The organism is Streptomyces sp. URMC 129 (assembly GCF_051386415.1).
Classification (GTDB): Bacteria; Actinomycetota; Actinomycetes; order Streptomycetales; family Streptomycetaceae; genus Streptomyces.
In genome coordinates this window covers 1-53,444 of record NZ_JBPQTQ010000023.1, presented here as the reverse complement: position 1 = coordinate 53,444, position 53,444 = coordinate 1, and the positions used below count along the sequence as shown (strand labels likewise).

The following is a 53,444-nucleotide window of genomic DNA, read 5'->3' as shown; positions in this document are numbered from 1 at the left end:
ACCCGGAAGCTAAGCCCTCCAGCGCCGATGGTACTGCATGGGGGACCGTGTGGGAGAGTAGGACACCGCCGGACAATCTTTGATGGGACCTCTGGTTCCCCAGCGTTCATGCTGGGGAACCAGAGGTCCCTTTTTTGTTTTGTGCAGTGTGCATTTCTGGAAGGCAGGAAACACGTCGATGTCGAATTCGGACGAGGAACGCCCCACAGGATCGGCGCGTGGTCCGCGTCGCGATGACCGGCGTGCGGGGCCTCGTGTCGCCGGACGGGGCGAGCGAGAGGGACAGCGCGCCGGCTTCCGGCGTGGAGAGCGCGATGACCGGCCCCGTGAGTACCGGCGGGATGAGTACCGGCAGCGCGATGACAGGGATCGGCGCGACGTGCGCCGTGACGACCGGCCGCAGGGTGACCGCCCCCGTGAGTTCTACCGCCGTGACGACCGGCCGCGCGGCGGCGGTTACCGGCGTGACGACCGCCCGCAGGGCGACCGCGTTCGAAACGATCGCCGTGATGTCCGGCGCGATGACCGGCCGCGCGATGACCGGCCGGGTGGCGACCGTCCCCGTGAGTACCGCCGCTACGACCGCCCGCAGGGCGAGCGGGATCGCTGGCGCGGCGACGACCGCCCGCGTGACTCCTTCCGGCGGGACGACCGCCCCCAGGGGGACCGTGACCGTCGTGGCTTCCGCGACGACCGGCCGCGCGACGAGCGCCGCGATGTCCGGCCGACGGACGACCGGCCGCGCGACGAGCGGTCCCGTCCGCCGTTCCGGCGTGACGACCGGCCGCAGGGGGACCGTGACCGTCGTGGCTTCCGTGACGACCGGCGCGACTTCCGGCCGCAGGGTGACCGGCCCCGCGACTCCTACCGGCGTGACGACCGGCCGCGTGAGTCCTACCGCCGTGATGACCGGCCGCGTGAGTCCTACCGCCGTGATGACCGGCCGCGTGACGACCGGCGCGACTTCCGGCCGCAGGGTGACCGGCCCCGCGACTCCTATCAGCGTGACGACCGGCCGCGTGACTCCTATCGGCGTGATGACCGGCCGCGTGAGTCGTACCGCCGTGACGACCGGCCGCAGGGCGACCGCCCGCGTGAGTCGTTCCGGCGTGACGACCGGCCGCAGGGCGACCGTCCCCGTGAGTCGTTCCGGCGTGATGACCGGCCGCGTGAGTCGTACCGGCGCGAGGAGCGGCCGGGTGGGCGTGATGTCCGTGGGCGGCGTGACGACCGGGGTGGGCCGCCGCGTGGCGGGTTCCGCCGGGACGGGCTGCAGCGGCGTCCGGACCAGGACCGTTTCCGTGACCGGGACCGGGAGCGGGAGCCGGTCAGGCGACTGCCCATCCCCGACGACGTGACGGGTGACGAAGTCGACCGTTCCGTGCGGCAGGAGCTGATGAGCCTGCCGAAGACCCTCGCCACCGACGTGGCCAGGAACCTCGTCATGGTGGCCAAGCTGCTGGACGAGGACCCGGAGCGGGCGTACGGCTACGCGCGCATCGCGCTGCGGCTCGCGTCGCGGGTGGGCGCGGTGCGCGAGGCGGCCGGGTTCGCCGCGTACGGGGTGGAGAAGTACTCCGAGGCGCTCACCGAGTTCCGCGCGGCCCGGCGGATGACCGGCTCGGTGCACCTGTGGCCGCTCATGGCCGACTGCGAGCGCGGCATCGGGCGGCCCGAGCGGGCCCTGGCCATGGCCGGGGAGCCCGAGGTGCAGCAGCTCGACAAGGCGGGTCAGGTCGAGATGCGCCTGGTCGCCGCCGGCGCCCGGCGGGACCTCGGACAGACGGAGGCGGCTCTCGTCACGCTCCAGAGTCCCGAGCTGGCCTCGACGGTCGTCCACCCGTGGACGGCGCGGCTGCGCTACGCCTATGCCGACGCGCTGCTGGCCCTGGGCCGCGAGGACGAGGCGCGCGAGTGGTTCGCCAAGGCGCTGGACGCCGACAGCGGCGGGACGACGGACGCGTCGGACCGGCTGGCGCGGCTGGACGGCATCGAGTTCGTCGACGCGCTGGACCCGGAGGCCGATGACCTCGACGGCCTCGATGACGAGAGAGCCGAGGAGGCCGAGGACGCCGAGGGTCGCGACTAGCGCCGGGCGTCTCCGTGCGGCTCGGCGGTGTCGAGCCCGCGCAGCAGCAGCCCCGTCGCCGGTTTCGGGCCGAACGAGGTCGACTTGTGCGGCATCGTGACGCCCTCCTCCGCCAGGGCGCGCACGGTGCTCTCCGGCACGGGGCGCATCAGCACGGCCGTTCCGCCCAGGCGGCGGGCCTGGGCGACGGCGGCCGTCGCGTCGTGGAGGTAGCGGACGGCGGCGGGGCCGTCGTCCACGCCCCACACCGGGCCGAGCACAGCGGCGTGCAGCACAGTCGCGTCCAGCTCCCGCCACCGGCGGGGGCGGCCGGGCGGGACCGTGGCGGCCAGGAGCGCCGGGGCGGGGCGATCGAGCAGGTGGAACGTGTCGCCGTCGGTCAGGACGAACGCGTTGCCCTCCGTTCCGGCCAGGACGCGGAGGGCGTCCGCCGGGGAGGCGGCGTCGGCCAGCCGGCGGGTGCGGAAGGCGCCGTCCAGCCGCGCCAGCGCCTGGGCGGGCGGCAGGGCGGGCAGCAGCCGGTGGATGGGCTGGACGCGCAGCGGGTAGCGGGCCGTGTCCACCAGCAGGACCAGCCCGCGGTCCCACGGCGGACGGTGGCCGTGCTCGGCCGCCAGGCGCAGGTAGGTCGCCCAGCGGTGGTGGCCGTCCGCGATCAGGGCCCGGTGGTGGGCGAGGTCCTCGATGGCCGCGTCCAGCTCGGCGGGGTCGGTGACCGGCCAGAGGCGGTGCTCGGTGCCGTCGGAGGTGGTCGTCGCGAGCAGCGGGGTGCCTCCGGCCGCGCGTTCCACGACGCCTGCGGCGGCGGCGCCGTGGCGGTACGAGAGCAGCAGCGGTTCGAGGTTGGCGGCGGTGGCGCGCATCAGGGCGGCCCGGTCGGCCACGACCTCCGGTATCACGTCCTCGTGGGGGAGGACCACGCCGTCCTCGGGCGGGGTCAGGCGCAGCGCCCCGATCAGGCCGCGCTGGAGCGTTCCGGAGCCGCGCTGCTCGTACACGTAGAGCGCGGGCGGCGGCGGGTCCAGCGCCAGCACGCCCTCGGCCCGCCAGCGCCGGAGGGTGTCGGCCGCCCGGTGGTGGCGGGTGCCGGGGGCGCCGTTGTGCGGCAGGATCAGCCGGACGATGTTGTGCGGGTCGGCCGTCTCCAGCCTGTCGACGCCGTCGGGGCGGACGACGACGTCGTACGGGGGCGACGTCACGGCGGCGAGGCTTCCGACCTTTTCGGGCACGTAGCGCAGGGCGCGGAACGGGGCGAGATCGAGGCCGTCGAGACGCATCCCCGCATGGTACGGGCTCTCGGGCATGAGGGATCATCGTCTGCGACATGGACGATGACATGGCTGAATCGACAGGGCCGGCGCGATCGGCCGACGCCCCCAGGACCGCTCCTTCCGCCTCGCCGCGTGCGCTGAGCGAGGTCTACGACACGGCGCTGCTGGACCTGGACGGGGTGGTGTACGCGGGCGGCGAGGCCATCGCGCACGCCGTCGCGTCGCTGCGCGTCGCGCGGGAGGGCGGCATGCGGCTGGCGTACGTGACCAACAACGCGGCCCGTACGCCGGAGACCGTCGCGGAGCATCTGACGCGGCTCGGCGTCCCGGCCGAGCCGTCGGAGGTCGTCACCTCGGCGCAGGCCGTGGCGCGGCTGATCGCGGAGCACGTGCCGGCGGGTGCGCGGGTGCTGTGCGCCGGGGGCGAGGGGCTGCGGGTGGCGCTGCGCGAGCGCGGGCTGAGCCCGGTGGACTCGGCGGACGACGACCCGGCGGCGGTGGTGCAGGGGTACGGCGGGCCGGAGCTGCCGTGGGGCGTGCTGGCGGAGGCGGCGATCGCCGTGAACCGGGGGGTGCCGTGGTTCGCCTCGAACACGGACCTGACCATCCCCACCGGGCGCGGGACGGCGCCGGGGAACGGCGCGGCGGTGGAGGTCGTGCGGATAGCCACCGGCCACACCAGGGAACCGCGGGTGGCGGGGAAGCCGCTGCCGCCGATGCACCGGGAGACGATCCTGCGGACGGGCGCGTCCCGGCCGCTGGTGGTCGGGGACCGGCTGGACACCGACATCGAGGGCGCGTACGCGGGGGGTGTGGACTCTCTGCTGGTGCTGACCGGGGTGACCGACGCGGCGCGGCTGCTCACCGCCCGGCCCGATCACCGGCCGACGTATGTGGCGGCGGACCTGCGGGGGCTGCTGGCGCCGCAGCCCGAGGTGGTGGCGGACGGCGAGGGGTTCCGCTGCGGCGGGTGGCGCGCGGTGGCCGGGCACGGCGGTGAGCTGGCGCTGGACGGCGGCGGTGACGACGCGGTGGACGGGCTGCGCGCGCTGTGCGCCGCCGCCTGGACGGCGGCGGGCGCGGACGGCCGCGCGCGGGTGTCGGCGGACCGGGCGCTGGGCGCGCTCGGCCTGTGAGACGGCCCGGGGGGCCGCGGCCGGGGTCCGTGGGACGGTCCGGTCAGGTGGCGGGCCGGGTGGCGATCGCTTCCGCCAGGAGGTCTTCTTCCGACGCGCCCCGGCGCCAGTAGCCGGTGTGGGTGATCCGGGGGCGGGGCAGGGCGCGGTCGTCGAGGAGGTGGCGGCGGAGGGTGCGGACCGTGGCGGCCTCGCCCGCGAGCCACGCGTAGGGGGTGCCGGGCGGGAAGGGGCTGTCGCGGACGGCCGTGAGGAGGGCGTCGCGGCGGGCGGCCGGCGGGAGCTGGTCGCGGAACAGCCAGGTGATCTCGGCGTCGGCCTCGGTCGGCAGCTCCTGGAGGTCGGTGGCGTGGTCGACCTCCAGCCAGACCGCGGCCCGGGTGCCGGGCGGCAGCCAGGCGAGGATGCCCGCCACGGCCGGGAGGGCGGTGGCGTCGCCGGTGATCAGGACCCAGTCGGTGCCGGCGGGCGGAGCGAAGTCGACGCCGCCGTTGTCCTCGCGGGTGGGGCCGAGGACGGTCAGCGGGTCGCCGGGGCGGGCGTCCCGTGCCCACCCGGAGGCCGGGCCCGCGATGTCGTGGAGGACGAAGTCGATGTCCAGCTCGCCCTCGTCGGGGCGGTGGTCGCGGACGGTGTAGGTGCGCATGACGGCCCGCTCCTCCGGGGGGAGCCGCTGCCACGCCGGCCACCAGGCGGTGCCCGCCCCGCGCGGGACGACCGGTGCGTCCTGGCCGGGGTGCGGGAGAAAGAGCTTGAAGCGCTGGTCGCGTCCGCCGCTGACGAACCGGGTGAGGTCGCCGCCGAGGGTGACGCGGGCGAACCCGGGGCCGACGCGGGCGGTGCGGACGACGCGGAGGTCGAAGAACGTGAAGGGCGGCGGTCCGGCGGTCATGGCGGCGGGTCCTTTCAGCGGAGGCGCGCGGCGGCGGTGATCGCCGCGGTGAGCTGTTCGATGACGGGGGTGTAGCTCGCGTAGCTGTAGGGCTCCTCCATCGACCAGGGGGTGATCCGGCCCGCGGCGACGGCGGGGAGGGCGGCCCAGGTGGGTCTGGCGGCGAGGTCGGCGGGGCGCGGTCCCTGCGCGCGGTTGTCGACGAGGATCAGGTCGGCGTGGTACCGGTCGGCCTGCTCCCAGCTGAGGAACTCCCAGAAGCCCCAGGCGTCGCCCGGGCGTCCTTCGACGAAGTCGACGCCGAGGTCCTTGAAGTAGTGCAGGTCGGTGTAGGCGTCGGGGACGGCGACGTAGAGCTGCTGGTCGTCCGCGCTGACGGCCATGACCTTCAGGCCGGGGTTGTCGCGGGCGGCGCGGCGCAGGGCTTCGGACGCCTCCTCGAAGCGGGCTCTGGCCTCGGTGACGGCGGGGGCGCCGAGGTCGGCGCCCAGGGCCGCGGCCAGGTCGGCGCAGCGGCGGAGGGGTTCGAGGAGGGAGACGCGGGCGCCGGTGATGCCGATCGCGGGTGCGAGGCCGAGGATCTCGTCCCTGGCCTCCTCGGGGACGAACCACAGGTCGGGAGGCGGGAACATGGTGCTGATCAGCAGGTCGGGCCGGAGCCGGGCGTAGATCTCGACGTTGAACTCGCCCCAGGCCTCGCCGAGGCTGGTGAGGCGGGAGACGTCGAGGTTCCCGGCCTGGGGGTTGGGTTCGCCGTCGACGGGGCTGCTCGGGCCGAAGATCCCGGCGCACGCGATGCCGTAGTCGTGCAGGGCGGCGGCCGTGCTGACGTAGGCGACGACGCGTTCCGGCGGGGCGTCGAGGCGGACGGTCTCGCCACGGTCGTCGGTGAACGACCAGGCGCCGGCGGCCCGTTCGCCCGCGGGGGCGGTGTCGTCGGCGCCCGAGCAGCCGGGGAGCAGGGCGCCGGTGCCGAGGGCTCCGGCGGCGGCCAGCAGGGTGCGGCGGCGGGTGGTCATGACGTGACCACCCGGGCCGACCGGACGGCGTCCGCGAGGGCTTCCAGCAGCGGTGCGCACCCGGCGTGGCTGTGGGTCGGCTCGGGGGCCCAGCTCGCGACCTGGCCGGCCCGGACGGCGGGCAGGGCCCGCCAGGTCGGCTTGGTGCCGGTGAGGCGGTCCGGCTGGAGGTTGCCGGTGCGGTGGTCCACGAGGAGGAGGTCGGCGGGGTGGGCGTCGGCGTTCTCCCAGCTCGCGGACCGGAAGACGCCGCCCGTCTCGTCCGGTGCGCCGGGGGAGACGAACTCCACGCCCAGCTCGCGGTAGTAGGTCAGGTCGGGCAGGGCGTCGGGGACGGCGAACCACAGCATGTCGTCGGTGGCGGAGACGGCGAGGACCTTGATGCCCGGGTTGTCGCGGGCGGCGCGGCGCAGGGCTTCGGACGCCTCCTCGAAGCGGGCTTCGGCGGCGGTGACGGCGGGGGCGCCGAGGTCGGCGCCCAGGGCCGCGGCCAGGTCGGCGTAGCGCCCGATCGTGGTGCGCAGCGGGGTGTCCAGGGTTCGGATGCCGACGCCGGGAGCGAGGCCGGAGACCTCGTCGGCGGTGTCCGGCGGCACGTACCAGAGCCCGGGCGGGTCGTGGACGGCGCTGACGAGGAGGTCCGGTTCGAGCCGGGCGTAGGTCTCGATGTCGAACTCGCCCCAGGCGTTGCCGATGACGGTCAGGGCGTCGATGTCGAGACGCCCGGCCTGGACGTCGGGTTCGCCGTCGGGCAGGACGGTGGGGCCGAAGACGCCGACGCAGGTCACGCCGTAGTCGTGGAGGGCGGCGGCGGAGCCGACGTAGGCGACGACGCGTTCGGGGACGGCGTCCAGTTCCACGGTCTCGCCGCGGTCGTCGGTGAAGCGGAAGGCGCCGGAGCCGGAGTCCGGGGCGGTCGGCGCGTTCCCGCCGCCGCACGCGGTGAGGAGGGCGCCGGTGCCGAGGGCACCGCCGGTGCGGAGCAGGGCTCTTCGGGACGGGCGGGCGGGAAAGGGGCTGTTCATGGCGGTGCCGTGCTCTCTCGATGACCTCGCGGTGACCTGTAAGGAAGGTTAGGCTAACCTAACTTCCATGTTGCTGGAGAGGTCTACCACGGTGACGGCCAGGCCGTCACCCCCGCGTCGGCGGGCGGCCGGACTGGTCGCCGCGGGCGGTGTGTTGCTGCTCGTCACCGCCGCGAGCGTCGCGCTCGGCGCCAAGCCGATTCCGCCGAGCGGGGTGTGGCACGGGCTCTTCGCCTACGCCGGGACCGACACCGACGTGGTGGTCCGCGATCTGCGGCTGCCGCGCACGCTCCTCGGGCTGCTGTGCGGAGCCGCGCTGGGGCTCGCCGGAGCCGTGATGCAGGCCCTCACCCGCAACCCCCTCGCCGACCCCGGGCTGCTCGGCGTCAACGCGGGCGCCTCCGCCGCCGTCGTCTCGGCGATCAGCTTCCTCGGCGTCACCTCGCTGACGGGCTACGTGTGGTTCGCGTTCCTCGGCGCCGCCGTCGTCTCGGTGGGCGTGTACGCGCTGGGCGGCAGCCGCACCGCCACGCCGGTGCGGCTGGCGCTGGCCGGGACCGCGGTCACCGCCGCGCTCTACGGCTACGTCAACGCCGTGCAGCTGCTCGACACGGCCGCGCTGGACCGGATGCGGTTCTGGTCGGTCGGCTCGATCGCCGCCGCGAACCCGGACGCCGTCCGGCAGGTGCTGCCGTTCCTCGTCGTCGGCACCCTGCTGGCCCTGGCGCTGGCCCGGCCGCTGAACGCGATCGCGCTCGGCGACGACACCGCCCGCGCGCTGGGCGCCCACCTCACCCGCACGCGGATCCTCGCGATGGCCGCCGTCACCCTGCTGTGCGGCGCCGCCACCGCGGCCTGCGGGCCCATCGTCTTCGTCGGGCTGATCGTGCCGCACCTCGTCCGCGCCCTCACCGGGCCCGACATGCGGTGGATCCTGCCCTACGCGATGGTCCTCGCGCCGGTGCTGCTGCTCGGCTCCGACGTGATCGGGCGGCTGGTCACCCGGCCGTCCGAACTCCAGGCCGGCATCGTCACCAGCCTCATCGGCGGCCCGGTCTTCATCCACCTCGTGCGCCGGCGACGGACGGCCGCGCTGTGACGCGCCCGGCGCACCGGCAGCTCGTGCTGCGCACGCGCTCCGGCCGGTCCGTGCGCGTGCACGCCAGGGGAGCGGCCGTGGGGCTGCTGCTCGTGCTGCTCGCCCTGGCGATGGCCGTGGTGCTGATCGGCACGGGGGACTATCCGCTGTCACCGGCCGAGGTGCTGCGGACGCTCGCCGGACAGGGCACCGCCGCCCAGGAGTTCGTCGTCCGGGACCTGCGGCTGCCCAGGGCGCTGGTCGCGCTGTCGGCCGGGGCCGCGCTCGGGCTGTCGGGCGCCGTCTTCCAGGCCGTCGCGCGCAATCCGCTGGGCAGCCCCGACGTCATCGGCTTCGGGCAGGGCTCGGCGGCGGGCGCGCTCACGGTCATCGTGCTGACCGGGGGCGGCGGCTTCGCGGTCGCGGCCGGGGCCGTCGCGGGCGGCCTGCTCACCGGGCTCGGAGTCTACCTGCTGGCCTGGCGCGGCGGCATCCACGGCTACCGGCTGGTGCTGGTCGGGATCGGCGCCGCCGCCACGCTCAGCGCCGTCAACGGCTACCTGCTGACACGGGCGGACCTCGTGGACGCCGCGCGGGCGGTGCTCTGGCTGACCGGGTCGCTCAACGGGCGGGACTGGGACGATGTCCGGCCGCTGCTGGTGGCGTGCGCGGTGCTGCTGCCGGTGGCGCTGTCGCAGGCCAGGCCGCTGCGGATGCTGGAGATGGGCGACGACGCGGCGACGGCGCTCGGCGTGCGGGTGGAACGGACCCGGCTGGTCCTCCTCGGCGCCGCCGTCCTGCTGACGGCATCCGCCACGGCGGCGGCCGGACCCGTCGCGTTCGTCGCCCTGACCGCGCCCCAGCTCGCCCGCCGCCTCACCCGGACCACCGGGCCCAACCTGCCGCCCTCGGCCGCGATGGGGGCGCTGCTGCTGGCCGGCGCCGACTTCGTGGCCCAGTCCGCCTTCGGGGACCGCCAGTTGCCGGTCGGCGCGGTGACCGGCGTGCTGGGCGGCGGCTATCTGCTGTGGCTGCTGTTCACCGAGCGCAGGGCGGGACGGATATGAGCACGCACCGGGACGCGGGCAACGGAGGAGAACGGGTGAGCGACATGCGGAAGACCACCGGGGACGTGCGGCTGCGGGCCGACGACGTCACGCTCGGGTACGACCAGCGGATGATCGCCGAAGGGCTCAGCGTCGCGGTGCCGGACCGGTCGTTCACCGTCATCGTCGGGCCCAACGCCTGCGGGAAGTCGACGCTGCTGCGCGCCCTCTCCCGCATGCTCAGGCCCGCCGCCGGGGCGGTGCTGCTCGACGGGCAGGCCATCGGCACCCTGCCCGCCAAGAAGCTGGCCCGCGTGCTCGGGCTGCTGCCGCAGTCGCCCGTCGCGCCCGACGGCATCACCGTCGCGGACCTCGTCGCCCGCGGCCGGTACCCCCACCAGGGGCTGCTGCGGCAGTGGTCCCGCGACGACGAGCGGGCCGTCGCGGAGGCGATGGCCGACACCGGGGTCGCGGAGCTGGCGGACCGCCATGTCGACGAACTCTCCGGCGGCCAGCGCCAGCGCGTCTGGATCGCCATGGCCCTCGCCCAGCGGACGCCGCTGCTGCTCCTCGACGAGCCCACCACGTTCCTCGACATCGCCCACCAGATCGAGGTCCTCGACCTGTGCGCCCGGCTGCACGAGGAACAGGGCCGCACCCTCGTCGCCGTCCTGCACGACCTCAACCACGCCGCCCGCTACGCCACCCACCTCATCGCCATGCGCGACGGCCGCGTCGTCGCCGAGGGCCCGCCCGGCGACATCGTCACCGCCGCGCTCGTCGAGGACGTGTTCCGCCTGCCCTGCCGGGTCGTCGACGACCCCGAGACCGGCACCCCCCTGGTCGTTCCGGCGGCGCGGCGACGGGCCCGGGCGGGCACCCGGTAGCGTCGGGGGCATGCACGAGCCCCACGACGCACCAGCGCAACAGCCCGCGAACGCACCGGAGGACGCCGCCCCCGACGAGGGCCCGCGCCCCCTCGGCGTCGGCGTCGAGCCCACCGGACACCCGCCGGTCGACGCGACGCTGGAGCGGCTCGCCGACGCCGACCACCTCGACGTCGCCGCGCACCTGGAGGTGTACGAGGACGTCCACCGCGGCCTGCGCGACACCCTGACCGAGCTGGACAGGAGCTGACGCGCGTGGCAGCCGCGACCCAGCGCCGCCTGGCCCGCCTCGACGCCGAACTGGTGCGCCGCAAGCTCGCCCGGTCCCGCGAGCACGCCAGGGCGCTCATCGACGCCGGCCGGGTGACCGTCGACGGCGCGACCGCCGCCAAGCCCGCCACCCAGGTGGCCACCAGCGCCGCCCTCGTCGTCCGCGAGGACGACGGCGACCCGGAGTACGTCTCGCGCGGCGGCCACAAACTGGCCGGCGCCCTGGCCGCGTTCACCCCGCGCGGCCTGCGCGTCGCCGGGCGCCGCGCGCTGGACGCCGGGGCCTCCACCGGCGGGTTCACCGACGTGCTGCTGCGGGCGGGCGCCGCCTCGGTCGTCGCCGTGGACGTCGGCTACGGGCAACTCGCCTGGTCCCTCCGGGCGGACTCCCGGGTCACCGTCAAGGACCGCACCAACGTACGCGAGTTGACGCTCGACGCGATCGGCGGCGAGCCGGTGGACCTGGTCGTCGGCGACCTGTCGTTCATCCCGCTCGGCCTGGTCATCCCCGCCCTCGTCCGGTGCGCCGCGCCCGGCGCCGACCTCGTGCTGATGGTGAAGCCGCAGTTCGAGGTCGGCCGCGAACGGCTCGGCAGCGGCGGCGTCGTCCGCAGCCCCGCGCTGCGGGCCGAGGCCGTGCGCACGGTGGCCGCCCGGGCCGCCGAGCACGGACTCGGCGTGGCCGGGGTCACCGCCAGCCCGTTGCCAGGTCCCTCCGGCAATGTTGAATACTTTCTGTGGCTGTGCGCCGGGGCACCCGCACTCGACCCGGCCGACGTCGACCGCGCAGTGACGGAGGGGCCGCAGTGACCACGAGCACGCCGCAGCAGCCGGCCGGGGAACCCAGGACCGTCTTCCTGCTCACCCACACCGGCCGCCCGGCGGCCGTGCGCAGCGCCGAGCGCGTGGTGCAGGGCCTCCTCAGCCGGGGCATCGGGGTCCGCGTCCTGGGCGTGGAGGCCGACGACCTGTCGCTGCCGCCCGAGGTCGAGCGCATCGACAAGCTCGACCCCGACTGCGGCGTCGTGGAGGGCTGCGAACTGCTCGTCGTGCTCGGCGGCGACGGGACGCTGCTGCGCGGCGCCGAGTTCTCCCGCGCCTCGGGCGTGCCGCTGCTCGGCGTCAACCTCGGCACCGTCGGCTTCCTCGCCGAGGCCGAGCGCGACGACCTCGACAAGGTCGTGCACCGCGTCGTCGCCCGCGCCTACGAGGTCGAGGAGCGCATGACCCTGGACGTCCTGGTCCAGGACAACGGCCGTGTCCTGCACACCGACTGGGCGCTGAACGAAGCGTCCGTCGAGAAGGCCGCCCGGGAACGGATGCTCGAAGTGGTCATCGAGGTCGACGGCCGCCCCGTCTCCGGGTTCGGCGGCGACGGCGTGGTCTGCGCCACCCCCACCGGCTCCACGGCGTACGCCTTCTCCGCCGGCGGCCCGGTCGTCTGGCCCGAGGTGGAGGCGCTGCTGATGGTGCCGATCAGCGCGCACGCCCTGTTCGCCAAGCCGCTCGTCACCGCGCCGGACTCGGTGCTCGCGGTCGAGCTCAGGCAGCACACCCTGCCCGGCGTGCTGTGGTGCGACGGGCGGCGCACCGTCGACCTGCCGCCCGGGGCACGGGTCGAGGTGCGGCGCGGGGCCGTGCCCGTCCGGCTGGCGCGGCTGCACCACGCGCCGTTCACGGACCGGCTGGTCGCCAAGTTCGCCCTGCCGGTGGCCGGTTGGCGCGGCGCCCCGCGCTGACGCACCTCCGGACGCACATCCGTACGGAGACCTTCGTCGCCAGCCACCCCGTGAACCTCGTATGGTCGTATCCGTGTTGGAGGAAATGCGGATCAAGGACCTGGGCGTGATCGACGACGCTGTCGTCGAGCTGTCCTCCGGTTTCACCGCGGTGACCGGTGAGACCGGCGCGGGCAAGACCATGGTCGTCACCAGCCTGGGCCTGCTGCTCGGCGGTCGCGCCGACGCCGCGTTCGTGCGCGGGGGAGCGCAGTCCGCCGTCGTGGAGGGGCGGATCACCGTCCCGCCCGACTCCCCGGCGGCACGCCGCGCGGAGGAGGCGGGCGCGGAGCTGGACGACGGGGCCCTGCTCATCAGCCGCACGATCTCCGCGGAGGGCCGCTCCCGCGCCCACGTGGGCGGGCGGTCCGTGCCCGCGGGCCTGCTCGGCGAGCTGGGCGAGGACCTCATCGCCGTCCACGGGCAGACCGACCAGCAGGGGCTGCTGCGCCCGGCCCGGCAGCGGCAGGCCCTGGACCGGTACGCGGGCGAGGCCGTCGCCCGGCCGCTCGCGGAGTACCAGGAGACGTACCAGCGGCTGCGCGCCGTCGCCGGGCGGCTGGCGGAACTGACCACCCGCGCCAGGGAACGCGCCCAGGAGGCCGACCTGCTGCGGTTCGGCCTCGATGAGATCGCCGCCGCCCAGCCCCGCCCCGGCGAGGACGCCGAACTGGCCGCCGAGGCCCAGCGGCTCGGCCACGCCGAGGCCCTCGCCTCCGCCGCCGCCCTCGCGCACGGCGCCCTGGCGGGCGACCCGGCCGACCCGGAGGCCGTGGACGCCGCCACCCTCGTCGCCGGCGCCCACCGCGCCCTGCAGGCCGTGCGGGACCACGACGCGGCCCTCGCCGGGCTCGCGGACCGGCTCGGGGAGGTCGGCATCCTGCTCTCCGACGTGGCCGGCGAACTGGCCGGATACGCCGACGGCCTGGACTCCGACCCGCTGCGCCTGGCGGCCGTCGAGGAGCGCCGCGCGGTGCTGGCCCACCTGATCCGCAAGTACGCCGACCCGGACAGCGGCACCGACGGCTGCTCCTCCGTGCTGGACTGGGCCGATCGCGGCGCCGCCCGCCTCGCCGAGCTGGACGGCGACGACGACCGCGTCGGTGAGCTGACCGCCGAACGCGACGCCCTGCACGCCCGGCTCACCGAGCTGGCCCGCGCCCTGACCGACGCGCGCAACGAGGCCGCCAAGCGGTTCGCGGACGCCGTCACCGAGGAGCTGGCCCAGCTCGCCATGCCGCACGCCCGTGTCCAGGTCGACGTCCGGCAGACCGACGCCGCCGGGGACGAGGACGCGCTCGACCTGGACGGCCGCGCCGTCGCCTACGGCCCGCACGGCGCGGACGAGGTGGAGCTGCTGCTCGCCCCGCACCCCGGCTCCCCGGCCCGGCCCATCGCCAAGGGTGCCTCGGGCGGCGAGCTGTCACGGGTGATGCTCGCCGTCGAGGTCGTCTTCGCGGACGCCGCGCCGGTGCCGACGTACCTGTTCGACGAGGTGGACGCGGGCGTCGGCGGCAAGGCGGCGGTCGAGGTGGGCCGGCGGCTGGCCAGGCTGGCGGACGCCGCCCAGGTCGTCGTGGTCACGCACCTGCCGCAGGTCGCCGCGTTCGCCGACCGGCATCTGGTGGTGGAGAAGACCAGCGACGGATCCGTCACGCGCAGCGGCGTACGGTCCGTGCACGGCGAGGGCCGGGTGCGGGAGCTGTCCCGCATGCTGGCCGGCCAGGAGGACTCCCGGCTGGCCCGCGCCCACGCCGAGGAACTGCTGGCGACCGCCGCCAAGCTCGGCGCCGGGCGCCGCTCCGGGCCGGACCGGCCCGGACGGTGAGGAGCCTCCTCACCCGTGCGGGTGGCACGCGCTATCGCGGGACGGGCCCGGACTGGCATCCTTGACGGCGTTCCACTCCCAGCGAACGAGGCGTCGCCCAGGGCGACGTAGGCTGGGGTCTCCTTCAGCCGGAGAGGATGGCGTGAGCAGCTCGACCGCACCGTCGCACGGCCGCGCGCCACTGCACGTCGTGCAGCTTCTGGGCGGCGGCAGCGTGGGCACCGGCACGCACGTCCGCTCCCTCTCGGCCGGACTCGTGGCGCGCGGCCTGCGCGTCACCGTCGGCGCCCCGGCCTCCGCCGAGCGGCGGTACCGCTTCACCGCGGCCGGCGCCCGGTTCGTGCCGGTCCCGGTGCCGGTGCGGACGACACCGACCGCCGTCGGCCTGCTGCGCGCCGTGTGCCACGACGCCGACCTGGTGCACGCGCACGGCATGCGCGCCGGGATGCTGGCCGCGCTGGCGCTGCGCCGCCGGACCGTTCCCCTCGTCGTCACCTGGCACTCCCGGTCCGCGCTGCCCGGCGTGCGGGCGCAGCTCCGGCTGCTGACCGAGCACTGGGTGGCCCGTGCCGCCTCCGTGGTGCTCGGTGCCACCTCCGACCTGGTGGACCGGGCGCGCAGCAGGGGCGCGCGCGACGCCCGGCTCGCGCCGGTGGCGCTGCCCCCGCCGCGCGCCGCCGTCAGCGTGGCGGCGGCCGTCGACCGGGACAAGATCCGGGCCGATCTGGGCGCCGTGGACCGGCCGCTGCTCGTCACCGAGGCCGCCCTCGACCGGACGCACGACCTCGGCGCGCTGCTGACGGCGGCCCGCGCCTGGCGCCGGCTCACGCCGCAGCCGCTCGTCGCCGTCGCCGGGGACGGGCCCGAACGGGACGCCCTCCAGCGGCGCATCGACCACGAGGAGCTGCCCGTGCGGCTGCTGGGCGCCGGGAGCGACCGGTCCGCGCTGCTCGCGGACGCCGACGTGGCGCTGCTCATCGCCCGCTGGGCGGCCCGCGCCCCGCTGGCCGAGCAGGCCATGCGCCGGGGCGTGCCCCTGGTGGCCACGGCGGTCGGCGGGGTGCCCGAACTGGTCGGGGACGCGGCGCTGCTGGTGCCCTACGGAGACGCGGGCGCCCTGGCCGCGGCGGTGGAGACGCTGCTGACCGACGCCCCGCGCCGGGCGGCCCTGGCCGAGGCGGGCCGCGCCCGCGCCGGAAGCTGGCCGACGGAGGACACCACGGTCGCCCAAGTCCTCAGCGTCTACGACGAGCTGGCCGCGACCGGCTGACCGGAAAGGCCCCCGGACGCGGCGAAGGCGCGGGCCGGAGGGTGTCCGTCCCGCGCCGTCCTGTCTTCTCCGGCGGTGGTCAGCCGCCGTACGCGCCCGAAGCCGTCAGGCGCAGAGCCGTGTCGATCAGCGGAACGTGGCTGAACGCCTGCGGGAAGTTGCCCACCTGGCGCATCCGGCGCGGGTCCCACTCCTCGGCGAGCAGCCCCAGGTCGTTGCGGAGCGCGAGCAGCTTCTCGAAGAGCTTGCGGGCCTCCTCCACCCGGCCGATCATCGCCAGGTCGTCGGCCAGCCAGAACGAGCACGCCAGGAACGCGCCCTCGTCACCCTCCAGGCCGTCCACGCCCGCCTGCGCGCCCGCGGTCGGGTAGCGCAGGATGAAGCCGTCCAGCGTCGACAGCTCCCGCTGGATGGCCTCGATGGTGCCGATCACCCGCTTGTCGTCCGGCGGCAGGAAGCCCATCTGCGGGATCAGCAGCAGCGAGGCGTCCAGCTCCTTGGAGCCGTAGGACTGCGTGAAGGTGTTGCGCTCCTTGTCGTAGCCGTGCAGACAGACCGACCGGTGGATCTCGTCGCGCAGATCGCGCCACCGGTCCAGCGGGCCGTCCACCTCGCCGGACTCGATCAGCTTGACCGTACGGTCGACCGCGACCCAGGCCATCACCTTGGAGTGCACGAAGTGCCGGCGCGGACCGCGCACTTCCCAGATGCCCTCGTCCGGCTCGTCCCAGTGCTCCTCCAGGTACTGGATGAGCTTGAGCTGGAGCAGGTTGGCGTGGTCGTTCCTGGCCAGGCCGGTCATGTGGGCCAGGTGCAGGGCCTCGGTGACCTCGCCGTAGACGTCGAGCTGGAGCTGTCCCGCCGCACCGTTGCCCACCCGCACCGGCTGGGAGTTCTCGTAGCCGGGCAGCCAGCTCAGCTCCGCCTCGGCCAGCTCCCGCTCGCCCGCGATGCCGTACATGATCTGCAGGTTCTGCGGGTCGCCCGCCACCGCGCGCAGCAGCCACTCGCGCCACGCCTTGGCCTCGTCGTGGTAGCCGGTGCGCAGCAGCGAGGACAGCGTTATGGCGGCGTCCCGCAGCCAGGTGAAGCGGTAGTCCCAGTTGCGGGAGCCGCCGATCTCCTCGGGCAGCGACGTGGTCGGCGCCGCGACGATGCCGCCGGTCGGCTCGTAGGTCAGGGCCTTCAGGGTGATCAGCGAGCGGACCACGGCCTCCCGGTACGGGCCGTGGTAGGTGCACTTGGCCACCCAGTCCCGCCAGAAGTCCTCGGTCGCCCGCAGCGACTCCTCCGGCTCCGGGACCGGCGGCGGCTGCTTGTGCGAGGGCTGCCAGCTGATCGAGAAGGCGATCCGGTCGCCCGGCGCCACCGTGAAGTCCGCGTAGGTGGTGAGGTTCTTCCCGTAGGTGTCCACGCTGGTGTCCAGCCACACCGAGTCCGGTCCGGAGACGGCCACGGTGCGGTCGTCGACCTTGTGGACCCACGGCACGACCCAGCCGTAGGAGAACCTCATGCGCAGCGCCGAGCGCATCGGCACCCGGCCGCTGACACCCTCGACGATGCGGATGAGCTGCGGCGCGTCCCCGCCGCGAGGGGGCATGAAGTCCGTCACGCGGACCGTGCCGCGCGGGGTGTCCCACTCCGATTCCAGAACCAGCGAATCCCCCCGGTACCGCCTGCGGCTCGCGGGCGGTGGCGGCACGTCCTTGCCGTGTGCGGGGCCGAGTCGCCAGAAGCCGTGCTCCTCGGTCCCCAACAGCGCGGCGAACACCGCGTGGGAGTCGAACCGGGGCAGGCACAGCCAGTCGGCTGATCCGTCCCGGCAGATGAGTGCGGCGGTCTGCATGTCCCCGACGAGTGCGTAATCCTCGATGCGCCCGGCCACTTCCATCTCCAGTCGAAAGGTGCTCCGCCCCGTAGGACGTGCGGTTTTCCGTCGCCCATTCGAGCGTCCGAGCAGAATACGACGAGCTTCCCCGATCTGCTTGACGTCCGACGAGGATCGACCGGACACGGGGGGTGAGGTTGTTCACCTTCGGTGGGAAATGTCGAGGCGTCTTCACGGAACCCACTTCGGCGACACTTCCGGTTCCTCCCGCTGATACCCTGGTAGCCCGTGGACCGGAGGGCAGCGAATCCCCCGAACCCCAACGACGAATCCCCGCCGGGAGCCCCCTGGGCCGCCGTGGGGGCGTCGTGCATCCGACCTCGCGACCACGGGAGCACTTGGCCATGCCGCCCAGCACCACGACGACCAAGCACATCTTCGTCACCGGCGGGGTCGCCTCCTCGCTCGGCAAGGGGCTCACCGCCTCCAGCCTCGGGGCGCTGCTCAAGGCGCGCGGTCTGCGCGTCACCATGCAGAAGCTCGACCCCTACCTCAACGTCGACCCGGGCACGATGAACCCGTTCCAGCACGGCGAGGTGTTCGTCACCAACGACGGCGCCGAGACCGACCTGGACATCGGCCACTACGAGCGCTTCCTCGACGTCGACCTGGACGGCAGCGCCAACGTCACCACCGGCCAGGTCTACTCCACCGTGATCGCCAAGGAGCGCCGCGGTGAATATCTGGGCGACACGGTGCAGGTGATCCCGCACATCACCAACGAGATCAAGCACCGCATCCGGCGCATGGCCACCGGCGACGTCGACGTCGTGATCACCGAGGTCGGCGGCACGGTCGGCGACATCGAGTCCCTGCCGTTCCTGGAGTCGGTGCGCCAGGTGCGGCACGAGGTCGGCCGGCAGAACGTCTTCGTCGTCCACATCTCCCTGCTGCCCTACATCGGGCCCTCGGGCGAGCTGAAGACCAAGCCCACCCAGCACTCCGTCGCCGCCCTGCGCAGCATCGGCATCCAGCCCGACGCCATCGTGCTGCGCGCCGACCGCGAGGTCCCCACCGCGATCAAGCGGAAGATCTCGCTGATGTGCGACGTGGAGGAGGCCGCCGTGGTCGCCGCCATCGACGCCAAGTCGATCTACGACATCCCCAAGGTGCTGCACGGCGAGGGGCTCGACGCGTACGTGGTGCGCCGCCTCGACCTGCCGTTCCGCGACGTCAACTGGACGCAGTGGAACGACCTGCTCCAGCGCGTCCACCACCCCGAGCACGAGGTCACCGTCGCGCTCGTCGGCAAGTACATCGACCTGCCGGACGCCTACCTGTCCGTGACCGAGGCCCTGCGCGCCGGCGGCTTCGCCAACAACGCCCGCGTCCGCATCAAGTGGGTCACCTCCGACGACTGCCGCCCGCCGGGCGGCGCCGCCGGGCAGCTCGCCGGCGTGGACGCCATCTGCATCCCCGGCGGCTTCGGCGACCGCGGCGTCGAGGGCAAGATCGCGGCCATCACCTACGCGCGGGAGCACCGCGTGCCGCTGCTCGGGCTCTGCCTGGGCCTGCAGTGCATCGTGATCGAGGCGGCCCGCGCCCTGGCGGGCATCGAGGGCGCCAACTCCACCGAGTTCGACCAGGCCGCCCCCCACCCGGTGATCTCCACCATGGAGGAGCAGCTGGACATCGTCGCGGGCGAGGGCGACATGGGCGGCACGATGCGGCTCGGGCTCTACCCGGCGAAGCTCGCCGAGGGCTCCATCGTGCGCGAGGTGTACGGCGGGGAGCCGTACGTCGAGGAGCGCCACCGCCACCGGTACGAGGTCAACAACGCCTACCGCGCCGAGCTGGAGAAGAAGGCCGGCCTGGTCTTCTCCGGCACCTCCCCGGACAACAAGCTGGTCGAGTACGTCGAGTACCCGCGCGAGGTCCACCCGTACCTGGTCGCCACCCAGGCCCACCCCGAGCTGCGCTCCCGCCCCACCCGGCCGCACCCGCTGTTCGCCGGGCTGATCCGCGCCGCCGTCGCCCGCCGCGCCGAGGGCGACGGGGCACACTGAGCGCATGAGCGACCAGCAGCGCGATCTCCTCGCCGACACCCCGGAACGCTGGCCCGTCGCCGGGACGAGCACGCCGTGGGCCGGCGGCAAGACGAGCGTCCGCAGCGACGACGTGGTCATGCCGGACGGCTCCACGGCCCGCCGCGACTACCAGGTCCACCCGGGCTCGGTGGCCGTCCTCGCCCTCGACGACCAGGACCGCGTCGTCGTCATCGAGCAGTACCGGCACCCCGTGCGGCACAAACTGTGGGAGATCCCCGCCGGGCTCCTCGACGTCCCCGGCGAGAACCCGCTGACCGCCGCCCAGCGCGAGCTGTACGAGGAGGCGCACGTCAAGGCCGAGGACTGGCGGGTCCTGATCGACCTGTTCACCTCGCCCGGCGGCACCGACGAGGCCGCGCGGATCTTCCTCGCCCGCGGCCTGTCCGAGGCCGACGGCCAGCGCTTCGCGGTCGAGCACGAGGAGGCGGACATGCGGCTGGCGCGGGTGCCCGTCGAGGAGCTGGTCCGCGGCGTGCTGGCGGGACGGCTGAGCAACCCGTACGTCGTCAGCGGCTCGCTCGCCGTCCAGGCCGCCCGCGCCGGGGACGGCCTGGACGCCCTGCGCCCGGCCGACGCCCCCTGGCCGGCCCGCCCGTTCGAGCCCTGACGTGTCCTGGCACGGCCCCGCCGGGCCGTGGCTTACGCTCGGGCCGTGACGGACGTGACGGAACAGACGGTCACCCCCGGGCCCCGGCGGCCCGGGTTCCTCGGCCGCCACCGGGAGCTGTCGATACTCCGCGCCGACGTCGAGCGCGCCGGGCTCGACACCCTCGCCGGCCGCCCGGCGGCCCGGGGCCGCGTCCTGCTCGTGGCCGGACGTCCCGGCACCGGGCGGACCACGCTGGCCGAGGAGTTCGCCGCCGGGCTGTCGGCCGGCGGCGACTACCCGGACGGCGTGCTGCGCGCCCGGCTCACCGACCCGGACGGCACGCCCGTCCCCGCCGGCCGCGCCGCCCGCGCGCTGCTGGCCGCGCTCGGTGCCGACGGCCCGCCGGGCTCGGGCGACGACGAGCTGACCGACGTGCTGCGCGACGCCCTCCAGGAGCGCCGGGCCGTGCTGCTGCTGGACGACGTGGCCACCGCCGAACAACTCGCGGACCTCATCCCCGACACCCGCCACTGCCTGGTGCTGGCCGTCGCGCGCGGCCCGCTCACCGGCATCCCCGACGTCCGCCCTTGCACCGTCGGCGGACTGGACCGCCCGGCCGCCGTGGCGCTGCTGGAACGCGGCGCCGGCGACGTCCGCGTCACCGTCGACCCCGGCGCGACCGAGAGCCTGGCCGAGACCTGCGGCTGCCTGCCCGCCGCGCTCGCCCTGGCCGCGGGCTGGCTCGCCGCGCACCCCGAGGCCGCCGTCGCCGACGCGGTGCGCCGCATGCGGGCCGCCGCGGCCGACGACTTCGCCGACCTCGCCGCGCCCGACGCCGCCGACGAGCCGCTGCGGCGCGCCCTGCTGCTCGTCTACGCGTCGCTGCCCGCCCCGGCCGCCCGCATGCTGCGGCTGCTGCCGCTGGCCCCCGCCGGGCTGGTCGACGCGCACACCGCGGCGGCGCTGGCCGGCTGCCCGCTGGACGCGGCCCGCGACCTGCTCGCGGACTTCGCCGCGTACGGGCTGCTGCGCCCCGACGGCCCGCCGGACCAGGGGCGCTACCTGGTGCCCGGCTGCCTCGACCCGCTGCTGCGGGCGCTGCTCGACGCCGCGGAGAAGCCCTCCGAGGCGCTGCTGGCCACGGCGCGGATGCTGGAGCGGACCGTCCGCCTGCTGCGGGCCTGCCAGGCCGTCACCGAGCCGGTCGGCTCCCCGGCCCGCGCGTGGCTGGCCGGGCTGCCCGGCCCGCTGCGGTTCGGCCACCGCGCCGCGGCTGCCCACTGGCTCGCCACCCGGCAGCCCGCGCTGCTGGCCGCCGCCCGGCTCGCGGTCGCCGACGGGCGGCTGGACACGCTCGCCCGGCGCCTGGTGTCGGCCCTCAGCCGGGCGCTGATCGCCCACCGCGGCGCCGAGGCCGCCGCGCCCGAGCTGTACCCGCTGCACGAGCTGGTTCTCGACGTGGCCGAGCGCAACGACCTGCCCCGGGAGCGGGCCGCCGCGCTGCTGAACCTCGGCGATCTCGACGCGCGCACCGGCCGGCTGACGGAGGCGCTCGACCGCTACCGCGCCGCGCTGGAGGCCGCCAGGAGCGAGCGGGACCCCGAACAGCCCACCGTCAGCCGGGCGCTGGAGTCCATCGCGGGCACGTACGGGGAGCTGGGCGACTGGCAGCGCGCGGCCGACTGGTACGGCCGGGCCGTGGCCCTGGCCCAGTCACGCGGCGACCTGGCGGCCCAGGCGCGGCTGCACGGCCGCATCGGCGCGGCCCTGACGCGGGACGGGCAGTGGCCCGAGGCGCTGCGCGCCTGGCGGGCAGCCGGGGCGGCGCACCGCAGGAACGGGGATCTGCCCGGTCAGGCGCGCGCGCTGGCCGGGACCGCGCGGGTGCACGAGTGCGCGGGCCGGGCGGAGGAGGCGCAGCGCGCCGGCGCCGAGGCGCTGCGGCTGGCCGAGCGGTCGGGGGACCGGCGGCTTCAGGCCGCGCTGCGGCTGGAGCTGGCCGACTGCGCGGAGCGACAGGGCCGGGCCGCGGTGGCGGCCGTGCACCGCCAGGCGGCCGGAAGACTGCTCGACCGCCCGGGGAGCGGGCCGGAATCCTCTGCGACGACAGAGGGACACACTTACGAAACAGAGCCGGCCTCGGCCGAAGAATGACTGAAAGCAAGGCTCGACTTCGGTCATCCCTTCATTAGAATGGCTCGGGTACCGTCCCGTGACGCAAGGACCGTGATCGACGTGAAGGTCGGCATCCCCCGCGAGGTCAAGAACAACGAGTTCCGCGTGGCCATCACCCCGGCCGGTGTGCACGAGCTGGTCACCGGCGGGCACGAGGTCTTCGTCGAGCGCGGCGCCGGTCTCGGCTCCGCCGTCCCGGACGAGGAGTACGCCGCGGCCGGTGCCGCCGTCCTGGAGAGTGCCGACGAGGTGTGGGCCCGCGCCGACCTGCTGCTGAAGGTCAAGGAGCCGGTCGCCGCCGAGTTCCACCGGCTGCGCAAGGACCAGGTGCTCTTCACCTACCTGCACCTGGCCGCCTCCGTGGAGTGCACCGAGGCGCTGCTGCGCTCCGGCACCACGGCCATCGCCTACGAGACGGTCGGGACGCCCGGCGGCGGCCTGCCGCTGCTGGCCCCGATGTCCGAGGTGGCCGGCCGGATCGCCCCGCAGGTCGGCGCGTACCACCTGATGCGCCCGGCCGGCGGGCGCGGCGTGCTGCCGGGCGGCGTGCCCGGCACCCCGGCCGCCAGGGCGGTGGTGATCGGCGCGGGCGTCTCCGGGTGGAACGCGACGCAGATCGCGGTCGGCATGGGCTTCCACGTGACGCTGCTGGACAAGGACATCAGCAAGCTGCGCGAGGCGGAGAAGGTGTTCGGCACCCGGGTACAGACCATCAGCTCCAACGCCTTCGAGGTCGAACGGGCCGTGCTCGCCGCCGACTTGGTCATCGGCGCGGTGCTGGTGCCGGGCGCGCGGGCGCCCAGGCTGGTGAGCGACGAGCTGGTCTCCCGTATGAAGCCGGGGAGTGTCCTTGTCGACATCGCGATCGACCAGGGCGGCTGCTTCGCCGGCTCGCGCCCCACGACGCACGCCCAACCGACCTTCCGCGTCCACGAGTCGGTCTTCTACTGCGTGGCCAACATGCCCGGCGCCGTGCCCAACACCTCGACCCACGCGCTCACCAGCGCCACGCTGCCGTATATCGTGGAGCTCGCCCACCACGGCTGGCGCGACGCGCTGCGCCGCGACCCGGCGCTGGCCCGCGGGCTCAACGTCCATGACGGGCACGTGATCTACGGTCCGGTCGCGGAGGCGCACGGCCTGCCGCACACCGAGCTGGGCGCGGTGCTCGGCTGAGGCCCCGCGCGGTGGCGTCACGGTCAACTCCCGGCGTCAACATCGGGAATGTCACACGACGCCGGGCCCGCCGCGGCGCGGCGTCCGGGCCTCCGGGGGGCCGCGGCCCCGCACGGCGCGGGCCAACTCGTCGTGAACAGAGCCTTTTAACCGATTCGCGCACCGGCGAATCGCCCCACTGGCGAGCCTTGCGGCCTTGACAAGTGAATGTTCGGCGGCCGACACATCCGTGCCGGTCCGGCGGATTGTGTTGCTGTGAACCACCGACACGCCATAGAGTCGCCAAACGTCGGCATGGTGCAAGCTGACCCTGTCAAGAAGTTACCTGGTCCCCAAGGAGGTAAGACGACTTGTGAATGAGTCGACAATTACTCCCGGGGGAGGACAACCAGGGGTCCCGCAGTCGCGCGAGAGCGCCTCGGGTCTGACGGGCCTGGGCGCCGTCGCTGTCCACACCTACGCAACCCACCAGAGCCAGCCGAGCATGACAGCGCATCAGAGCACGGACGGCCTTGAGGCCAACACCATGGCAGGAAACCGGATGACCGGCGACGCCGACCGTCTTCCCGACTACGAGGACCTCCCCGACGGGCAGTTCTACGACCCGGACGCGGAGTACGAGCCCGACCCCGAGTACGCGGCCACCATCGCGCCCGACGCGGCCCGGCAGCGCCGCGAGCGCATCGGTCCCACCGGCCGCCCGCTGCCGTACTTCCCGATCCCCGGCCCGCTGACCGAGCGCGGCCCGGCGCAGATCATCGCCATGTGCAACCAGAAGGGCGGGGTCGGCAAGACGACTTCGACCATCAACCTGGGCGCGGCGCTGGCCGAGTACGGCCGCCGGGTGCTGCTGGTCGACTTCGACCCGCAGGGCGCGCTGTCCGTCGGCCTCGGCGTCAACCCCATGGAGCTCGACCTCACCATCTACAACCTGCTCATGGAGCGGGGGATGGCCCCGGACGAGGTGCTGCTGAAGACGGCGATCGCCGGCATGGACCTGCTGCCGAGCAACATCGACCTGTCGGCGGCGGAGGTGCAGCTGGTCAGCGAGGTGGCCCGCGAGTCCACCCTCCAGCGCGCCCTGCAACCGCTGGTGAACGACTACGACTTCATCATCATCGACTGCCAGCCCTCCCTCGGCCTGCTCACCGTGAACGCGCTGACCGCCGCGCACAAGGTGATCGTCCCGCTGGAGTGCGAGTTCTTCGCCCTGCGCGGAGTCGCGCTGCTGACCGAGACGATCGAGAAGGTGCAGGAGAGACTCAACCCCGATCTGCGCCTGGACGGCATCCTGGCGACGATGTACGACTCCCGCACGGTGCACAGCCGCGAGGTGCTCGCCCGCGTCGTCGAGGCGTTCGACGACAACGTGTACCACACGGTCATCGGCCGGACCGTCCGCTTCCCGGAGACCACGGTCGCCGGCGAGCCCATCACCACCTATGCCTCCAACTCCGTGGGGGCAGCCGCCTATCGCCAGCTCGCCAGGGAGGTGCTCGCCCGGTGCCACGCCGAGTGAGTCTCCCGGCGGCCGACGAACTGTTCCGTAGTACCGGGGGGGCCGCCGTGCAGCCCTCGACGCCTCCCGAGCCCGCGCCCGAGGACACCGCCGCGCGGGTGCCCGCCCCGGCGGGCGAGCAGACTCCCCCCTCCGGGGAGGAGCACGAGAGCGCCCAGCGGTCTCGTTCCCCGGAGGACTCGCGGCGCGCCCGGCTGCAGAACGCGGCGGAACGGGCGGGCCGCGAGAACGCCGTGCCCGTGCAGCCGCGGCGCGAGCAGCCCGCGCCGGCCGGCGGCGGCAAGGGCGCCGCGTCCCCGGCGGCCCCGCGCAAGGGCCGTGCGGCCCGCCGCCCGAGCGGGCGGGAGCGGCACGACGAGAAGATCACGGTCTACGTCTCCGCCGAGGAGCTGATGGACCTCGAACACGCCCGGCTGGTGCTGCGGGGCGAACACGGACTGGCCGTGGACCGTGGGCGGATCGTCCGGGAGGCCGTCGCGGTCGTCCTGGCCGATCTGGAGTCACGCGGCGAGGCGAGCATTCTGGTCCGTCGCCTGCGCGGTCGCTGACCCCCAGCCATGAGCACCACCCCGCCCCGCCGCCGCCCCCTGGGCACGGGCCCGGGCACGGCACCGCCCCCCGGCGGCGGGGACCCCTCGCCGGATCCCGCGCCGGACGCCGGCGCCCCCGGGCAGGCCCCCGACGCCGCCCCGGCGGTGCCGCCGCCGGAAACCCCCGGACCCGGCCCGGCGCCCGGCCCCGGCGCCGCCGACGATCCCGGGCCGCCCCCCGGCGGCCCGGAGGAGGCGGACGACGGGCGGTTCAAGGTCGTGCTGGAGAACTTCGAGGGGCCCTTCGACCTGCTGCTCCAGCTGATCTCCCGGCACAAGCTCGACGTCACCGAGGTCGCGCTGTCCCGGGTCACCGACGAGTTCATGGCCCACATCCGGGCCATGGGGCCCGACTGGGATCTCGACCAGACCACCGAGTTCCTCGTCGTCGCCGCCACCCTCCTCGACCTCAAGGCCGCCCGGCTGCTGCCCACCGCCGAGGTCGAGGACGAGGCCGACCTCGCCCTCCTGGAGGCCCGCGACCTGCTCTTCGCCCGGTTGCTCCAGTACCGCGCGTACAAGCGCGTCGCCGACATCTTCGGCGACCGGCTCGCCGCCGAGGCCCTGCGGCATCCGCGCACCGTGGGACTGGAGCCCCACCACGCCGAGCTGCTGCCCGAGGTCGTCATCAGCGTCGGCGCCGAGGGCTTCGCCCGCCTCGCCGTCAAGGCCATGCAGCCCAAGCCCAAGCCGCAGGTCTACGTCGACCACATCCACGCCCCGCTGGTCAGTGTCCGCGAGCAGGCCGGGATCGTCATCGGGCGGCTGCGGGAGCTCAAGGAGGCGACGTTCGCGGAACTGGCCGCCGACGCCCCCGACACGCTCACCGTCGTCGCCCGGTTCCTCGCGCTCCTGGAGCTGTACCGCGAGCGCGCCGTCACGCTCGACCAGGAGGAGGCGCTCGGCCCGCTGGTCATCCGCTGGAGCGGCGCCGAGCCGGGGCGCGAGCTGGTCACCGACGAATTCGACCGGGACGTCACGCCGGAATCCGAGGAAGCATGATCGAGGAACTCAAGCCCGCCCTGGAGGCCGTCCTCATGGTCGTCGACGAGCCGGCCACCGAGGAGCACCTGGCCAAGGTGCTCGGCCATCCCCGCCGCGCGGTCGCCGACGCGCTGCGCGAGCTGGCCGACGAGTACGCCCGCGACCGCCGGGGTTTCGAGCTGCGGCTGATCGCCGGCGGCTGGCGCTACTACACCAGGCCGGAGTACGCCGAGGCCGTCGAGAGCTTCGTCCTGGACGGCCAGCAGGCGCGCCTCACGCAGGCCGCGCTGGAGACGCTGGCGGTCGTCGCGTACCGCCAGCCGGTCAGCCGTTCCCGCGTCTCCGCCATCCGCGGCGTGAACTGTGACGGTGTGATGCGGACCCTCCTCCAGCGCGGTCTGGTGGCCGAGGCGGGCACCGAACCCGAAACAGGTGCGATCCTGTACGTGACGACGCACTACTTCCTGGAACGGATGGGCCTGCGCGGCCTGGACGAACTCCCCGAGCTCGCGCCCTTCCTCCCGGAGGCGGAACAGGTCGAGGGCGAGAGCCAGGAGGGGGTGCCGTCGTTCGACGTCGACGACCTCGACGCGACCGACAGCGGCGACTCTCCAACGGATCATTGATGCGAAGCAGCGGCAGGAACAGCAACCGGAACTACCTGGGCGCGGGCAACAGCCGGGACGATCGGCGGCAGCCGGCCACCGGCCGGCCGCGCCCCGAGGAACGCCGGTACGGCCAGAGCGGCGGCCCGGGCGGATCCGGCGGGGCCGGTGGATCCGGCGGCCCCGGCGGCCAGGGCCGCAAGAAGCAGCGGCCGGCCCCGGCCCGCTCCCGCGAGTACGACGCCCAGATCGAGGAGCGCAACCGCGCCCGCCACGACAAGCCCGCCGTGCGGCTGCCCAAGACCTTCGGCGAGCAGGAGGGCGAGCGGCTGCAGAAGGTCCTGGCCCGCGCCGGGCTCGGCTCCCGCCGCGCCTGCGAGGAGCTGATCGAGCAGGCCAGGGTCGAGGTCAACGGCGAGATCGTCACCTCGCAGGGCCGGCGCGTGGACCCGGAGAGGGACGAGATCAAGGTCGACGGGCTGACCGTCGCCACCCAGTCGTACCTGTTCTTCGCCCTCAACAAGCCGGCCGGTGTCGTCTCCTCGATGGAGGACCCGGAGGGCCGCCAGTGCCTGGGCGACTACGTGCAGAACCGCGAGACGCGGCTCTTCCACGTGGGCCGGCTCGACACCGAGACCGAGGGCCTGATCCTGCTCACCAACCACGGCGAGCTGGCGCACCGCCTCACCCACCCCCGCTACGGCGTCGCCAAGACCTACCTCGCCGCCATCCAGGGCCCCATCCCGCGCGACCTCGGCAAGCGGCTGAAGGACGGGATCCGGCTGGAGGACGGCTTCGCCCGCGCCGACCACTTCCGCGTCGTGGAGAACACCGGGAAGAACTACCTGGTCGAGGTCACCCTGCACGAGGGCCGCAAGCACATCGTGCGCCGGATGCTGGCCGAGGCGGGCTTCCCGGTCGACAAGCTGGTGCGCACCAAGTTCGGCCCGATCGCGCTGGGCGACCAGAAGTCCGGCTGGCTGCGCCGGATGACCAACACCGAGGTCGGGCGGCTGATGAAGGAGGTCGGCCTCTGACCGGGGCCGGCCCGCCGTTCACGGACATTACGCTGGGACAATGCGCACCGCCCTCGTCATCGGCACCGGTCTGATAGGGACCTCCATCGCGCTCGCGCTCTCCGCCCGGGGCGTGCGGGTGCACCTGGAGGACCGCGACCCGGACCAGCCCCGTACCGCCTCGGCCCTCGGCGCCGGCACCGAGGACCCGCCCGAGGGCCCGGTGGAGCTGGCCGTCGTCGCCGTGCCGCCCGCGCACATCGCGGGCACCGTGGCCGCCCTCCAGCGGCGCGACGCGGCCCGCGCGTACGTGGACGTCGGCAGCGTCAAGGGCGGCCCCCGCCGCGAGCTGGCCGGGCTGGGCGGGGACCTGCGGACCTACCTGGGCACGCACCCCATGTCGGGCCGGGAGCGGTCCGGGCCGCTGGCCGCCACCGCCGACCTGTTCGAGGGCAAGCCGTGGGTGCTGACGCCGGTGCCCGAGACCGACACCGACGTGCTCAACCTGGTGCTGGAGCTGGTCGCGCTCTGCCGGGCCGTGCCGGTGGTGATGGACGCCGACGCCCACGACCGGGCCGTCGCCCTCGTCTCGCACACCCCGCAGCTCCTGTCCAGCCTGGTCGCCGCCCGGCTGGAGACCGCCGACGAGGCCGCGGTGCGGCTGTGCGGCCAGGGCATCCTCGACGTCACCCGCATCGCCGCCTCCGACCCCCGGATGTGGATCGACATCCTGTCCGCCAACCCCGGCCCGGTCGCGGACATCCTGTCCGAGCTGGCCGCCGACCTCGACGAGACGATCCGCTCGCTGCGCGCCATGGAGTCCGCCGACGAGGACAAGCGCGGCAGCGGCGCCGCCGGGATCGAGGCGGTGCTGCGGCGCGGCAACGCGGGCCGGGAGCGGGTCCCCGGCAAGCACGGCACCGCGCCCGCCGTGTACGAGACGGTGGCGGTGCTCATCACCGACCGGCCCGGGGAGCTGGCCCGGATCTTCGCGGACGCCGGCCGCGCCGGGGTCAACATCGAGGACGTCCGCATCGAGCACGCCACCGGGCAGCAGGCCGGCCTGGTCCAGCTCATGGTGGACCCGGCCGCGGCCCCTGTCCTCATCGGGTCGCTGCGGGAACGGGGCTGGTCCATCCGGCAGTAGCGGTGCCGGTAGGCTTCCCCCGTGGCGCCTCGCGGTGCCCCAGGGGGGCGGTCGGCCCCCGTATCCCGCCGAGGTCCTTCCTCCGCGCGCTCCCCGAGAGCACGTCAGCGAAGCATGAGAAAGGTGCGCACCGCCGTGGCTGATCTTCCCGCCCTTCCCGTCATCGTCGCCATCGATGGCCCCTCCGGCACGGGCAAGTCCAGCACGTCGAAGGCCGTGGCCGCGCGCATGGAGCTGGGCTATCTCGACACCGGCGCGCAGTACCGCGCCATGACGTGGTGGATGCTGGCCAACGGCATCGACGTCGACGACCCCGCGGCGGTGGCCGCCGCGGCGGCCAAGCCCACCATCGTCAGCGGCACCGACCCCAAGGCGCCCACCATCACCGTGGACGGCACGGACGTCTCCGGCCCGATCCGCGGCCAGGAGGTCACCGCGGCGGTCAGCGCGGTCAGCGCCGTTCCCGAGGTGCGCGCCCGGATCACCGAACTGCAGCGCGGCATCGCCGCCGAGGCGCCCGCGGGCATCGTGGTCGAGGGCCGCGACATCGGCACCACCGTGCTGCCGGACGCGGACGTCAAGATCTTCCTGACCGCCTCGCCCGAGGCCAGGGCCGCCCGCCGCAGCGCCGAGCTGAAGGGCAGGGAGGCCGCCGACGTGGCCGCCACCAAGGCCGCGCTCATCAAGCGGGACGCCGCCGACTCCGGCCGGAAGGCCTCCCCGCTGGCCAAGGCGGCCGACGCCACCGAGGTCGACACCACCGAACTCACCCTGCCCCAGGTCATCGAGTGCGTCGTCACCCTCATCGAAGAGCGGAAGCGGCGAGGGCGGTGACCGCGCCCGGCGTCCGCGGCGCCGCCGTCGGGCGCCGCATCGCCGCCGGCCTGGTCGGCGCCGGGTGGCGGACCCGGACGCTCGGCGCCTGGCGGGTCCCGGCGGCCGGGCCCGTGATCCTCGCGGGCAATCACGCGCACAACGTGGACGGGCCGGTCGTGATGGCCTGCTCGCCGCGTCCGGTGCGCTTCCTCGTCAAGCGCGAGGCGTTCGCCGGGCCGGCCGGCGTGTTCCTGCACGCCATCGGGCAGATCGACGTGGACCGGGGCCACCCGGACCGCGCCGCGGTCACCGCGGCGCTGGGCGTGCTGGAGGCCGGGGAAGTGCTGGGCATCTTCCCCGAGGGCACCCGCTCCGTGGGCGACTTCGCCGCCATCAGGTCCGGACTCGCGTACTTCGCGCTGCGCTCGGCGGCCTCCGTGGTGCCGGTCGCGGTGCTGGGCAGCGGTGACCGGCCAGGGCGGCTCATACCGGCACTGCCGCCGCTGCGCGGCCGGATCGACGTCGTGTTCGGGGAGCCGTTCACCGTGGAGGCCGGCGGCGGGCGGCGCACCAGGGCGGCGCTCGACGAGGCGACCGCGCGCATCCAGGCGCGGCTGACCGGTCATCTGAAGGACGCCAGGCGGCGCACCGGCCGCTGAGCGACACTTGACGGACAGCATCCGTCACCCACCCACCCCAACGGACCGAGGTACAGGACTCCATGAACGACCAGAACCACCCGGGCGCGCTCGGTGACGCCGAATACGCGGAGTTCATGGAGCTCGCCACCCAACAGGGCTTCGACGCCGAGGAGATCGAGGGCGAGCTGGCCGCCGCGGACAGCGGCCCGCTGCCGGTGCTGGCCGTCGTCGGCCGGCCCAATGTCGGCAAGTCCACTCTGGTGAACCGGATCCTGGGCCGCCGCGAGGCCGTGGTCGAGGACCGGCCCGGCGTCACCCGGGACCGCGTGACCTACGAGGCCGAGTGGGCGGGCCGCCGCTTCAAGGTCGTCGACACCGGCGGCTGGGAGCAGGACGTGCTGGGCATCCAGGCGTCGGTCGCCGCCCAGGCCGAGTTCGCCATCGAGGCCGCCGACGCCGTGGTCCTGGTGGTGGACGCCACGGTCGGCGCCACCGACACCGACGAGGCGGTGGTCAAGCTGCTGCGCCGGTCGGGGAAGCCGGTGGTGCTGTGCGCGAACAAGGTCGACGGGCCGTCGATGGAGGCCGAGGCCGCCTATCTGTGGTCCCTGGGCCTGGGCGAGCCGCACCCGGTCTCCGCGCTGCACGGCCGGGGCACCGGCGACATGCTCGACAAGGTGCTGGAGGTGATGCCGGAGGCCCCGGCCGACACGTTCGCCGACGCGGTCGGCGGGCCGCGCCGCATCGCGCTCATCGGCCGCCCGAATGTCGGCAAGTCGTCCCTGCTGAACAAGATCGCCGGGGAGGAGCGGGTCGTCGTGGACCCGGTGGCGGGCACCACCCGGGACCCGGTGGACGAGCTGATCGAGCTGGGCGGGAAGACCTGGCGATTCGTCGACACGGCCGGCATCAGGCGCCGCGTCCACCTCCAGGACGGCGCCGACTACTACGCCTCGCTGCGGACCGCCGCGGCCCTGGAGAAGGCCGAGGCGGCGGTTGTGCTGATCGACGTCAGCGAGCCGATCAGCGTGCAGGACACCCGCATCATCACCATGGCCGTCGACGCGGGCCGCGCCCTGGTCATCGCCTACAACAAGTGGGACACGATGGACGAGGAGCGGCGCTTCTACCTGGAGCGGGAGATCGAGCGGGACCTGGTCCAGGTCCGCTGGGCGCCCCGGGTCAACATCTCGGCGCGCACCGGCCGGCACATGGAGAAGCTGGTGCCGGCCATCGAGACGGCGCTGGAGAGCTGGGAGAGCCGGGTGCCGACGGGGAAGCTGAACGGCTTCCTCGGCGAGCTGATCGCCTCCCACCCGCACCCGGTGCGGGGCGGCAAGCAGCCGCGGATCCTGTTCGGCACCCAGGCGGGGACGCGCCCGCCGCGGTTCGTCCTGTTCGCCTCCGGCTTCCTGGAGGCGGGCTACCGCCGCTTCATCGAGCGGCGGCTGCGCGAGGAGTTCGGCTTCGAGGGCACCCCGATTCACCTGTCGGTGCGGGTGCGGGAGAAGCGCGGCCGGAAGAGCTGATCCGGCGGGCCGCCACGGGGCCGCCGACGGCCGTCTCAGCGGCCCCGGACGGCGGTGTGGCGGTCGTCCACCCCCTGCTGGCCGTGATGGCCGTGCGAGCCGTGCGCGGGCGGCGGCAGCGCCACGGCGGCGTAGACGGCGGCGGCCACCTCGGGCCGGTGCCGTCCGAGCTCCCGGAAGCCACTGCCGCCCGCGCCCGGGCCGTAGCCGGTGGCAAAGGCGCGGAAGCGCAGGTCCTCCTCGCCGGAGCGGTCCCCGGGCAGCGCCCGGAACAGCCTGCGGTACTCGTTGCACAGCGAGTCGTAGATCGGCGTCGCCGAGGCGGCGGGCCGGTCGTACGACGGGCGCATCCCGGGGATGCCCGAGGGCGGGGCGGCGTGACGGCGGCGGTGGCCGGAGTGGCCGGGCTGCTCCGGCGGTCTGGTGGGCTCGTATGGATGCACGCCCGTTCAACGACGGGACGCCGGGCCGGATGCGGGGCCGCGGGGCGGTGTACCTGATCGACCCAGCCCGGCCCGCCCGCTCAGGTACCGGCGAGCGGCATGGCCGCGGCCACCAGGAGGCCCCCGGCGGCGGCCTTCTCCAGCGCGTCGCGCAGCAGGTCCTCGCGCGGCTGCTTGCCGATGGAGCCGGCCGGGGCCGCGTAGACGAAGACGGTGTTCCGCTGGCTCGCCGAGGTCCGCCAGCCGTCCGTCACCGGCAGCGGCTGGTGCGCCTGCCACCAGGCGCTGGGCCGGCCGCCGGACGGGTCGCCCTGGAGGACCGCGTGCAGCCGTCCCATGGCCAGCAGCACCGACCAGCCGGGCAGCGGGGCGGGGGCCCGGTCCACGTCGGTCACCGGCAGGAAGCCCGCCTCGATGAGCAGCGGCAGGAAGTCGTCGCCCGGGCCGACGCTGCCGGGCCGGACGATCGGGCCGGTGGGCTCCACCACGATCGCCGGGTACAGGTCGCCGTCGATGACGATCTGGCCGCAGGTCACGCCGAGCACCGCCTGACCGGGCGCCGGGTCGACGGCCGGCGCGGGGGCCGGGGCGGCCGACGCGTCCCGCGCGGTGGGCGGGACGCTCTCGCCGGTGATGGACTGCACGGCGCCCCGCAGCTGCTCCTCGGAGACGGAGACCACCTGGGAGGGGATGCAGGAGGCGTGGGCGAAGGCGAGCACGGCGGTCTCGCCGCCCACGAAGAGAACGGTGCTGGTGCGTTCCTGCTCGGTGTGGCCCGGTGTGCGGCAGGACGTGCAGTCGTAGCTGCCGGGGGCGTTCTGGCCGGCGAGCAGACGATCGGCTTCTTCGTCGCCGATCTCGGCGCGTACGTCGTCGCTGACGTCGAGCAAGGGGGACACTGTCGCTCCTCGGTTCGGATCTCACCCCCGCCGCCGCGGCGGGGGCTCCGTGCACAACGGCCGGAGCGCCGTCCGGTCACGCCCCGGCGGCGCGGAATCGTCCGGCGGGGGGCCGGGATGACATGCGCATGGGCGTTCACTGTGTTCACCTGAACGGTGATCTCCGCCCGCCCGGGTATTCGGTCGCGGGGCCCCGGGAATGGTCTGCGGAATTTCCCGCCCGAGGGCTCCGGGGGAATGCGGCACACCCCGCAATTACAGAATGCGCACGTTACGCCGAACGGGGGAACAGACGGTGTGCTGTGACACAAGCGTGACCGTCCCCTGATCCTGGCGGGACTTCCGGGTGGTGGGCCGGGGGTCGTACGGTGGCGGCATGGCACCTCTTCCCCAGCAGCCGCGCACGCCCGACGACTCCCCGGAGGACTACGTCGGACTCGACGCCGACGCCGCCGAGCGGCGGGCGCGCGACCGCGGCTGGCCGAGGGTCCGCCGCCTGGCGCCCGACGCGGTCATCACCATGGAGTTCATGCCCGGGCGGCTGAATCTCGCCGTGCGGAACGGGGAAGTCGTCCGCTGCTGGCACGGCTGACCCCGGCCCCGCCGTGACGGTGGCCGGCGCGGTCAGCGGCTGTTGACGGGCCTGGCCGGGTGCTCGGGGCGTGCCGGGTGCGGCCGGCCGGGCTGCGGCTGGCGCATCCGGACACCGGTCATGCCGTGCGGGACGGCGCCCGGCCGCGCGCCCGCCACCGCGGGCTCCGTGCGGGGCCTGGTCTCCTCGCCGGCCTGCCGGGCCCCCGCGGGCACCGGCCGCGGGGCCACGTCGGTCACGTCGGTCACCGGCAGCGCGCCGCGCGGCGGCGCGTAGCCGCGCAGCCGGTCCCGGAGCGCGAACACCCGGCTCTCGACCCGGGCGATCAGCGGCTCGCACCACGGCAGCGCCAGCAGGACCAGCAGCCCGGCGGCCCAGCCCAGCAGCACGTCGCTCACCCAGTGGGTGCCGAGGTAGACGGTGGTCGCGCCGACGCCGAGCGCGAAGACGGACGCGATGACCGACAGTGAGCGCCGCGCGCCGGGGGTGGTGGCCAGGTACGCCAGGATTCCCCAGGTCACGACGGCGTTGGCGGTGTGTCCCGAGGGAAATATATCGCCGGTCAGGAACATCTCGTTCGAGCCGATGACGTTGGCGTAATGGGGGCCCTCGCGGCCCATCCCGAGCTTGGCCGCGCCGACCGAGGCGTTCAGCAGGAGCAGGGCGCAGGCCATCACCAGCAGGGGGCGGAGGGTCCGCTGCCGCCAGCAGCGCCAGCCCAGCCAGGCCGCGATCAGCACGGCGGTGGGGCCGCGCTGGCCGAGCACCACGAAATAGTCCAGAAACGCGTGCAGCGCCGGCCACTGCTTATAGGGCCGGAAGAGCATGACCTGCCAGTCGAGGCGGACCAGCCACGACGTGCTCCACACCGCCGCCACGATGGCCGCATAGAAGCCCAGGGTGGCCCAGAGCAGGGCCATGCGGGTGCGGCTCATAACAGGGGCCGGCACGTCGGGCGGCTGTGGCTCCTGTTCGAGGCGGGCCAGGAATCGGTCGGTACGCACGCTCGCAAGATTACAGGCGGTGATAGCGGGCTTCCCGCTCCGGCCCGCCTTCGTAATGGCGATGTGATGTATGACGGATATTTTCCGCCATCCTATTTCCCGGCTTTACGAAATGCTCGGCCGCGCGATTCGGTGGCACCGGATAATTCCCGGGACCCCTTCGGGCGCTTTCACTTTCGGTGTCCGGAGGTGAACGGCGCCCGGCGCGCGGACGGCCCGGACCGGGTCCCGGGGACGGGTGCGGGACCGGCGGGCGGGCTGCCGTAGTCTGGGTGACCATCTGCCCCCTTCACCATGCCCGGCAGGCGTGCCGCCGGGACTTCCCCCATGGTGCCGGGTGGCCTGCGCGATACCAGGAGGTGCGTTGATGGCCGGGGCGACCCCGCCCGGAACCCCCGCTCACCACGACCGCAACCGCTGGCTGGTCCTCGTCGTCCTCTGCGCCAGCCTGCTGCTGGTCGCCGTGGACGCCACCGTGCTCCACGTGGCGGTCCCCGCCGTCACCGAGGACCTGCGGCCCAGCGGTATGGAACTGCTGTGGATCGTCGACGTCTACCCGCTCGTCTGTGCTTCCCTGCTGATCCTCTTCGGCACCCTCGGCGACCGCGTCGGACGCCGCCGGGTGCTGCTCCTCGGCTACGGCTGCTTCGGCGCCGCCTCGGCCCTGGCCGCCTGCGCCACCGGCCCCGCCACCCTCATCGGCGCCCGGGCCCTGCTCGGCGTCGGCGGCGCGATGATCATGCCCGCGACCCTGTCGATCCTGCGCCAGGTCTTCCCGGACCGCCGGGAACGGGCCCTGGCCATCGGCATATGGAGCGCCGTCGCGGCCGTGGGCGCCGCGATAGGCCCGCTGGTCGGGGGCGTGCTGCTGGAGCACTTCTGGTGGGGCTCGGTCTTCCTGGTCAACATCCCGCTGATGGCGGTGTGCCTGCCGGTCGGCGCGCTGCTGCTGCCGGAGTCGACCGGCGACCGGTCGGGGCCGTGGGACGTGACGGGCGCCCTGCTCGCGGCGACCGGCCTGTTCTCCGTCATCCTCGCCGTGAAACGGGCCGGGGGCGGGGACCTGTTCACCGCCGGGACCGTGCTGGCGGCCGGGCTCGGCTGCGGGCTGCTGGTGATGTTCGTGCGCAGGCAGCGCCGCCTCGGCGAGCCGCTGATCGACCTGTCGGCGTTCTCCCGGCCCGCCTTCGGTACCGCCGTGGGCTGCATCGTGCTCACCGTGCTCGCCCTCGTCGGCCTCGCGCTGGTGGCCGCCCAGTACCTGCAACTGGTCCTCGGCCTCTCCCCGCTGGAGACCGGGCTGCGGCTGCTGCCGCTGAGCGTGGCCGCGGTCGGCGCCGGACTGCTCGGCTCCCGCATGCTGCACCGGCTCGGCCCGCGCCGGATGGTCGCCTTCGGCTTCGGGCTCACGGCGCTGGCCGTGCTGACCCTGGTCCTGCTCGGCGAGCACGATCAGCCGGCCGTGATGACGCTGGGTTTCGTGCTGCTGGGCTTCGGGCTGGAGACCACACTCTTCGGCTCCTACGAGTCGATGCTCAGCGACGCCCCGGCCGCCGAGGCCGGCGGGGCCGCGGCGATCGGGGAGACCGCGTACCAGTTCGGCGCGGGCATCGGCATCGCCCTGCTGGGCAGCGTGATGAACGCCATGTACGGGCCCGCCGTGCGCCGCGCGGAGGGCATCGAGGGGGTGGGCACCGCGGACGCCGAGGCCGCCGGGAACTCGCTGGGGGAGGCGTACACCGTGGCCGCCCGGCTCGGCGGCGCGTCCGGCGAGGCCCTGCGGGAGGCCGCCCGCGACGCCTTCGTGCACGGAATGCACATGACGCTCGTGGCCAGCGCCCTGCTGCTGCTGTGCGGCGCCCTGGCCGCGCTGCGCCTGCCGCGGGACCTCTGCGCGGGCCGCCGGGCCCCCGATGAGCAGGGGAGGAACGCGGAGCGGACACTCTTGCCCACCGGGATTACTCGCCCGTAACCTCCCGCCATGGCCACAGACACCAAGCCCCCCTTCGACTCGGCCGACCCGCTGGGCATCGACGACCTGCTCAGCGACGACGACCGGGCCGTGCGCCTGACAGTCCGGCACTGGGCGGACGAGCGGGTCCTGCCGCACGTCGCCGAGTGGTACGAGGAGGGCGAGGTACCGGGCATCCGCGAGCTGGCCAGAGAGCTGGGCTCGATCGGCGCCCTCGGCATGACCCTGACCGGCTACGGCTGCGCCGGGGCCTCCGCCGTCCAGTACGGCCTGGTCTGCCTGGAGCTGGAGGCCGCCGACTCGGGCATCCGCTCCCTGGTCTCCGTGCAGGGCTCCCTCGCCATGTACGCCATCCACCGCTACGGCTCGGCGGAGCACAAGGAGCGCTGGCTGCCCTCCATGGCGGCGGGCGAGACGATCGGCTGCTTCGGCCTGACCGAGCCGGACCACGGCTCCGACCCGGCCGGGATGCGCACCTTCGCCAAGCGGGACGGCTCCGACTGGGTGCTCAACGGGCGCAAGATGTGGATCACCAACGGCTCGGTGGCCGGCGTCGCGGTCGTCTGGGCCCGCACCGACGAGGGCGTGCGCGGCTTCGTCGTCCCCACCGACACCCCCGGCTTCGCCGCCGTCAAGATCCGCCACAAGGGGTCGCTGCGCGCCTCGGTCACCAGCGAGCTGATCCTGGACGACGTGCGGCTGCCCGGTGACGCCCTGCTGCCCGAGGCGCGTGGGCTGGGCGCGCCGCTGAGCTGCCTGAGCCACGCCCGCTACGGCATCGTGTGGGGCGCCATGGGCGCCGCCCGCACCTGCTTCGACACCGCGCTGTCCTACGCCCGCACCCGCGAGCAGTTCGGCAGGCCGCTGGGCGCCTTCCAGCTCACCCAGGGCAAGCTCGCGGACATGGCCGTCGAGCTGCACAAGGGCGTCCTGCTGGCCCTGCACCTCGGCCGCCGCCTCGACGCGGGGCGGCTGCGCCCGGAGCAGGTCAGCTTCGGCAAGCTGAACAACGTCCGCGAGGCGCTGGAGATCTGCCGCACCGCCCGCACGATCCTGGGCGCGAACGGGATCTCGTACGAGTACCCGGTGATGCGGCACATGGCCAACCTGGAGTCCGTGCTGACCTACGAGGGCACCAGCGAGATGCACCAGCTCGTGCTGGGCAAGGCCCTCACCGGACTGGACGCGTTCCGCGGCTAGCGGCCGGCCGGGGCCCGTTCCGGAGCGGCCGGGGGTGCCCCGGACGTCACCCATAATCGTGCCCGTGACTCTTCTCGCCGGCGCGGCACCCCCGTCCGCCGCCGCGCCGGCGCTGCGGCGCGCGGCGCCGGCGCTGCTGATCGTCGCGGCCGTCCGGCTGCTGGGCGTGGTCGTCCTCGAACTCTGGGACCCGGCCGGGGAGAAGGCGGCGGTCCGGCTGCTCTCGGAGCGGTGGGACTCCGTCTGGTACGCGAGCATCGCCGAGCACGGCTACGGCAGGACCGTCCGGACCGGGGACGGCGGCGTCCACTCCGACCTGGCGTTCTTCCCGCTGCTGCCCGTGCTGGAGCGGCTGGTGGCCGCCGTCTCGCCGCTGTCGGTCTCCGGGGCGGGGCTGCTGGTCAGCGCGGTCGCGTCGCTGGCCGCCGCCTGGGGGCTGTTCGCCGTGGGGGAGCTGCTGTCCGGGCGGCGTGCCGGGCTGCTGCTGGCCGCCCTGTGGGCGGCGGTGCCGGTGGGGATCGTGCAGTCGATGGCCTACACCGAGTCGCTCTTCACGGCCTTCGCCGTCTGGGCGCTCTGGGCGCTGCTCACCGGCCGCTGGGCCGTGGCGGGCGCGCTGTCCGCGCTGGCCGGGCTGACCCGCCCGGCCGGGCTCGCGGTGGCCGCCGCGGTGGTGGTCACGGCCGCGGCGGCCGTGGCGTCCGGGCGGGAGCGCGCGGGCGGGCGCCTGGCGCTGGGCGTCGTCCTGGCGCCGCTGGGCTGGCTGGGCTTCGTGGGCTGGGTGGCGGTGCGGACCGGGAGCCCGCTGGGCTATCTGGAGACGCAGGAGCAGTGGGGGAACGGATTCGACGGCGGGCGGGCGTTCGCGGCGTTCGTCCTCGACCGGCTCACCGGGACGGCGCCGCTCGCGGGTCTGGCGCTGTGCGGGGGTCTGGCGCTGCTGGGCTGGGCGTGCGTGCTGTGCGTGCGGATGCGCCTGCCGCTGCCGCTGCTGGTCTACGGCGGCGCGATGGTGGCGCTCGCGCTGTGCGGCGCCGGGTACTTCGGGTCCAAGCCGCGGCTGCTGCTGCCCGCGTTCCCGCTGCTGCTGCCCGCCGCCGTCGCGCTGGCCAGGGCGCGTCCGGCCGCCGCGGCGCTCACGGTGGGCGGCGCCGCGCTCGGCGCCGCGCTGTACGGCGCCGTGTGGCTGACGGGCTCGGGGCCGCCCTGACGCGGGTCCGGCTCCGCCCGTGCGCGGGCGGAGCCGGATCAGCTCTGGTTGAAGAAGCCGCCTTCCGAGACGTGGCGGGAGTCGCCGCTGACCACCTGGTAGTCGGCCGGGGTCAGCAGGAACACCCGGTTGGCCACGCGCTCGATGCTGCCGCGCAGGCCGAAGATCAGACCGGCCGCGAAGTCCACGACGCGCTTGGCGTCGGCGGGCTCCAGCACGGTGAGGTTGACGACGACGGGGATGCCGTCGCGGAAGAGCTCACCGATCCGGCGGGCGTCCCGGAAGCCGCCCGGGGTGACCGTCGCGATGCGGCTGCCCTGCTCCTCCGCTTCCTTCGCCGCCACCCGCAGGCGCGGGTCGGTGGTCCACGGCACGACGTTGTCGCCGGGCTCCGGGCCCTCGGCGTACTCGTCGTCGTAGTAACGCATCTCGCGGTCGTCGACGAGGCCCAGCCAGGCACTAGCCTTGCGCACCGATCCCATGGACGCCTCCTCTCTGCTCACGCGGTCCGTCCACCCGTCCGCGCTCTCTATCGTCGTGCATGATGCGGATGGTGCGCCAAGTGGATAGCCGCTGATATCGAGTTTCGTAACGATCCTGGTGCATAGGACATGGCACCTCATCAGGGACGTTGCGGTAGCGGGGCCCTGACGGAGAGTGAGTTGTGCACGCCCCGCCATATGGGTGATACGGGGCGTGTCCGTGCTGGCCGAAAGGCGTTCTCGACAACGAGGTGAACGCCCGGAATATTCGAGGCCAGCGCTTGTCAGGGGCATGCCCTACAGCGAGCTCCCGACCACGCCTCACAGGCCCGCATACCCATCGGGCCCCGGTTTCCTTGACTGGAGGAAGAAGAAGTGAGTTTGAAGCGCACCAACCCCCACAGACGCATGTCGCGACGCCTGCGGCTGACCGCCGCCGCGTCGGGCCTGCTGATGGCCGCCGCGGCGTTCTTCATGCCCAGTGCCGCTTCGGCCGCCCCCGTGACGTTCAGCGCCACGCAGCTCTCGTCCGCGCACAACGCCGTCCTCGCCGCCGACGTCGCGGGCACCGCCTGGACGGTCGACCAGGAGACCAACCGCGTCGTGGTCACGGTCGACGAGACGGTCTCCAACGCCGAGATCGCGCAGATCAGGCGCAGCGCGGGCACCCTCTCCGGCGCCATCGCCATCGAGCGCACCGAGGGCACGCTCCAGCGGTACATCGCGGGCGGCGACGCCATCTACGCCAGCGCGGGGTGGCGCTGCTCGCTGGGGTTCAACGTCCTGATCGGGAGCGCGTACTACTTCCTGACCGCCGGGCACTGCACCGAGGGCTTCCCGGACTGGTACAGCAACTCGTCGCAGACCACCTACCTCGGTCCGACGACGGGCTCCAGCTTCCCGACGAACGACTACGGCATCGTGCGGTACGACAACACCACGATCTCCAAGCCGGGCACGGTCAACCTGTACAACGGGACGACCCGCGACATCACCGGCTCGGCGAACCCGGTCAACGGCCAGGCGGTGCAGCGCAGCGGCAGCACCACCGGCCTGCGCAGCGGCTCGGTCACCGGGCTCAACTACACGGTGAACTACGGCGGCGGTGACATCGTCTACGGGCTGACGAGGACCAACGTCTGCGCCGAACCCGGCGACAGCGGCGGCCCGTTCTTCTCGGGCAACACCGCGCTCGGCCTCACCTCCGGCGGCAGCGGCAACTGCTCCACCGGCGGCACGACGTACTTCCAGCCGGTCGTCGAGGCGCTGAACGCCTACGGGGCGAGGGTCTACTGATCCCCTGACACCCCCGGCACCCTGACCCGCTGCCCCCGCCCGCGTCGCCGGGCGGGGGCAGCGGCGTGTCCGGGCGGGGCGGTGGTGACCGGTACGGCGCGCGGCGGGTGTCCGCACCCCGGGAAGTGGCACATATCACATCCGCCGGACCGGAAGGTGACGGTCTACGGGCGGAGAACGGAACACTCAACGGTGACTTCCGGACAGGTCTAGTCCGCGAGATGGGGAGGTCATCCGGCGGCGGGCGGCGTTCGACCCGGATTCGATCGGGTGGCGGTACTCCGGTCCTGTGGGCTCACCGCAGGAAAACCCGGAGTGTTCTGGATGGTTTACGCGCATAACCCTTTGCGGTGTGTTCATATACCTGGGGCAGGATCTCGTTCTTGTGTGCTCCCGGGCGGGCTCGGAATACTCGCGAACACCGCTTGGCATGGATGGTGACCCCCCTGACGGCTGGCCAAGTCTGTGCCCTCTCCGGAGCCGGACGGCTCCATCCCCCACAGGAGGAAAGAGCGTGACACACCGAACCTCGTCATCCCGCCGCCGTGCGGCGGCGGCCACCGCGCTGGCCGCGCTGCTCGCCGGAACGTTCGCCGGCGCACAGGCGGGCGCGACCACCCCCACAACCGCCTCGCCCGCCCCCGCCACGCTGTCGTCCTCCGAAGCGGGCACGCTGGCGACCACCCTGACCGACCGACTGGGCGCCGACGCGGCGGGCGCCTACTACAACGCCGACTCCGCCACGCTCGTGGTCAACGTCGTGGACGAGGCCGCGATCCCCGCCGTCGAGGAGGCGGGCGCCGCCCCGCGGGTCGTCGAGCACAGCCTGGCCGAGCTGGAGGACGCGCGGTCCCGGGTCGAGGAGTTCGCCGTGCCCGGCACCTCCTGGGCCATCGACCCCGTGACCAACATGGTCAAGGTCACCGTGGACGACACCGTCACCGGCACGGCCCTGGCCGCCGTCAGGGACGGCGTCGAGGCCCTCGACGGCATGGCTACGCTGCGGCACGCGCCGGGGACGTTCGAGCCGTACATCGCGGGCGGCCAGGCCATCTACTCGGGCGGCGCCCGCTGCTCCCTCGGCTTCAACGTGACGGTCGACGGCCGCCCCGCCTTCCTGACGGCGGGTCACTGCGGCGAGGAGGGCAGCACCTGGTCCGACGCCTCGGGCGGCGCGGGCATCGGCACCATGACGGTCGGGGAGTTCCCCGGCTCGGACTACGCGCTGGTCGAGTACACGGGCCAGACCGACGCCCCCAGCGCGGTCGACCTCCACGACGGCACCACCCAGGAGATCACCGGGGCCGCCGAGGCCACGGTCGGCCAGGAGGTGCGGCGCAGCGGCAGCACCACCGGGGTGCACGGCGGGACGGTCACGGCGCTGGACGTCTCCGTGCGGTACCCGCAGGGCACGGTCGAAGGCACGATCGAGACCACGGTCTGCGCCGAGCCCGGCGACAGCGGCGGCGCGCTCTTCGCGGGCTCCTCGGCGATCGGCCTCACCTCCGGCGGCAGCGGCGACTGCACGGCGGGCGGCACGACGTTCTTCTTCCCGGTGACGGACGCCCTGGAGGCGGTCGGCGCGACGATCCCGTAACCCCATGCCGCCACGGGCGGCGGCCCGCGCGGGGTTCCGCCCCGGCCGCCCGGCGGCCGGGGGCGCTCGGTATTCCGGCCGGGGCGGCGGTGTGCTTCGCCGCCGCCCCGGGTGGGGTTATCCGGCGGCGACGAGTTCCGCGATCTGCACCGCGTTGAGGGCCGCGCCCTTGCGGAGGTTGTCGTTCGCGACGAACAGCGCCAGGCCGTTGTCCACCGTCTCGTCGCGGCGGACGCGGCCCACGTAGCTGGCGTCGCGGCCGGCGGCCTGGAGAGGGGTCGGGATGTCGGACAGCTCCACGCCGTCCGCCCCCGCCAGCAGCTCGCGGGCCCGGGCCGGGGTGATCTCGCGCTCGAAGCGGGCGTTGATCTGGAGCGAGTGGCCGCTGAAGACCGGGACGCGCACGCAGGTGCCGGAGACCTTCAGGCCGGGGATCTCCAGGATCTTGCGGCTCTCGTTGCGGAGCTTCTGCTCCTCGTCGGTCTCGTCCAGGCCGTCGTCCACGATCGAGCCGGCCAGCGGGAGCACGTTGAACGCGATCGGCCGCGCGTACACCTGGGGGGCCGGGAGGTCCACGGCCGTGCCGTCGAACGCCAGGCGGGCCACGTCCTGCGCGACCGCGCCGCGCACCTGGCCGTCCAGCTCCGCGACACCGGCCAGGCCGCTGCCGGAGACCGCCTGGTAGGTGGCGACCACCAGCGCGGTCAGGCCCGCCTCGTCGTGCAGCGGGCGCAGCACCGGCATGGCGGCCATCGTCGTGCAGTTCGGGTTGGCGATGATGCCCTTGGGGCGCCGGGTCGCGGCGTGGGGGTTCACCTCGGAGACCACCAGCGGTACCCCGGGGTCCATGCGCCACGCGGAGGAATTGTCGATCACCACGGCGCCGGCCGCGGCCACCTTCTCGGCGAGGGCCAGCGAGGTGGTCTTGCCCGCCGAGAACAGCACGATGTCCAGGTCCGAGTAGTCGGCCGTCGCCGCGTCCTCGACCGTGATCACGCCGTCCTGCCACGGCAGCGTGCTGCCCGCCGACCTGGCCGAGGCGAACAGCCGCAGCCGGTCGACGGGGAACTTCCGCTCGGCCAGCACCTGCCGCATCACGCCGCCGACCTGGCCGGTGGCTCCGACGATCCCGATCTTCATGGGGCTCCTCACTTACCGTTCTCGCGTCCCGTCGCTGCCCCTACCCTGCACTGCCGGGGCCCGCGTCGGCCAATTCTTTGACGACGGTCACACCGCGCGTTACTTCTGAATGGAAGTAACGCCGCCGTAACGAGGCCGAACTAACCTCCCACTGCCCGGCGGTCCGCGCGCCCGGTGCGCGGAGCGGCACAACACGACGACAAGGTGGGAGAGCGTGCACCTGACCCCGCACGAGCAGGAACGACTCCTGATCCATGTGGCCGCCGACCTGGCCGCCAAGCGCCGGGCCCGGGGCCTGCGGCTCAACCATCCGGAGGCCGTCGCCCTGATCACGGCGCACATCCTGGAGGGCGCGCGCGACGGGCGCGCCGTCGCGGAGCTGATGGAGTCCGGCCGCCGCGTCCTGGCCCGCGCGGACGTGATGGAGGGGGTGCCCGAGATGATCCACGACGTCCAGGTCGAGGCCACCTTCCCGGACGGCACCAAGCTGGTCACCGTGCACGAGCCCATCGCCTGACACTCCACACGCCCGAGACGCCCGAGCCCGAGAGAGGGGCAGCGTGATCCCCGGAGAGATCCTGTACGCCGACACGCCGGTGGTGCTCAACGAGGGCGCCCCGGTCACCCGGCTCACCGTGCGCAACGTCGCCGACCGTCCCATCCAGGTGGGCTCCCACTACCACTTCGCCGAGGCCAACCCCGGCCTCGACTTCGACCGTGCCGCCGCCCGGGGCAAGCGCCTGGCGATCGCCGCGGGCACCGCCGTCCGGTTCGAGCCCGGCATCCCCGCCGAGGTGGACCTGGTGCCGCTGGCCGGCGCCCGGGTCGTCCCGGGGCTGCGCGGCGAGACGGGCGGTGCCCTGTGAGCGGGACCGAGCTGAGCCGGGCCAGGTACGCGGATCTCTTCGGGCCCACCACCGGGGACCGGGTGCGGCTGGCCGACACCGATCTGTTCGTCGAGATCGAGGACGACCTGTCCGGCGGCCCCGGGCGGGCCGGGGACGAGGCAGTCTTCGGCGGCGGCAAGGTCATCCGCGAGTCCATGGGCCAGTCCCGCGCCACCCGCGCCGAGGGCACCCCGGACACCGTGATCACCGGCGCCGTCGTCCTGGACCACACCGGCATCGTCAAGGCCGACGTCGGCATCAGGGACGGCCGGATCACCGCCCTGGGCAAGGCCGGGAACCCGGACACCATGGACGGGGTCCACCCCGGTCTGGTGATCGGCCCGGAGACCGAGATCATCTCCGGCAACGGCCGCATCCTCACCGCCGGCGCCATCGACGCCCATGTCCACTTCATCTCCCCGGGCATCCTGGACGAGGCACTGGCCTCGGGGATCACCACGCTCATCGGCGGCGGCACCGGCCCGGCCGAGGGCACCAAGGCCACCACCATCACGCCGGGCCCCTGGCACCTGGCCCGGATGCTGGAGGCGCTGGACGGCCACCCGCTCAACATCGGGCTGCTCGGCAAGGGGAACACCGTCTCCCGCGAGGCCATGCTCAGCCAGCTCCGGGGCGGCGCCGTCGGCTTCAAGATCCACGAGGACTGGGGCGCCACGCCCGCCGCCATCGACGCCTGCCTGCGGGTGTGCGACGAGACCGGCGCCCAGCTCGCCATCCACACGGACACGCTCAACGAGGCCGGTTTCGTCGCCGACACCCTCGCGGCGATCGCCGGCCGGTCCATCCACGCGTACCACACCGAGGGCGCGGGTGGCGGGCACGCGCCCGACATCATCACGGTCGTCTCCGAGCCGAACGTGCTGCCCAGCTCGACCAACCCGACCCGGCCGCACACCGTCAACACGGTCGAGGAGCACCTCGACATGCTGATGGTCTGCCACCACCTCAACCCGGCGGTCCCCGAGGACCTCGCCTTCGCGGAGTCCCGGATCCGGCCCTCGACCATCGCCGCCGAGGACGTGCTGCACGACCTGGGTGCCATCTCGATCATCTCCTCCGACTCGCAGGCCATGGGCCGGGTCGGAGAGGTGATCCTGCGGACCTGGCAGACCGCGCACGTGATGAAGCGGCGGCGCGGGGCGCTGCCCGGCGACGGTGCGGCGGACAACCTGCGGGCCCGTCGTTATGTCGCCAAATACACGATCAACCCGGCGGTCGCGCAGGGGCTGGACCAGGAGATCGGCTCGGTGGAGCCGGGCAAGCTGGCCGACCTGGTGCTGTGGGAGCCGGCCTTCTTCGGGGTCAAGCCGCTGCTGGTGATCAAGGGCGGGCAGATCGCGTACGCCCAGATGGGTGATGCGAACGCGTCGATCCCCACGCCGCAGCCGGTGCTGCCCCGGCCGATGTTCGGCGCGCTGGGCCGGGCCCCGGCGGCGAACTCCGTCACCTTCGTCACCGGGCTCGCCCTGGAGGACGGGCTGGCGGACCGGCTGGGGCTGGGCAAACGGCTCGTCGCCATCCGCGACACCCGGAGCACCGGCAAGGCCGACATGCGGCTCAACGACGCCCGCCCGGACGTGACCGTGGACCCCGACAGCTTCACCGTCACCATCGACGGCGAGGCGGTCGTCCCGGAGCCGGCCACCGAACTGCCGCTGGCCCAGCGGTACTTCCTCTTCTGATGGGCGGTTCCGGGGGGCGGGTTCCGGTGAGCGGGTCGGCGGCGGCCCTGCTGCTCCTCGCGGACGGGCGGTTCCCCGCCGGGGCGCACGCGCACTCCGGCGGCGCGGAGGCCGCCGTCCGCGCCGGACGGATCACGGGGCCCGCCTCGCTGGCGGCGTTCTGCCGGGGCCGCCTGCACACGGCGGGCCTGGTCGCCGCCGCCCTCGCCGCCGCGGCCTGCGCGGGCGGCGACCCGTACGTCCTGGACGAGGCCGCCGACGCCCGCACCCCGTCGCCCGCGCTGCGGGCCACGGCCCGCAAGCTCGGGCGGCAGATGCTGCGCGCGGCGCGGGCCACCTGGCCGTCCGGCGAGCTGGAGGCGGTGGCGGCGGCCCGGCCGCGCGGCCTGCACCAGCCCGTCGTCCTGGGCCTGACCGCCCGCGCCGCCGGGCTCACCCCGCACGACGCGGCGCGGGCGGCCGGATACGACAGCGTCAGCGGCCCGGCCACGGCGGCGGTGCGGCTGCTGAGCCTCGACCCGTTCGACGCGACCGCGATCCTCGCCCGGCTCGCCGGGGAGGTGGACCGGGTCGCGGAGCGGGCCGTCGAGGCCGCCCGCGCCGCGGCCGGGGAGGGCACCGACGCGCTCCCGGCCGCCTCGGCGCCGTTGCTCGACATCGCCGCGGAACAGCACGCGGCATGGCCCATGCGGCTGTTCGCCTCGTAACCCCCGGGGCCGGGCCCGACCGACCCTCCCGGCCTCGCCGACCTCCGGAACGGGAGCCCCGCCATGCACCTCGACCACCCCGAGACCTTCCCCGAGCGGCATGCCTACCGCCCCGCCGCCCCGCGCCGCCCCGACGGCACCCGCCGGGCGCTGCGCATCGGGCTGGGCGGACCCGTCGGCTCCGGCAAGACCGCCACCGTGGCCGCGCTGTGCCGGTCGCTGCGCGAGAAGGTGTCCATCGCCGTCGTCACCAACGACATCTACACCCGCGAGGACGCCGACTTCCTGCTGCGGAACGCGGTGCTGCCCGCCGACCGCATCGCGGCCGTGGAGACCGGCGCCTGCCCGCACACCGCGATCAGGGACGACATCTCCGCCAACCTGGAGGCGGTGGAGGAACTGGAGGAACGGACCGGGCCGCTGGACCTGATCCTGGTCGAGTCGGGCGGCGACAACCTCACCGCCACGTTCTCCACCGGGCTGGTCGACGCGCAGATCTTCGTGATCGACGTGGCCGGCGGGGACGACATCCCCCGCAAGGGCGGCCCCGGCGTCACCACGGCCGATCTGCTGGTGATCAACAAGACCGACCTGGCCCCGTACGTCGGCTCCGACCTGGCCCGCATGGCGCGCGACGCGGGGGCGCAGCGCGGCGGGCTGCCCGTCGCGTTCACCTCGCTGACCGCCGAGGACGGCATCCGGCCGGTCGCGGACTGGGTGCTGGAGCGGCTCGCCGCCCGGGACGCCGCGTGAGCGAGGGCGTCGTCGCGGACGCGCGGGTCACGGCGGCGCCCGGCGGGAGACTGCCGCTGCTGCGCGGCGACGGGCCGCTGGCGCTGCGCCGCACCCGCGCGGACGGGCCGTACGCGCAGGTCACGGTCGTCGGCGCGATGAGCGGGCCGCTGGGCGGCGACCGGCTGCGGCTGACCGCCGAGGTGCTGCCCGGCGCCGCGCTGCGCGTCACCTCCGCCGCCGCGACGGTCGCCCTGCCGGGCCGCGTCCCGGGCACCCCCGCCGCGTACGACACGGTGCTGCGGGTCGGGGAGGACGCGGAGCTGCGCTGGCTGCCCGAGCCGCTGATCTCGGCGGCGGGCAGCGTGCTGCGGATGACGACGCGGGTGGAACTGGCCGCGACGGCCCGGCTGGTGCTGCGCGAACAGCAGGTCCTCGGCCGCGCCGGGGAGGAGCCGGGCCGGCTGACCACGCGGCTGGTGGTCCGCCTGGCCGGGCGGCCGTTGCTCGACCAGGAGCTGTCCTACGGGCCCGGCGCCCCCGGCTGGGACGGCGGCGCGGTGCTCGGCGGCCACCGGGCGGCGGGACAACTGCTGGTGGCCGCCCCGGAGTTGGGGGAGAAGTCGGCCGAACCGGCGCTGCTGGGCGACACGGCCGTCCTGACCCCGCTGGCGGGCCCGGCCGCCCTGGTCACCGCCGTGGCCCCCGACGCGGCGGCGGTGCGGCGGTGGCTGGACGAGGGCCTGGGGCGACTGGATCCGGACAGCGGCAGGAAGTTGACGGATCGTCAACCTCGTAACATGGCTTAACGTGAGTTCATTCTCACGTACCTCTCATCAAGCCCTCAGCCCCCGTTCATCGCTGCCTCCTAGCGTCCCGAGCGCGACCCCGATCGCCCCCGTACCTGGCGCTCCGCCGCGCCGCCGATCACCAGGGGTCGTCTCCACGCCGTATCAGCGTTCGGCCGGCCAGGGGCTGGGAATGGAGAAGCCTTCATGCACGGGGAGCCGTTGACGCTCGCTCCAGGCACGCGACTGCTGCACATCGGGCCGCACAAGACAGGAACGACCGCCCTGCAGGGAGCCTTTCACCAGGCGCGGGCGAACCTGCGGGCGCACGGGGTCGTGTACGCGGGGAAGGGACGCCAGGCCAAGGAGCCGGCCGTCGCGCTCACCACCGCGGGCCCCGGGGCCGGTCCGGCGGCCCCGGCCCGGACGGCCTGGGACGCGCTGTGCGAGGAGGTCGCCGGGGAGGCCGGCTACCGGGTGGTGATCAGCAGCGAGTTCTTCTCCAACGCCGACGCCGCCGCGGCGCGGGCCGCGGTGAAGGGGCTGGAGGGCGGGCCCGTCCATGTCGTGGTGACGCTGCGGCCGTTGCGGAAGATCCTTCCCTCGCACTGGCAGCAGTACGTCAAGCACGGGCTGTGTCTTTCCTACGAGGAGTGGCTCGACAGCGTGCTGCGCCGGCCCCTGGAGGAGTGCCCGACCCCCGAGTTCTGGCACCGGCACCGCCATGACGCGCTGCTGGAGCGGTGGGCCGACGCGGCGGGGCTGGACAACCTGACCGTCGTGGTGGTGGACGACGCCAGGCCGGAGCGGCTGTTCCGGGCCTTCGAGAAGCTGCTCGACCTGCCGGAGGGCCTGCTCGTCCCGCAGCACGGCGGCATCAACCGGTCCCTCACGCTGAGCCAGACCGAGCTGCTCCGCCAGCTCAACCGCAGGCTCGCCGAGCCCGCCTGGGCCGGGTGGCCGCGCAAGACGATCGTGCGCGAGGCGGTGGTGCCCCACATGCAGGCGTACACGCCGTCCGCCGACGAGCCGCGCATCACCACCCCGGCCTGGGCCGAGAAGGCGGCGGCGGAGGTGGCCGAGGAGATGGTCACCGCCATAGCGGCCCTCGGCGTCCGGGTGATCGGTGATCTGTCCGCGCTGACCCCGCGGCCGGACGGCCCGGCCGACGCCGATGTCCCGGCCGTGATACCCACCGCCGCGGCCGTGGAAGCCATCCTGGGCGGGATCGCCGCGGGCTCGACGCTGCGGCCGGGAAAGCCGGAGCCCGCGCCGGAGCCGCGGGCGACGCCGGAACCGGGGCTGCGGCCGGGTACGGTCGAGGACCGCCCGGTCCGCAAGGTCCCCGCCGAGGAGCTGCTGCGCATCGTCGGCCGCCGCGGCATACGCCGCCTGCGCCGGGGACTCGCGGGCGGCCGGCGGTGAACGGGCGCAGGGTGGTCCTGGCCGACCCAGGTTGATCCGGGCCTGGCTGCCCTCCGGGCCGCTGACCACACTCGTCGCCATGACGAACACCGACAGCACCGGCACGCACCGCGACCGCGTCGTCCTCATCACCGGCGGCACGAGCGGCATGGGCCTGGCCACCGCACGCCTCCTGCTGGACGGCGGCGCCCACGTGATCATCACCGGCCGCGACGACGCCCGCCTCGACCGGGCGGCCGAGCAGCTCGACGGCCCGTCCGGGCCGGGCGCCCGCCTGCTGACGGTGCGGGCGGACGCGGGCAGCCCCGCCGACCTCGACCGCCTCGCCGCCGTGATCCGGGAGCGGCACGGGCGCCTCGACGGCGTCTTCGCCAACGCCGGGATCGGGATCTTCCAGCGCGGCGAGGAGGTCACGGAGCGGGACTTCGACCAGCTCGTCGCCGTCAATTTCAAGGGTGTCTTCTTCACCATCACCCGGGCCCTGCCCCTGCTCGACGCGGCGGGCGGCGGGTCGGTCGTGATCAACGCGTCGTGGACGCTGCACCGGGGCATGGCGATCTCCCCGGTCTACTCGGCCACCAAGGCGGCCGTGCACAACCTCGCCCGCACCCTCGGCAGCGACCTGGCCCCGCGCGGCATCCGGGTGAACTCGGTCAGTCCGGGCTTCATCGTCACCGAGATGTTCGAAGGCGCCGTGCCCGAGGAGGCGCGGGGCGCCGTCGTCGCGCAGGTGCCGATGGGGCGGCTCGGGCGGGCGGAGGACGTGGCGGAGACCGTGGCGTTCCTGCTCTCGCCACGTTCGTCGTACATCACGGCGCAGGACATCGCCGTGGACGGCGGTCTGGTGAACGCCCTCCCGGCGGGGGTCGACCCGACGGACGCGGCGGCGGCGTGAGCCGACCGGAGGAGGCAGGAGGACAATCGTCGTATGAGTGGTCTCGGTGAGTTCCTGCGGACCCGTCGGAGCCTGCTGCGCCCCTCCGACGTGGCGCTCCCGGAGTTCGGCGGCAGACGCCGGGTGGCCGGTCTGCGCCGCGAGGAGGTCGCGCAGCTCGCCGGGGTCAGCGTGGACTACTACACGCGGATGGAACAGGGCCGGGTGCCCCACCCCTCGAAGGCCGTGCTCGACGCCCTCGCCCGCGCGCTGCGGCTGACCGCCGACGAGACGTGGCACCTGCACCAGCTCGCCCGGCCCCGTACCCGCCCCACCGGGGACCGGCCGGCCGGCGCGCAGCGGGTACGGCCGATGCTGCGGCGGCTGCTGGACGGGCTGACGGACACGCCCGCGATGGTGATGGGGCGGTGCATGGACGTGCTGGCGTGGAACGAGGCGTCCTCGGCGCTGCTGTGCGACCTCGCGTCCCTGACCCCGGGCGAACGCAACCTCGCCCGCCTCACGTTCCTCGACCCCCGCACGAAGGAGCTGTACGCGGACTGGTCCGCGTGCGCCCGCGAGAACGTGGCCTACCTCCACCTGGAGGCGGGCCGGCGCCCGGACGACCCGCGCCTGGCGAGCCTGATCGGTGAACTGTCGATGCGCAGCGAGGAGTTCCGCCGGTGGTGGGCCGAACACCCGGTGCGGGACAAGACATCGGGCGTCAAGCGGTTCCACCACCCGGTGGTGGGCGACATGGAGCTGGACTACGAGACCCTGCGCGTCGCGGACGACCCGGACCAGGCGCTGATCACCTATGCCGCCCCGCCCGGCAGCCCGTCCGACGACGCCCTCCGCATGCTCCTCACCTGGACGGCCTCCCACCCGGCCGACACCCCCCGCCTCCCCGCCGATTGACGAGCGGCCGGCCCGGGGCGGGAACGTTCCTGGCGATACCGCGTGCCCCGGTCACAAGGCCGGAGCGACTGGACGACGCGGCGAGGACGGGATGCCGTACGGGCCGTGGGACGACCTTGACGCCGAATTGTCCGGGGCCGCCTTCATGCCCCCGGAGGCGGCCCGCCGGCTGCTCACACCGAGAGTGCGGCGGAGGCTCGACGCGGCCTTGCGAGCGGCGGGCAGAGGGCGCCCAGTCTTTCTCCGTGACGGATCGGGCGGCCGGCCCTGGTCAGACCGTGGCCGTCAGCAGGGTGGGGAGTTTGCGCATGTCGTCGAAGACGACCGTGTTCCGGCCGGTCAGCCAGTCCGCCGGGGTGAGGCCGCCCGTGTAGCCGAAGGAGCGCATGCCCGCGGCGCGGGCGGCCTGTATGCCGTACTGGCTGTCCTCGATCACCGCGCAGCGGGCCGGGGGGACGCCCATGCGGGAGGCCGCGTGCAGGAACAGGTCGGGAGCCGGCTTGCCGTGCGGGACCTCGCTCGCGCTGAAGATCCGGCCCGCGAAGCGGTCGTACAGGCCGGTGCGGGACAGCGTGCGGCGCATCTTGGCGTGGCTGCCGCTGGAGGCGATGCAGTGCGGGATCGTGATGGCGTCCAGCGCCTCGCTGATGCCGTCGACCTCGGTCAGCTCGGCGTCGATCGCCGCCTCCAGGCGCCGCTGGTACCACTCGCCCCAGCGGGCCGCCGTCTCCTCGCCCAGCCTTTCGGCGATCTGGGCCAGCACCGCGCGCTCGGAGCGGCCCAGGAAGCGGTCGACGATCTCCCGCTCGGACAGCGGCCAGCCCAGCTCGGCGCCCAGCTCGACGCAGATGCGCAGCGCGAGACGCTCGCTGTCGACCAGCACGCCGTCGCAGTCGAAGATCACCAGGTCGATGGGGTGAGCAGTCACCCGGGCAGCCTAGCTTGTCGGGATGACGACAAAGGGACAGATCGTCGTGCTGACCGGTCCGCCGGGGGCGGGGAAGTCCACGGTGGCGCGGCTGTTGGTCGAGGGGGAGCCGGCGCCCGGCGCGCACCTGCACGCCAATGACTTCTGGGGCTTCATCCGGCAGGGGGCCGTGCTGCCGTTCCTGCCGGGGGCGCGGCGGCAGAACGAGGTCGTCGTCGGGGTCGTGGCCCGGGCGGCTGCCGGTTACGCGGCCGGGGGCTACCGGGTGGTCGTGGACGGGGTCGTCGGGCCTGGTTCGTCGATCCGTTCCGGGCGGCGGCGGGGGAGGCGGGAGT

51 protein-coding genes and 1 rRNA gene are annotated in these 53,444 nt (G+C 74.4%); 41 read left to right on the top strand and 11 right to left on the bottom strand.

The annotated features are described in order from the left end of the window. From rrf to ACSNOC_RS07475, 3 genes are all read left to right on the top strand, one after another. Window positions 1-74, top strand: a 5S ribosomal RNA gene (gene rrf, locus ACSNOC_RS07485); the annotation flags it as partial. A 144-nt stretch (window positions 75-218) separates the two neighbouring features. Beyond that, window positions 219-1,358, top strand: a complete 1,140-nt coding sequence (locus ACSNOC_RS07480; RefSeq protein ID WP_436746472.1) for a hypothetical protein — start codon at window positions 219-221, stop codon at window positions 1,356-1,358. Next, window positions 1,355-2,089 (top strand): hypothetical protein, encoded by a 735-nt coding sequence (locus tag ACSNOC_RS07475; RefSeq protein ID WP_436746471.1) that lies wholly within the window; start codon window positions 1,355-1,357, stop codon window positions 2,087-2,089. The genes ACSNOC_RS07480 and ACSNOC_RS07475 overlap by 4 nt, the downstream gene beginning before the upstream one ends. Here ACSNOC_RS07475 and ACSNOC_RS07470 read toward each other — a convergent pair. Further along, the gene (locus ACSNOC_RS07470) at window positions 2,086-3,366 is read right to left on the bottom strand and encodes a DUF1015 family protein (protein ID WP_436746470.1); all 1,281 of its coding nucleotides are present in this window, start codon (window positions 3,364-3,366) and stop codon (window positions 2,086-2,088) included. The two genes, ACSNOC_RS07475 and ACSNOC_RS07470, sit on opposite strands and share 4 nt — an antisense overlap. 59 nt (window positions 3,367-3,425) lie before the next feature. Between ACSNOC_RS07470 and ACSNOC_RS07465 the strand changes: the two genes are divergently transcribed. Continuing rightward, window positions 3,426-4,496 (top strand): HAD hydrolase-like protein, encoded by a 1,071-nt coding sequence (locus tag ACSNOC_RS07465; protein ID WP_436746469.1) that lies wholly within the window; start codon window positions 3,426-3,428, stop codon window positions 4,494-4,496. Between the two features lie 43 nt (window positions 4,497-4,539). On the opposite strand, the gene ACSNOC_RS07460 is transcribed toward ACSNOC_RS07465, so the two are convergent. From ACSNOC_RS07460 to ACSNOC_RS07450, 3 genes are read right to left on the bottom strand one after another with little or no spacing between them, the layout of a single operon-like run. Continuing rightward, the gene (locus ACSNOC_RS07460) at window positions 4,540-5,388 is read right to left on the bottom strand and encodes a siderophore-interacting protein (RefSeq protein ID WP_436746468.1); all 849 of its coding nucleotides are present in this window, start codon (window positions 5,386-5,388) and stop codon (window positions 4,540-4,542) included. Window positions 5,389-5,402: 14 nt separating this feature from the next. Next, window positions 5,403-6,407: an ABC transporter substrate-binding protein gene (locus ACSNOC_RS07455; protein ID WP_436746467.1), complete on the bottom strand. Its 1,005-nt coding sequence runs from the start codon at window positions 6,405-6,407 to the stop codon at window positions 5,403-5,405. Then, window positions 6,404-7,432, bottom strand: a complete 1,029-nt coding sequence (locus tag ACSNOC_RS07450) for an ABC transporter substrate-binding protein (protein ID WP_436746466.1) — start codon at window positions 7,430-7,432, stop codon at window positions 6,404-6,406. The genes ACSNOC_RS07455 and ACSNOC_RS07450 overlap by 4 nt, the downstream gene beginning before the upstream one ends. Window positions 7,433-7,499: 67 nt before the next feature. Between ACSNOC_RS07450 and ACSNOC_RS07445 the strand changes: the two genes are divergently transcribed. The 8 genes from ACSNOC_RS07445 to ACSNOC_RS07410 all read left to right on the top strand — a co-directional run bounded on the left by ACSNOC_RS07445 (window position 7,500) and on the right by ACSNOC_RS07410 (window position 15,589). Continuing rightward, entirely contained in the window at window positions 7,500-8,531 is a 1,032-nt protein-coding gene (locus ACSNOC_RS07445) for a FecCD family ABC transporter permease (protein WP_436746465.1), read from the top strand. Continuing rightward, complete coding sequence (locus ACSNOC_RS07440; protein WP_436746464.1) at window positions 8,528-9,577, top strand: FecCD family ABC transporter permease; 1,050 nt, start codon at window positions 8,528-8,530, stop codon at window positions 9,575-9,577. Before ACSNOC_RS07445 ends, ACSNOC_RS07440 begins: the two co-directional genes overlap by 4 nt. Before the next feature lie 44 nt (window positions 9,578-9,621). Continuing rightward, window positions 9,622-10,443, top strand: coding sequence for an ABC transporter ATP-binding protein (locus tag ACSNOC_RS07435; protein ID WP_436746474.1), 822 nt, complete (start codon window positions 9,622-9,624; stop codon window positions 10,441-10,443). A 10-nt stretch (window positions 10,444-10,453) separates the two neighbouring features. Continuing rightward, window positions 10,454-10,693: a hypothetical protein gene (locus tag ACSNOC_RS07430; RefSeq protein ID WP_436746463.1), complete on the top strand. Its 240-nt coding sequence runs from the start codon at window positions 10,454-10,456 to the stop codon at window positions 10,691-10,693. A 5-nt stretch (window positions 10,694-10,698) separates the two neighbouring features. Beyond that, window positions 10,699-11,523, top strand: coding sequence for a TlyA family RNA methyltransferase (locus ACSNOC_RS07425; protein ID WP_436746462.1), 825 nt, complete (start codon window positions 10,699-10,701; stop codon window positions 11,521-11,523). Continuing rightward, entirely contained in the window at window positions 11,520-12,452 is a 933-nt protein-coding gene (locus ACSNOC_RS07420) for an NAD kinase (RefSeq protein WP_436746461.1), read from the top strand. Before ACSNOC_RS07425 ends, ACSNOC_RS07420 begins: the two co-directional genes overlap by 4 nt. Before the next feature lie 61 nt (window positions 12,453-12,513). Further along, window positions 12,514-14,319, top strand: a complete 1,806-nt coding sequence (recN, locus tag ACSNOC_RS07415) for a DNA repair protein RecN (protein ID WP_436746460.1) — start codon at window positions 12,514-12,516, stop codon at window positions 14,317-14,319. Window positions 14,320-14,461: 142 nt separating this feature from the next. Next, window positions 14,462-15,589: a glycosyltransferase family 4 protein gene (locus ACSNOC_RS07410; RefSeq protein ID WP_436746459.1), complete on the top strand. Its 1,128-nt coding sequence runs from the start codon at window positions 14,462-14,464 to the stop codon at window positions 15,587-15,589. A 79-nt stretch (window positions 15,590-15,668) separates the two neighbouring features. Here ACSNOC_RS07410 and ACSNOC_RS07405 read toward each other — a convergent pair whose 3' ends face one another. Next, the gene (locus tag ACSNOC_RS07405) at window positions 15,669-17,480 is read right to left on the bottom strand and encodes a glycoside hydrolase family 15 protein (protein WP_436746458.1); all 1,812 of its coding nucleotides are present in this window, start codon (window positions 17,478-17,480) and stop codon (window positions 15,669-15,671) included. A gap of 341 nt (window positions 17,481-17,821) precedes the next feature. On the opposite strand from ACSNOC_RS07405, the gene ACSNOC_RS07400 reads away from it, so the two are divergent. The 13 genes from ACSNOC_RS07400 (at window position 17,822) to der (ending at window position 32,312) form a co-directional block, all read left to right on the top strand. Next, complete coding sequence (locus ACSNOC_RS07400; protein WP_436746457.1) at window positions 17,822-19,483, top strand: CTP synthase; 1,662 nt, start codon at window positions 17,822-17,824, stop codon at window positions 19,481-19,483. 4 nt (window positions 19,484-19,487) lie between these two features. Then, window positions 19,488-20,132, top strand: coding sequence for an NUDIX domain-containing protein (locus ACSNOC_RS07395; protein ID WP_436746456.1), 645 nt, complete (start codon window positions 19,488-19,490; stop codon window positions 20,130-20,132). A gap of 54 nt (window positions 20,133-20,186) precedes the next feature. After that, window positions 20,187-22,268, top strand: coding sequence for a tetratricopeptide repeat protein (locus tag ACSNOC_RS07390; RefSeq protein WP_436746473.1), 2,082 nt, complete (start codon window positions 20,187-20,189; stop codon window positions 22,266-22,268). A gap of 72 nt (window positions 22,269-22,340) precedes the next feature. After that, window positions 22,341-23,465, top strand: a complete 1,125-nt coding sequence (gene ald, locus ACSNOC_RS07385) for an alanine dehydrogenase (protein ID WP_436746455.1) — start codon at window positions 22,341-22,343, stop codon at window positions 23,463-23,465. Between the two features lie 352 nt (window positions 23,466-23,817). After that, window positions 23,818-24,984, top strand: a complete 1,167-nt coding sequence (locus tag ACSNOC_RS07380) for a ParA family protein (RefSeq protein ID WP_436746454.1) — start codon at window positions 23,818-23,820, stop codon at window positions 24,982-24,984. Further along, a complete protein-coding gene (locus tag ACSNOC_RS07375; protein WP_436746453.1) occupies window positions 24,969-25,532 on the top strand; it encodes a hypothetical protein in 564 nt (187 codons plus the stop codon). The genes ACSNOC_RS07380 and ACSNOC_RS07375 overlap by 16 nt, the downstream gene beginning before the upstream one ends. A 9-nt stretch (window positions 25,533-25,541) precedes the next feature. Then, window positions 25,542-26,576, top strand: a complete 1,035-nt coding sequence (locus tag ACSNOC_RS07370; RefSeq protein ID WP_436746452.1) for a segregation and condensation protein A — start codon at window positions 25,542-25,544, stop codon at window positions 26,574-26,576. After that, window positions 26,573-27,184: an SMC-Scp complex subunit ScpB gene (gene scpB / locus ACSNOC_RS07365; RefSeq protein WP_436746451.1), complete on the top strand. Its 612-nt coding sequence runs from the start codon at window positions 26,573-26,575 to the stop codon at window positions 27,182-27,184. The genes ACSNOC_RS07370 and scpB overlap by 4 nt, the downstream gene beginning before the upstream one ends. Beyond that, a complete protein-coding gene (locus tag ACSNOC_RS07360) occupies window positions 27,184-28,200 on the top strand; it encodes a pseudouridine synthase (RefSeq protein ID WP_436746450.1) in 1,017 nt (338 codons plus the stop codon). Before scpB ends, ACSNOC_RS07360 begins: the two co-directional genes overlap by 1 nt. Window positions 28,201-28,240: 40 nt before the next feature. Beyond that, window positions 28,241-29,326: a prephenate dehydrogenase gene (locus ACSNOC_RS07355; RefSeq protein ID WP_436746449.1), complete on the top strand. Its 1,086-nt coding sequence runs from the start codon at window positions 28,241-28,243 to the stop codon at window positions 29,324-29,326. Window positions 29,327-29,440: 114 nt separating this feature from the next. Beyond that, window positions 29,441-30,160: a (d)CMP kinase gene (cmk, locus tag ACSNOC_RS07350; RefSeq protein ID WP_436746448.1), complete on the top strand. Its 720-nt coding sequence runs from the start codon at window positions 29,441-29,443 to the stop codon at window positions 30,158-30,160. Continuing rightward, the gene (locus ACSNOC_RS07345) at window positions 30,157-30,801 is read left to right on the top strand and encodes a lysophospholipid acyltransferase family protein (protein WP_436746447.1); all 645 of its coding nucleotides are present in this window, start codon (window positions 30,157-30,159) and stop codon (window positions 30,799-30,801) included. The genes cmk and ACSNOC_RS07345 overlap by 4 nt, the downstream gene beginning before the upstream one ends. A 62-nt stretch (window positions 30,802-30,863) precedes the next feature. Further along, window positions 30,864-32,312 carry a ribosome biogenesis GTPase Der gene (gene der, locus ACSNOC_RS07340; RefSeq protein WP_436746446.1) on the top strand — a complete coding sequence of 483 codons (1,449 nt, stop codon included), beginning with the start codon at window positions 30,864-30,866 and terminating at the stop codon, window positions 32,310-32,312. Between the two features lie 35 nt (window positions 32,313-32,347). Here the strand turns inward: der and ACSNOC_RS07335 are convergent, their stop codons facing one another. Further along, a complete protein-coding gene (locus ACSNOC_RS07335) occupies window positions 32,348-32,755 on the bottom strand; it encodes a hypothetical protein (RefSeq protein WP_436746445.1) in 408 nt (135 codons plus the stop codon). An 80-nt stretch (window positions 32,756-32,835) separates the two neighbouring features. Continuing rightward, window positions 32,836-33,654: a hypothetical protein gene (locus tag ACSNOC_RS07330; protein WP_436746444.1), complete on the bottom strand. Its 819-nt coding sequence runs from the start codon at window positions 33,652-33,654 to the stop codon at window positions 32,836-32,838. A gap of 376 nt (window positions 33,655-34,030) precedes the next feature. Between ACSNOC_RS07330 and ACSNOC_RS07325 the strand changes: the two genes are divergently transcribed. After that, the gene (locus ACSNOC_RS07325; RefSeq protein ID WP_436746443.1) at window positions 34,031-34,246 is read left to right on the top strand and encodes a hypothetical protein; all 216 of its coding nucleotides are present in this window, start codon (window positions 34,031-34,033) and stop codon (window positions 34,244-34,246) included. A 32-nt stretch (window positions 34,247-34,278) separates the two neighbouring features. Here ACSNOC_RS07325 and ACSNOC_RS07320 read toward each other — a convergent pair whose 3' ends face one another. After that, a complete protein-coding gene (locus tag ACSNOC_RS07320) occupies window positions 34,279-35,250 on the bottom strand; it encodes a phosphatase PAP2 family protein (RefSeq protein ID WP_436746442.1) in 972 nt (323 codons plus the stop codon). 367 nt (window positions 35,251-35,617) lie between these two features. On the opposite strand from ACSNOC_RS07320, the gene ACSNOC_RS07315 reads away from it, so the two are divergent. The 3 genes from ACSNOC_RS07315 (at window position 35,618) to ACSNOC_RS07305 (ending at window position 39,632) form a co-directional block, all read left to right on the top strand. Continuing rightward, on the top strand, window positions 35,618-37,222 hold the full coding sequence (locus ACSNOC_RS07315) for an MFS transporter (RefSeq protein ID WP_436746441.1): 1,605 nt from the start codon (window positions 35,618-35,620) through the stop codon (window positions 37,220-37,222). Window positions 37,223-37,231: 9 nt separating this feature from the next. Then, the gene (locus ACSNOC_RS07310; protein WP_436746440.1) at window positions 37,232-38,422 is read left to right on the top strand and encodes an acyl-CoA dehydrogenase family protein; all 1,191 of its coding nucleotides are present in this window, start codon (window positions 37,232-37,234) and stop codon (window positions 38,420-38,422) included. A gap of 64 nt (window positions 38,423-38,486) precedes the next feature. Beyond that, entirely contained in the window at window positions 38,487-39,632 is a 1,146-nt protein-coding gene (locus ACSNOC_RS07305; RefSeq protein ID WP_436746439.1) for a mannosyltransferase family protein, read from the top strand. A 38-nt stretch (window positions 39,633-39,670) separates the two neighbouring features. Here ACSNOC_RS07305 and ACSNOC_RS07300 read toward each other — a convergent pair whose 3' ends face one another. After that, a complete protein-coding gene (locus ACSNOC_RS07300; RefSeq protein ID WP_436746438.1) occupies window positions 39,671-40,114 on the bottom strand; it encodes a cell division protein SepF in 444 nt (147 codons plus the stop codon). Between the two features lie 375 nt (window positions 40,115-40,489). On the opposite strand from ACSNOC_RS07300, the gene ACSNOC_RS07295 reads away from it, so the two are divergent. Continuing rightward, a complete protein-coding gene (locus tag ACSNOC_RS07295; RefSeq protein WP_436746437.1) occupies window positions 40,490-41,410 on the top strand; it encodes a S1 family peptidase in 921 nt (306 codons plus the stop codon). Window positions 41,411-41,924: 514 nt separating this feature from the next. After that, window positions 41,925-43,007 (top strand): S1 family peptidase, encoded by a 1,083-nt coding sequence (locus tag ACSNOC_RS07290; protein ID WP_436746436.1) that lies wholly within the window; start codon window positions 41,925-41,927, stop codon window positions 43,005-43,007. 117 nt (window positions 43,008-43,124) lie between these two features. On the opposite strand, the gene ACSNOC_RS07285 is transcribed toward ACSNOC_RS07290, so the two are convergent. Further along, entirely contained in the window at window positions 43,125-44,147 is a 1,023-nt protein-coding gene (locus ACSNOC_RS07285) for an aspartate-semialdehyde dehydrogenase (RefSeq protein WP_436746435.1), read from the bottom strand. A 214-nt stretch (window positions 44,148-44,361) separates the two neighbouring features. Between ACSNOC_RS07285 and ACSNOC_RS07280 the strand changes: the two genes are divergently transcribed. The 9 genes from ACSNOC_RS07280 (at window position 44,362) to ACSNOC_RS07240 (ending at window position 52,181) form a co-directional block, all read left to right on the top strand. Next, window positions 44,362-44,664, top strand: coding sequence for an urease subunit gamma (locus ACSNOC_RS07280; RefSeq protein WP_436746434.1), 303 nt, complete (start codon window positions 44,362-44,364; stop codon window positions 44,662-44,664). Window positions 44,665-44,707: 43 nt separating this feature from the next. After that, the gene (locus ACSNOC_RS07275; RefSeq protein WP_436746433.1) at window positions 44,708-45,013 is read left to right on the top strand and encodes an urease subunit beta; all 306 of its coding nucleotides are present in this window, start codon (window positions 44,708-44,710) and stop codon (window positions 45,011-45,013) included. After that, on the top strand, window positions 45,010-46,737 hold the full coding sequence (locus ACSNOC_RS07270) for an urease subunit alpha (protein WP_436746432.1): 1,728 nt from the start codon (window positions 45,010-45,012) through the stop codon (window positions 46,735-46,737). The genes ACSNOC_RS07275 and ACSNOC_RS07270 overlap by 4 nt, the downstream gene beginning before the upstream one ends. Window positions 46,738-46,763: 26 nt before the next feature. Beyond that, a complete protein-coding gene (locus ACSNOC_RS07265; protein ID WP_436746431.1) occupies window positions 46,764-47,444 on the top strand; it encodes an urease accessory protein UreF in 681 nt (226 codons plus the stop codon). Window positions 47,445-47,507: 63 nt separating this feature from the next. Then, window positions 47,508-48,197 carry an urease accessory protein UreG gene (gene ureG / locus ACSNOC_RS07260; protein WP_436746430.1) on the top strand — a complete coding sequence of 230 codons (690 nt, stop codon included), beginning with the start codon at window positions 47,508-47,510 and terminating at the stop codon, window positions 48,195-48,197. After that, entirely contained in the window at window positions 48,194-48,985 is a 792-nt protein-coding gene (locus ACSNOC_RS07255) for an urease accessory protein UreD (RefSeq protein ID WP_436746429.1), read from the top strand. The genes ureG and ACSNOC_RS07255 overlap by 4 nt, the downstream gene beginning before the upstream one ends. Window positions 48,986-49,186: 201 nt before the next feature. Next, entirely contained in the window at window positions 49,187-50,389 is a 1,203-nt protein-coding gene (locus tag ACSNOC_RS07250) for a hypothetical protein (RefSeq protein ID WP_436746428.1), read from the top strand. Window positions 50,390-50,468: 79 nt separating this feature from the next. Further along, entirely contained in the window at window positions 50,469-51,284 is an 816-nt protein-coding gene (locus ACSNOC_RS07245) for an SDR family NAD(P)-dependent oxidoreductase (protein WP_436746427.1), read from the top strand. 33 nt (window positions 51,285-51,317) lie between these two features. Further along, a complete protein-coding gene (locus ACSNOC_RS07240) occupies window positions 51,318-52,181 on the top strand; it encodes a helix-turn-helix transcriptional regulator (RefSeq protein WP_436746426.1) in 864 nt (287 codons plus the stop codon). 271 nt (window positions 52,182-52,452) lie between these two features. Here ACSNOC_RS07240 and ACSNOC_RS07235 read toward each other — a convergent pair whose 3' ends face one another. After that, window positions 52,453-53,109 carry an HAD family hydrolase gene (locus ACSNOC_RS07235; protein WP_436746425.1) on the bottom strand — a complete coding sequence of 219 codons (657 nt, stop codon included), beginning with the start codon at window positions 53,107-53,109 and terminating at the stop codon, window positions 52,453-52,455. Window positions 53,110-53,131: 22 nt separating this feature from the next. Here ACSNOC_RS07235 and ACSNOC_RS07230 point away from each other — a divergent pair. Next, a partial coding sequence (locus ACSNOC_RS07230) for a phosphotransferase-like protein (protein ID WP_436746424.1) occupies window positions 53,132-53,444 on the top strand: 313 nt, incomplete at its 3' end.

What these genes read in the sequence shown, in the direction of transcription:
- ACSNOC_RS07300 (WP_436746438.1), bottom strand. Translation starts at nt 40,114, where the DNA reads ATGGGATCGGTGCGCAAGGCTAGTGCCTGGCTGGGCCTCGTCGACGAC.
- recN (WP_436746460.1), top strand. Translation starts at nt 12,514, where the DNA reads ATGGTCGTATCCGTGTTGGAGGAAATGCGGATCAAGGACCTGGGCGTG.
- ACSNOC_RS07325 (WP_436746443.1), top strand. Translation starts at nt 34,031, where the DNA reads ATGGCACCTCTTCCCCAGCAGCCGCGCACGCCCGACGACTCCCCGGAG.
- ACSNOC_RS07355 (WP_436746449.1), top strand. Translation starts at nt 28,241, where the DNA reads ATGCGCACCGCCCTCGTCATCGGCACCGGTCTGATAGGGACCTCCATC.
- ACSNOC_RS07370 (WP_436746452.1), top strand. Translation starts at nt 25,542, where the DNA reads ATGAGCACCACCCCGCCCCGCCGCCGCCCCCTGGGCACGGGCCCGGGC.
- ACSNOC_RS07465 (WP_436746469.1), top strand. Translation starts at nt 3,426, where the DNA reads ATGGCTGAATCGACAGGGCCGGCGCGATCGGCCGACGCCCCCAGGACC.
- ureG (WP_436746430.1), top strand. Translation starts at nt 47,508, where the DNA reads ATGCACCTCGACCACCCCGAGACCTTCCCCGAGCGGCATGCCTACCGC.
- ACSNOC_RS07240 (WP_436746426.1), top strand. Translation starts at nt 51,318, where the DNA reads ATGAGTGGTCTCGGTGAGTTCCTGCGGACCCGTCGGAGCCTGCTGCGC.
- ACSNOC_RS07435 (WP_436746474.1), top strand. Translation starts at nt 9,622, where the DNA reads ATGCGGAAGACCACCGGGGACGTGCGGCTGCGGGCCGACGACGTCACG.
- ACSNOC_RS07470 (WP_436746470.1), bottom strand. Translation starts at nt 3,366, where the DNA reads ATGCGTCTCGACGGCCTCGATCTCGCCCCGTTCCGCGCCCTGCGCTAC.
- der (WP_436746446.1), top strand. Translation starts at nt 30,864, where the DNA reads ATGAACGACCAGAACCACCCGGGCGCGCTCGGTGACGCCGAATACGCG.
- ACSNOC_RS07315 (WP_436746441.1), top strand. Translation starts at nt 35,618, where the DNA reads ATGGCCGGGGCGACCCCGCCCGGAACCCCCGCTCACCACGACCGCAAC.
- ACSNOC_RS07450 (WP_436746466.1), bottom strand. Translation starts at nt 7,432, where the DNA reads ATGAACAGCCCCTTTCCCGCCCGCCCGTCCCGAAGAGCCCTGCTCCGC.
- ACSNOC_RS07400 (WP_436746457.1), top strand. Translation starts at nt 17,822, where the DNA reads ATGCCGCCCAGCACCACGACGACCAAGCACATCTTCGTCACCGGCGGG.
- ACSNOC_RS07455 (WP_436746467.1), bottom strand. Translation starts at nt 6,407, where the DNA reads ATGACCACCCGCCGCCGCACCCTGCTGGCCGCCGCCGGAGCCCTCGGC.
- scpB (WP_436746451.1), top strand. Translation starts at nt 26,573, where the DNA reads ATGATCGAGGAACTCAAGCCCGCCCTGGAGGCCGTCCTCATGGTCGTC.
- ACSNOC_RS07360 (WP_436746450.1), top strand. Translation starts at nt 27,184, where the DNA reads ATGCGAAGCAGCGGCAGGAACAGCAACCGGAACTACCTGGGCGCGGGC.
- cmk (WP_436746448.1), top strand. Translation starts at nt 29,441, where the DNA reads ATGAGAAAGGTGCGCACCGCCGTGGCTGATCTTCCCGCCCTTCCCGTC.
- ACSNOC_RS07430 (WP_436746463.1), top strand. Translation starts at nt 10,454, where the DNA reads ATGCACGAGCCCCACGACGCACCAGCGCAACAGCCCGCGAACGCACCG.
- ACSNOC_RS07245 (WP_436746427.1), top strand. Translation starts at nt 50,469, where the DNA reads ATGACGAACACCGACAGCACCGGCACGCACCGCGACCGCGTCGTCCTC.
- ACSNOC_RS07445 (WP_436746465.1), top strand. Translation starts at nt 7,500, where the DNA reads ATGTTGCTGGAGAGGTCTACCACGGTGACGGCCAGGCCGTCACCCCCG.
- ACSNOC_RS07395 (WP_436746456.1), top strand. Translation starts at nt 19,488, where the DNA reads ATGAGCGACCAGCAGCGCGATCTCCTCGCCGACACCCCGGAACGCTGG.
- ACSNOC_RS07310 (WP_436746440.1), top strand. Translation starts at nt 37,232, where the DNA reads ATGGCCACAGACACCAAGCCCCCCTTCGACTCGGCCGACCCGCTGGGC.
- ACSNOC_RS07285 (WP_436746435.1), bottom strand. Translation starts at nt 44,147, where the DNA reads ATGAAGATCGGGATCGTCGGAGCCACCGGCCAGGTCGGCGGCGTGATG.
- ACSNOC_RS07405 (WP_436746458.1), bottom strand. Translation starts at nt 17,480, where the DNA reads ATGGAAGTGGCCGGGCGCATCGAGGATTACGCACTCGTCGGGGACATG.
- ACSNOC_RS07460 (WP_436746468.1), bottom strand. Translation starts at nt 5,388, where the DNA reads ATGACCGCCGGACCGCCGCCCTTCACGTTCTTCGACCTCCGCGTCGTC.